The organism is Idiomarina piscisalsi, assembly GCF_003987095.1.
GTDB lineage: Bacteria > Pseudomonadota > Gammaproteobacteria > Enterobacterales > Alteromonadaceae > Idiomarina > Idiomarina piscisalsi.
In genome coordinates, this window is sequence record NZ_PIQA01000011.1 from 56,798 (window position 1) to 114,468 (window position 57,671).

50 protein-coding genes, 1 pseudogene and 1 riboswitch (2 of these 52 running past the window's edge) are annotated in these 57,671 nt (G+C 47.5%); of the genes and pseudogenes, 16 read left to right on the forward strand and 35 right to left on the reverse strand.

Annotated elements, in window-relative coordinates:
• Both CWI73_RS09605 and gorA read left to right on the forward strand, forming a co-directional pair.
• Nucleotides 1–1,850: the 3' portion of a S9 family peptidase gene (locus CWI73_RS09605; RefSeq protein WP_126752589.1), read on the forward strand. 451 nt of this gene lie to the left of the window's left edge; only the last 1,850 of its 2,301 coding nucleotides appear in the window; the start codon falls outside the window, past its left edge; its stop codon occupies nucleotides 1,848–1,850.
• Nucleotides 1,851–1,987: 137 nt separating this feature from the next.
• Nucleotides 1,988–3,340 carry a glutathione-disulfide reductase gene (gene gorA / locus CWI73_RS09610; RefSeq protein WP_126752590.1) on the forward strand — a complete coding sequence of 451 codons (1,353 nt, stop codon included), beginning with the start codon at nucleotides 1,988–1,990 and terminating at the stop codon, nucleotides 3,338–3,340.
• Nucleotides 3,341–3,616: 276 nt separating this feature from the next.
• Here gorA and CWI73_RS09615 read toward each other — a convergent pair whose 3' ends face one another.
• The gene (locus CWI73_RS09615; protein ID WP_241968880.1) at nucleotides 3,617–3,889 is read right to left on the reverse strand and encodes a type II toxin-antitoxin system HicB family antitoxin; all 273 of its coding nucleotides are present in this window, start codon (nucleotides 3,887–3,889) and stop codon (nucleotides 3,617–3,619) included.
• Nucleotides 3,890–4,132: 243 nt separating this feature from the next.
• On the opposite strand from CWI73_RS09615, the gene CWI73_RS09620 reads away from it, so the two are divergent.
• The 3 genes from CWI73_RS09620 to CWI73_RS09630 all read left to right on the forward strand — a co-directional run bounded on the left by CWI73_RS09620 (nucleotide 4,133) and on the right by CWI73_RS09630 (nucleotide 9,608).
• Nucleotides 4,133–5,005 (forward strand): LysR family transcriptional regulator, encoded by an 873-nt coding sequence (locus CWI73_RS09620; RefSeq protein WP_126752591.1) that lies wholly within the window; start codon nucleotides 4,133–4,135, stop codon nucleotides 5,003–5,005.
• A gap of 93 nt (nucleotides 5,006–5,098) precedes the next feature.
• Nucleotides 5,099–7,972, forward strand: coding sequence for an insulinase family protein (locus CWI73_RS09625; protein ID WP_126752592.1), 2,874 nt, complete (start codon nucleotides 5,099–5,101; stop codon nucleotides 7,970–7,972).
• A gap of 16 nt (nucleotides 7,973–7,988) precedes the next feature.
• A complete protein-coding gene (locus CWI73_RS09630) occupies nucleotides 7,989–9,608 on the forward strand; it encodes a serine hydrolase domain-containing protein (protein WP_126752593.1) in 1,620 nt (539 codons plus the stop codon).
• Between the two features lie 2 nt (nucleotides 9,609–9,610).
• On the opposite strand, the pseudogene gdhA reads toward CWI73_RS09630, so the two are convergent.
• The 3 genes and pseudogenes from gdhA to CWI73_RS09645 form a co-directional block, all read right to left on the reverse strand.
• Nucleotides 9,611–10,708 (reverse strand): annotated as a pseudogene (gdhA, locus tag CWI73_RS09635) (NADP-specific glutamate dehydrogenase); the annotation flags it as partial.
• 123 nt (nucleotides 10,709–10,831) lie between these two features.
• Nucleotides 10,832–13,804, reverse strand: a complete 2,973-nt coding sequence (locus CWI73_RS09640; protein WP_126752594.1) for a TonB-dependent receptor — start codon at nucleotides 13,802–13,804, stop codon at nucleotides 10,832–10,834.
• 147 nt (nucleotides 13,805–13,951) lie between these two features.
• Nucleotides 13,952–15,139 (reverse strand): GGDEF domain-containing protein, encoded by a 1,188-nt coding sequence (locus CWI73_RS09645; protein WP_126752595.1) that lies wholly within the window; start codon nucleotides 15,137–15,139, stop codon nucleotides 13,952–13,954.
• A gap of 137 nt (nucleotides 15,140–15,276) precedes the next feature.
• Between CWI73_RS09645 and CWI73_RS09650 the strand changes: the two genes are divergently transcribed.
• On the forward strand, nucleotides 15,277–15,906 hold the full coding sequence (locus CWI73_RS09650) for a peroxiredoxin (RefSeq protein WP_126752596.1): 630 nt from the start codon (nucleotides 15,277–15,279) through the stop codon (nucleotides 15,904–15,906).
• 123 nt (nucleotides 15,907–16,029) lie between these two features.
• Entirely contained in the window at nucleotides 16,030–17,670 is a 1,641-nt protein-coding gene (locus CWI73_RS09655) for a methyl-accepting chemotaxis protein (protein ID WP_126752597.1), read from the forward strand.
• Between the two features lie 101 nt (nucleotides 17,671–17,771).
• Here CWI73_RS09655 and CWI73_RS09660 read toward each other — a convergent pair whose 3' ends face one another.
• From CWI73_RS09660 to hemH, 3 genes are read right to left on the reverse strand one after another with little or no spacing between them, the layout of a single operon-like run.
• Nucleotides 17,772–18,314 (reverse strand): hypothetical protein, encoded by a 543-nt coding sequence (locus tag CWI73_RS09660; protein WP_126752598.1) that lies wholly within the window; start codon nucleotides 18,312–18,314, stop codon nucleotides 17,772–17,774.
• A 30-nt stretch (nucleotides 18,315–18,344) separates the two neighbouring features.
• Nucleotides 18,345–18,815 carry a retropepsin-like aspartic protease family protein gene (locus tag CWI73_RS09665; protein ID WP_198675177.1) on the reverse strand — a complete coding sequence of 157 codons (471 nt, stop codon included), beginning with the start codon at nucleotides 18,813–18,815 and terminating at the stop codon, nucleotides 18,345–18,347.
• Between the two features lie 35 nt (nucleotides 18,816–18,850).
• Nucleotides 18,851–19,954, reverse strand: a complete 1,104-nt coding sequence (gene hemH / locus CWI73_RS09670) for a ferrochelatase (protein WP_126752600.1) — start codon at nucleotides 19,952–19,954, stop codon at nucleotides 18,851–18,853.
• A gap of 144 nt (nucleotides 19,955–20,098) precedes the next feature.
• On the opposite strand from hemH, the gene CWI73_RS09675 reads away from it, so the two are divergent.
• Nucleotides 20,099–20,683 carry a YqaA family protein gene (locus tag CWI73_RS09675; protein WP_126752601.1) on the forward strand — a complete coding sequence of 195 codons (585 nt, stop codon included), beginning with the start codon at nucleotides 20,099–20,101 and terminating at the stop codon, nucleotides 20,681–20,683.
• Between the two features lie 25 nt (nucleotides 20,684–20,708).
• Nucleotides 20,709–21,764, forward strand: coding sequence for a CNNM domain-containing protein (locus CWI73_RS09680; protein ID WP_126752602.1), 1,056 nt, complete (start codon nucleotides 20,709–20,711; stop codon nucleotides 21,762–21,764).
• Here CWI73_RS09680 and CWI73_RS09685 read toward each other — a convergent pair.
• Entirely contained in the window at nucleotides 21,672–22,508 is an 837-nt protein-coding gene (locus CWI73_RS09685; protein WP_241968881.1) for a sulfite exporter TauE/SafE family protein, read from the reverse strand. The genes CWI73_RS09680 and CWI73_RS09685 overlap by 93 nt on opposite strands.
• 48 nt (nucleotides 22,509–22,556) lie before the next feature.
• Here CWI73_RS09685 and trhO point away from each other — a divergent pair, with 48 nt between their 5' ends.
• Nucleotides 22,557–23,480 (forward strand): oxygen-dependent tRNA uridine(34) hydroxylase TrhO, encoded by a 924-nt coding sequence (gene trhO, locus CWI73_RS09690; protein WP_126752603.1) that lies wholly within the window; start codon nucleotides 22,557–22,559, stop codon nucleotides 23,478–23,480.
• Between the two features lie 147 nt (nucleotides 23,481–23,627).
• Nucleotides 23,628–24,104, forward strand: coding sequence for a Dps family protein (locus tag CWI73_RS09695; protein ID WP_053953276.1), 477 nt, complete (start codon nucleotides 23,628–23,630; stop codon nucleotides 24,102–24,104).
• A gap of 89 nt (nucleotides 24,105–24,193) precedes the next feature.
• Here CWI73_RS09695 and CWI73_RS09700 read toward each other — a convergent pair whose 3' ends face one another.
• On the reverse strand, nucleotides 24,194–26,665 hold the full coding sequence (locus CWI73_RS09700) for a TonB-dependent receptor plug domain-containing protein (protein ID WP_126752604.1): 2,472 nt from the start codon (nucleotides 26,663–26,665) through the stop codon (nucleotides 24,194–24,196).
• A gap of 178 nt (nucleotides 26,666–26,843) precedes the next feature.
• Here CWI73_RS09700 and CWI73_RS09705 point away from each other — a divergent pair, with 178 nt between their 5' ends.
• Nucleotides 26,844–27,041 carry a DUF3185 family protein gene (locus CWI73_RS09705; RefSeq protein ID WP_126752605.1) on the forward strand — a complete coding sequence of 66 codons (198 nt, stop codon included), beginning with the start codon at nucleotides 26,844–26,846 and terminating at the stop codon, nucleotides 27,039–27,041.
• A gap of 22 nt (nucleotides 27,042–27,063) precedes the next feature.
• On the opposite strand, the gene CWI73_RS09710 is transcribed toward CWI73_RS09705, so the two are convergent.
• From CWI73_RS09710 to trxA, 8 genes are all read right to left on the reverse strand, one after another.
• On the reverse strand, nucleotides 27,064–28,389 hold the full coding sequence (locus tag CWI73_RS09710; RefSeq protein ID WP_126752606.1) for an MFS transporter: 1,326 nt from the start codon (nucleotides 28,387–28,389) through the stop codon (nucleotides 27,064–27,066).
• Nucleotides 28,390–28,402: 13 nt separating this feature from the next.
• Complete coding sequence (locus tag CWI73_RS09715) at nucleotides 28,403–29,146, reverse strand: choline/ethanolamine kinase family protein (RefSeq protein ID WP_126752607.1); 744 nt, start codon at nucleotides 29,144–29,146, stop codon at nucleotides 28,403–28,405.
• Nucleotides 29,143–29,760 (reverse strand): nicotinamide riboside transporter PnuC, encoded by a 618-nt coding sequence (gene pnuC, locus CWI73_RS09720; RefSeq protein ID WP_241968882.1) that lies wholly within the window; start codon nucleotides 29,758–29,760, stop codon nucleotides 29,143–29,145. The genes CWI73_RS09715 and pnuC overlap by 4 nt, the downstream gene beginning before the upstream one ends.
• 9 nt (nucleotides 29,761–29,769) lie before the next feature.
• Nucleotides 29,770–31,899: a TonB-dependent receptor gene (locus tag CWI73_RS09725; protein WP_126752608.1), complete on the reverse strand. Its 2,130-nt coding sequence runs from the start codon at nucleotides 31,897–31,899 to the stop codon at nucleotides 29,770–29,772.
• Between the two features lie 49 nt (nucleotides 31,900–31,948).
• Nucleotides 31,949–32,047, reverse strand: a riboswitch (TPP riboswitch).
• Between the two features lie 40 nt (nucleotides 32,048–32,087).
• Nucleotides 32,088–32,789, reverse strand: a complete 702-nt coding sequence (gene fre / locus CWI73_RS09730; protein ID WP_126752609.1) for an NAD(P)H-flavin reductase — start codon at nucleotides 32,787–32,789, stop codon at nucleotides 32,088–32,090.
• Nucleotides 32,790–34,262: a 4-hydroxy-3-polyprenylbenzoate decarboxylase gene (gene ubiD, locus CWI73_RS09735; protein WP_126752610.1), complete on the reverse strand. Its 1,473-nt coding sequence runs from the start codon at nucleotides 34,260–34,262 to the stop codon at nucleotides 32,790–32,792.
• A gap of 7 nt (nucleotides 34,263–34,269) precedes the next feature.
• Complete coding sequence (gene rho / locus CWI73_RS09740) at nucleotides 34,270–35,538, reverse strand: transcription termination factor Rho (RefSeq protein WP_053953284.1); 1,269 nt, start codon at nucleotides 35,536–35,538, stop codon at nucleotides 34,270–34,272.
• Nucleotides 35,539–35,788: 250 nt separating this feature from the next.
• Complete coding sequence (gene trxA, locus CWI73_RS09745) at nucleotides 35,789–36,115, reverse strand: thioredoxin TrxA (protein WP_126752611.1); 327 nt, start codon at nucleotides 36,113–36,115, stop codon at nucleotides 35,789–35,791.
• A gap of 91 nt (nucleotides 36,116–36,206) precedes the next feature.
• Between trxA and rhlB the strand changes: the two genes are divergently transcribed.
• Nucleotides 36,207–37,478, forward strand: coding sequence for an ATP-dependent RNA helicase RhlB (gene rhlB, locus CWI73_RS09750; RefSeq protein ID WP_126752612.1), 1,272 nt, complete (start codon nucleotides 36,207–36,209; stop codon nucleotides 37,476–37,478).
• A 6-nt stretch (nucleotides 37,479–37,484) separates the two neighbouring features.
• Entirely contained in the window at nucleotides 37,485–38,411 is a 927-nt protein-coding gene (locus CWI73_RS09755; RefSeq protein WP_126752613.1) for a Ppx/GppA family phosphatase, read from the forward strand.
• Nucleotides 38,412–38,414: 3 nt separating this feature from the next.
• Here the strand turns inward: CWI73_RS09755 and hemB are convergent, their stop codons facing one another.
• The 14 genes from hemB to CWI73_RS09825 all read right to left on the reverse strand — a co-directional run bounded on the left by hemB (nucleotide 38,415) and on the right by CWI73_RS09825 (nucleotide 51,941).
• Entirely contained in the window at nucleotides 38,415–39,419 is a 1,005-nt protein-coding gene (gene hemB / locus CWI73_RS09760) for a porphobilinogen synthase (RefSeq protein WP_126752614.1), read from the reverse strand.
• A 17-nt stretch (nucleotides 39,420–39,436) separates the two neighbouring features.
• The gene (locus CWI73_RS09765; protein WP_241968883.1) at nucleotides 39,437–41,212 is read right to left on the reverse strand and encodes a sensor domain-containing diguanylate cyclase; all 1,776 of its coding nucleotides are present in this window, start codon (nucleotides 41,210–41,212) and stop codon (nucleotides 39,437–39,439) included.
• Between the two features lie 6 nt (nucleotides 41,213–41,218).
• Nucleotides 41,219–41,998, reverse strand: a complete 780-nt coding sequence (locus CWI73_RS09770; RefSeq protein WP_126752615.1) for a TatD family hydrolase — start codon at nucleotides 41,996–41,998, stop codon at nucleotides 41,219–41,221.
• A gap of 2 nt (nucleotides 41,999–42,000) precedes the next feature.
• Nucleotides 42,001–42,744 (reverse strand): twin-arginine translocase subunit TatC, encoded by a 744-nt coding sequence (gene tatC, locus CWI73_RS09775; protein ID WP_126752616.1) that lies wholly within the window; start codon nucleotides 42,742–42,744, stop codon nucleotides 42,001–42,003.
• Nucleotides 42,741–43,091 (reverse strand): Sec-independent protein translocase protein TatB, encoded by a 351-nt coding sequence (tatB, locus tag CWI73_RS09780; RefSeq protein WP_053953292.1) that lies wholly within the window; start codon nucleotides 43,089–43,091, stop codon nucleotides 42,741–42,743. The genes tatC and tatB overlap by 4 nt, the downstream gene beginning before the upstream one ends.
• On the reverse strand, nucleotides 43,092–43,316 hold the full coding sequence (tatA, locus tag CWI73_RS09785) for a Sec-independent protein translocase subunit TatA (protein ID WP_058578461.1): 225 nt from the start codon (nucleotides 43,314–43,316) through the stop codon (nucleotides 43,092–43,094). It lies immediately after the preceding gene.
• 20 nt (nucleotides 43,317–43,336) lie between these two features.
• Nucleotides 43,337–44,995, reverse strand: a complete 1,659-nt coding sequence (gene ubiB, locus CWI73_RS09790; RefSeq protein WP_126752617.1) for a ubiquinone biosynthesis regulatory protein kinase UbiB — start codon at nucleotides 44,993–44,995, stop codon at nucleotides 43,337–43,339.
• Nucleotides 44,995–45,600, reverse strand: a complete 606-nt coding sequence (locus tag CWI73_RS09795; RefSeq protein ID WP_126752618.1) for a ubiquinone biosynthesis accessory factor UbiJ — start codon at nucleotides 45,598–45,600, stop codon at nucleotides 44,995–44,997. Before CWI73_RS09795 ends, ubiB begins: the two co-directional genes overlap by 1 nt.
• The gene (ubiE, locus tag CWI73_RS09800) at nucleotides 45,600–46,355 is read right to left on the reverse strand and encodes a bifunctional demethylmenaquinone methyltransferase/2-methoxy-6-polyprenyl-1,4-benzoquinol methylase UbiE (RefSeq protein ID WP_126752619.1); all 756 of its coding nucleotides are present in this window, start codon (nucleotides 46,353–46,355) and stop codon (nucleotides 45,600–45,602) included. The genes CWI73_RS09795 and ubiE overlap by 1 nt, the downstream gene beginning before the upstream one ends.
• A 42-nt stretch (nucleotides 46,356–46,397) precedes the next feature.
• Nucleotides 46,398–48,479, reverse strand: coding sequence for an ATP-dependent DNA helicase RecG (gene recG / locus CWI73_RS09805; protein WP_126752620.1), 2,082 nt, complete (start codon nucleotides 48,477–48,479; stop codon nucleotides 46,398–46,400).
• Nucleotides 48,480–48,488: 9 nt separating this feature from the next.
• Nucleotides 48,489–49,172: a tRNA (guanosine(18)-2'-O)-methyltransferase TrmH gene (trmH, locus tag CWI73_RS09810; RefSeq protein WP_126752621.1), complete on the reverse strand. Its 684-nt coding sequence runs from the start codon at nucleotides 49,170–49,172 to the stop codon at nucleotides 48,489–48,491.
• A gap of 68 nt (nucleotides 49,173–49,240) precedes the next feature.
• The gene (locus CWI73_RS09815; protein WP_126752622.1) at nucleotides 49,241–50,164 is read right to left on the reverse strand and encodes a cation diffusion facilitator family transporter; all 924 of its coding nucleotides are present in this window, start codon (nucleotides 50,162–50,164) and stop codon (nucleotides 49,241–49,243) included.
• The gene (locus tag CWI73_RS09820; RefSeq protein WP_126752623.1) at nucleotides 50,164–50,718 is read right to left on the reverse strand and encodes a hypothetical protein; all 555 of its coding nucleotides are present in this window, start codon (nucleotides 50,716–50,718) and stop codon (nucleotides 50,164–50,166) included. Before CWI73_RS09820 ends, CWI73_RS09815 begins: the two co-directional genes overlap by 1 nt.
• On the reverse strand, nucleotides 50,718–51,941 hold the full coding sequence (locus CWI73_RS09825; protein ID WP_126752624.1) for a hypothetical protein: 1,224 nt from the start codon (nucleotides 51,939–51,941) through the stop codon (nucleotides 50,718–50,720). The genes CWI73_RS09820 and CWI73_RS09825 overlap by 1 nt, the downstream gene beginning before the upstream one ends.
• A 135-nt stretch (nucleotides 51,942–52,076) precedes the next feature.
• Here CWI73_RS09825 and CWI73_RS09830 point away from each other — a divergent pair, with 135 nt between their 5' ends.
• Nucleotides 52,077–53,417, forward strand: a complete 1,341-nt coding sequence (locus tag CWI73_RS09830; RefSeq protein WP_053953303.1) for a Na+/H+ antiporter NhaC family protein — start codon at nucleotides 52,077–52,079, stop codon at nucleotides 53,415–53,417.
• A gap of 8 nt (nucleotides 53,418–53,425) precedes the next feature.
• On the opposite strand, the gene CWI73_RS09835 is transcribed toward CWI73_RS09830, so the two are convergent.
• The 4 genes from CWI73_RS09835 to gmk all read right to left on the reverse strand — a co-directional run bounded on the left by CWI73_RS09835 (nucleotide 53,426) and on the right by gmk (nucleotide 57,002).
• Nucleotides 53,426–53,818: a RidA family protein gene (locus CWI73_RS09835; RefSeq protein WP_126752625.1), complete on the reverse strand. Its 393-nt coding sequence runs from the start codon at nucleotides 53,816–53,818 to the stop codon at nucleotides 53,426–53,428.
• A 1-nt stretch (nucleotide 53,819) separates the two neighbouring features.
• Nucleotides 53,820–55,925: a bifunctional GTP diphosphokinase/guanosine-3',5'-bis pyrophosphate 3'-pyrophosphohydrolase gene (spoT, locus tag CWI73_RS09840; protein WP_126752626.1), complete on the reverse strand. Its 2,106-nt coding sequence runs from the start codon at nucleotides 55,923–55,925 to the stop codon at nucleotides 53,820–53,822.
• Between the two features lie 102 nt (nucleotides 55,926–56,027).
• Nucleotides 56,028–56,297 (reverse strand): DNA-directed RNA polymerase subunit omega, encoded by a 270-nt coding sequence (rpoZ, locus tag CWI73_RS09845; protein WP_053953306.1) that lies wholly within the window; start codon nucleotides 56,295–56,297, stop codon nucleotides 56,028–56,030.
• Nucleotides 56,298–56,360: 63 nt separating this feature from the next.
• Nucleotides 56,361–57,002 carry a guanylate kinase gene (gene gmk / locus CWI73_RS09850; RefSeq protein ID WP_126752627.1) on the reverse strand — a complete coding sequence of 214 codons (642 nt, stop codon included), beginning with the start codon at nucleotides 57,000–57,002 and terminating at the stop codon, nucleotides 56,361–56,363.
• 108 nt (nucleotides 57,003–57,110) lie between these two features.
• Here gmk and CWI73_RS09855 point away from each other — a divergent pair, with 108 nt between their 5' ends.
• Nucleotides 57,111–57,671 carry the beginning of a cyanate transporter gene (locus tag CWI73_RS09855; protein WP_126752628.1) on the forward strand. 654 nt of this gene lie beyond the right edge of the window, so 561 of the gene's 1,215 nt are visible here — the first part of the coding sequence; the start codon lies at nucleotides 57,111–57,113; its stop codon lies off the right edge, out of view.

A 57,671-nucleotide genomic window follows, 5' to 3' on the forward strand; every position in this document is an offset into this window, starting at 1 on the left:
TCTTAAACCGCAGCAATAATGAACTGAAGAAACTTGGCGGCAACGCCCCCGAGTCGACACTGCAATTTGCCAAGTTTAACCCGCAGGGCACCAAAGTCGCTTATGTGATGCAGAACAACATTTACGTGCAGGACTTAAATAGTTTTCGCATTAACAAGCTCACCAAAGACGGTAGCGACACCATTGTGAACGGTACCTTCGACTGGGTGAATGAGGAAGAGTTCTTCCTGCGTGACGGCTTCCGCTGGAGCCCGGACGGGCAGCACATTGCTTACTGGCAGCTGGACACCGAGGGCACGCCGGTGTTTACCATGATCAATAACACCGACGAACTGTACCCTACGCTTAAAAAGTTTCCTTACCCGAAAGTCGGTGAAACAAACGCCGCTATGCGTATTGGGGTCATTCCGGCCAGTGGCGGCAAAACACAGTGGATGGATATTCCCGGCGATCCGCGCCAGCACTATTTGGTACGCATGCAGTGGGCTGGTAATAGTGAGCAACTGCTTATACAGCAGCTTACTCGAAAACAACACATTAACCGGACTTTCATTACTGACATAGAGTCAGGCGATGCACAGGAATTACTGCGTGAAAGCACTGACTCATGGGCCGAGTACGTCGACGACATTCACTTTCTGAATGACGGGCAAGAATTTACGTGGCTAAGCGAGCGCAGTGGTTATCGTCATATTTACCGAGTTTACCGTGACAGTGGTCGCATTAGCGCCATTACCCGTGGTAATTGGGACGTTGTCGATGTTTTGCGTGTCAACGAAGAAGACGGCTGGGTGTACTTTATTGCGTCACCTGAAACGCCGTTAGAACGTTATTTGTTCCGCGCCAGCTTAGACGGCAGTGGTCGCTTAGAGCGTCTGACGCCGGACATGGACGGTACCCACAGCTACAGTATTTCGCAAGACGCCAAATACGCAGAGCATACCTTTCACTCTGTGAATCAAGTGCCTGTAACCAAGATGATTTCTCTGCCGGACCATAAGGTTATTCGTACGGTAGTGGACAACACTGACGTCCAAAAAGCGGTCGAAAACGTCGAGAAACAGCCGGTTGAGTTTTTCCGGGTGGAAGCTCGTGACGGGTTAGAGCTGGACGGTTACATTATGAAGCCGACTGACTTCGACCCCAGCAAAGAATACCCCATTTTGTTCTACGTTTACGGCGAACCCTGGGGGCAGACAGTGGCTAACCGCTGGGGCGGGTCACTGTATTTATGGCACACCATGCTGACACAGCAGGGCTATATTGTTGCGTCTATTGATAACCGCGGCACCAAATCACCACGCGGTTTTGACTGGCGCCGTTCTATCTACAAAAACCTGGGCGTTGTTACCGTACGAGACCAGTATGACGCACTGCAACAGATGCTGGAACGCTGGGACTTTATTGATGAAAGCCGTGTTGGTATTTGGGGGCACAGTGGCGGCGGTTCACAAACCCTGAATGCACTCTTCCGCTACCCAGACGCTTACCACATGGGGATGGCGCTGGCACCAGTACCCGACTTAACGCTGTACGACACCATTTATCAGGAGCGTTACTCCGGGTTATTGCCTGAGTCAGCGGAGCGTTACAAAGAAACCTCGGCGATTACGCACGCTGAGAATCTGGAAGGAGACTTATTGTTAGTGCATGGTACAGGCGACGATAACGTCCACTTCCAGGGCAGCGAGCGTTTAGTTAATGAGTTAATTAAACACGGTAAGCAGTTTGAATTTTTTGCTTACCCGAACCGCTCTCATGGTATTTACGAAGGTGAAGGCACCACATTGCACCTGCGCACCATGATGACCGAGTTCGTCAAAGAGCATTTACCAGCAGGTGGTCGTTAAGAGCGGTGTTATAAACTGATCTTTCGATTACCGCTATCGGTATAAAAAACGTGAAACCCCGTGTCTTTATTTGCAAGATACGGGGTTTTTATTCAAGATATGCGCAGTTTTTGAATTAAGCACAGGAGTTAAGCAGTATGAGCAGACATTATGACTATCTGGCGATAGGTGCCGGCAGTGGCGGTATTGCCTCAGCCAACCGTGCAGCCATTCGTGGTGCAAAAGCCGCCGTTATTGAAGCAAAGTTCGTTGGCGGTACCTGCGTAAACGTGGGCTGTGTACCTAAGAAAGTCATGTGGTATGGCGCTCATATTGCCGAGGCCGTTAAATACTCACCTTCGTATGGTTTTAATCTGGAGCAGAAAGGCTTCGACTGGGCAACTATGGTGAAAAACCGTGAAGCTTACATTGAGCGCATTCATGGCGGTTACCATCGTGGTTTCCAGAGCAATGGCGTTGAGTTCATTGAAGGCTTTGCCAAATTCGTTGACCACCAAACGGTTGAAGTTAACGGTGAGAAAATTACCGCTGACCATATTACCATTGCTACCGGTGGCCGCCCGATGATTCCTGAAATTCCAGGCGCTGAGCATGGTATCGACTCTGATGGCTTTTTCGCATTAACGGAACAGCCTAAAAAAGCCGCAGTTGTTGGTGCTGGTTATATTGCCGTTGAAATTGCCGGTGTTTTCCACGCGCTAGGAACAGACACACACTTACTGGTACGTCGCGATAGACCTCTGCGCACCTTCGACAAAGACATTACCGACGGCTTGCTGGAACGCATGAAGCAGGACGGCCCTGAACTTCATACCGAAACAACGGTACGTGAAGTAGTGAAACAGGACGACGGTACCTTAACGTTACACTTTGAAAACGGCAAAACAATGGAAGGCGTGGATTGCCTGGTATGGGCTATTGGTCGCGTACCGTCCACTGACAACATTAACCTGGAATGCACTGGTGTCGAGCTCGACAAAGACGGTTTCATTCAAGTCGACAAATTCCAGAACACCAGCGTACAGGGTATTTATGCGGTTGGTGATAACACCGGCGCAGCAGCGCTAACACCCGTTGCGATTAAAGCAGGTCGTCAATTAGCAGAGCGCCTGTTCAACAACATGCCAAACGCGCACATGGACTACGAAAATATTCCTACCGTTGTGTTCAGTCACCCAACCATTGGTACTGTTGGTTTGAGCGAAGAAGACGCAAAACTGAAGTTCGGTGAAGAGAATATTACCGTTTACAAGTCATCTTTTGCGGCTATGTACAACGCCGTCACACCACACCGCGCCCTCAGCTACTTTAAGCTGGTATGCCACGGTAAAGAGGAAAAAGTGGTTGGCATTCACGGTATTGGCGAAGGCATGGATGAAATTTTACAAGGCTTCGCAACCGCGCTGAAAATGGGCGCTACGAAAGCTGATTTAGATTCTACTGTAGCTCTGCACCCTACTAGCGCAGAAGAGTTCGTCACGATGCGCTAGCCCTAGGTTTCAAGCCCTCTGGAAGAAGCAGGGGGCTTTCTCCCCCCCAAAAAAACTACCTTACCTCAGCATCCCAAAAGCCGCTTTAATGTAACTAAATTCAGTTACATTTGAAAAAGTAACTAAAAACGGTTACCACTAAACCACAGACAAACTCAAGTGCTTACCCATTGCCTCAAGAGCCTTGTTTAGCTTATCGATTTTTGTGTTGTGCCCTAAGTTGATAATGCGTTGCATCTCTTGCTTTCGAGTGCCCATTCGCCGAGCTAACCCAGCTTAACTGATATGTTCATTAAGCATCGTGTTTAGCAGCAGTACCTTAGCCCAAACGCTCGTCGGTACGCTAATAATATCCCGTCCATTTGCGTCTGACGGCATAGGGATTTGACGCTGATCTTCAAAATAAAACTCAAAAGCCGTAATTAGAGCATCTCTCGTTTCTTCCAGGGCTTCTTCATAAGTATCAGCACAAGTCATTGCTTCTGGGATATTCACAAAGCGAACCATAAACGTGTTGCCATCAGGCTCAATAATTACAGGATAATTCATATCAATCTCACCTATTTAAAAGCTACTGCTTTTCAAGCCAGCGTCTGAATGCACTTTGCTTCACATCATCTCTTTGATGCCACACCTCAAAGCAATCAAAAATGATTACTTTGTCCAGTTAAACATTCATCCTATGAATCCTAAATTTTACAGAAAAGTGCCGTTAATAAACGGAAGGTAGAGCAACAAAGGTGATATTCTTACGGATAGGTAATCTAGTAACACAGAGCAATAGGCTAACCAATGGCAAAATCGACTCTCGAACAATGGCGGATGTTTAAAGCAGTCGCTGACCATGGAGGCTTCATGCAGGCGGCTCAGCAGGTTCACAAAAGCCAGTCGAGCATTCACCACGCTGTTAATAAAATGGAAGAACAGCTCGGCGTTAATTTGTTTGAGGTCGATGGTCGCAAAACGGTGTTAACCCACGCCGGCAAGCTCTTGCTACGCCGTATTAATTATCTGCTATCGGAAGCTGAGCGATTTGAAAATGTCGCTCAGAACCTGAAAGAGGGAGTAGAGTCGACGCTTAGCATTGCTGTCGATGAAGCTTTCCCGAAAGAAGTGCTATACGAAGCATTAGAAAAAGTCTCGGAAGAGTTCCCGCTGGTGCACATAGAAGTTATTGAAACCATATTAACGGGTGCCGATGAACTTTTACGAAAAGGTCTGGCTACCGTGTCACTATCACCCTTTATGCTCGATAACGAACTGAGCGAGGCACTTAGCGACGTTACCTTTGTTGCGGTATGCGGTACCAATCACACACTTGCGTCAAAAGCGTCTGTCACTCTCGAAGACTTAAAGAACAGCCGTCAAATAGTGCTACGTGACTCTGGTATCGAGAAAAGCTCTGACATTGGTTGGCTGGGTTCTGAGCAGCGCTGGACGGTCAGCCATTTAACCACTTCCGTTGAGCTGATTCGTAAAAGTCTGGGCTTTGCCTGGTTGCCTGAATCGGCGATAAAAGCGCATATTGAAGAAGGCAGTTTGGTGACTTTAAACCTCGAACGCGGCGCTACCCGCTCTATGCCTATTTACTTGAATTTCGAAGACGCTGATAGTGTCGGTCCTGTTGCCAGAAGCTTCATTGGTCACATTCGTTTTCTGACTTAAACACTCTGTTACAAATTACTAACAAAATAACTTCAAGCCTCCGGAGCGCCCGAGTATCATCTAGACATTAGATGAATAAAAGGGACCTCCAATATGAAGAAGTTATTACTTGCGAGCGCTATTAGCTCTGCCCTGCTACTAACAGGCTGCGGCCAGACCGTTACTGAAACACCGAATGCGCAAAGTATTGTCGCGGGTAAATTGATTAAAAGCCCAAACGACGAGCGTGACTATCGCGTTTTGAAACTTGATAACAACATTGAAATTATGCTGGTGTCAGACCCTGATGTTGATAAGTCAGCGGCTTCGTTAAGTGTTGGTGTCGGTCTGTTACAAGACCCTAAATCACAACAAGGCATGGCCCATTACCTGGAGCACATGTTGTTTCTGGGCACCGAAAAGTACCCAGATACCAATGGTTACAGCGAGTTTATGAGCAATAATGGTGGTAGCCAGAACGCTTACACCTGGCTGGACATTACTAATTATATGTTCAAAGTGAACAATGATGCGTACGACGAAGGCCTGGACCGCTTCTCAGACTTTTTCAAAGCGCCAAAACTCTACCCGGAGTATGTGGATAAAGAGCGTAATGCGGTCAATGCCGAGTGGTCGATGCGCCGTGAAATGGACTTCTTTGGTCAATTTAAACTCGGTCGCTTGTTGCTTGGTTCACACCCTTCTAATCGTTTTCTTATTGGCAACCTTGAAAGCCTCAGCGACAAAGAAAACAGTCAGCTGCATCAGGAAACTGTCGACTTCTATAACCGTTTTTATTCGTCAAACATTATGAAAGTGGCAATGATAAGCAACCGCTCGCTTGATGACATGGAAGCGTTAGCCCGTAAGCATTTTGCCAGTATTGAAGACGACGGTATCGACGAGCCTGAAGTCACGGCTCAAATTAACTTTGACGGTGTCGGCAAAAAACGCATTCATTACGTTCCGAATGAAGACGTTAAACAGCTGAAGCTTGAATTCATCATTAACAACAACCAAGACCAGTTTAAAGTTAAGCCTAACCGCTATGTAAGCTACTTGCTTGGCTCTGAAATGCCGGGCACTCCCGCTCAGCAACTGAAAGAGGCTGGACTTATTGCGAGTCTAAATGCTTCTGCGCAGCCAAATTTCTATGGTAACTACGGCGTTATGCGTTTAGACGTTGAGCTCACCGATAGCGGCATGCAGCAGCGTGAAGAGATTGTCGCGCTTATTATGCAGTACATTGACAAAGTACGTGCGGAAGGCGTCGACGAAAAATATTTCAATGAAATAAAAACCAGCTTGAATAACCGCTTCCGTTTTTTAGAGAAAGGCGACGAGTTTAGTTATGTCTCCAACCTTGCGGAAGCCATGCAAAACTATCCGGCTGAATATGCTATTAGTGCGCCTTACGAATACCAAGAGTTTAACCCTGAAGCTATTCGTTCAGTGCTTTCTCAATTAACGCCTGAGCGTTTGCGTGTTTGGTACATCAGTCAGGATGAGCCGCATGACAGCGAACTTGACTACTACGATGGCAAATACAAAGTAGCGAATATAACTGCCGAAGAAATTGCTAGCTGGAAACAAGACCCCAAAATGGCAATTAACCTGCCTAAAGTGAATACGCTTCTACCGGAGAGCTTCGAGGTTAAGAAAAACGACGCGTTTGAGAAGCCTCAGGTGGTTATTGACGAGGACGGCCTGCAAGTATGGCAATACCCAAGCCAACTGTATGGTGATCAGCCACGCGGCATTTTTAACGTTCAAATTAATAATCCTGCGACACTGCATGATATTAAAGCGAACGTTCTAGGCGCTTTGTGGAAAGATTTGTACAACATGAACGTCAGTGTCCTAGATACAGAAGCGAACATTGCCGGCATGAACTTGAGCTTGAACGATACAACTGGCATGACATTAACCGTCTCCGGTTTTACCGATAAACAGCCTCAGTTGCTTGAGCGTGCTATTGAAGGCTTAAGCTTTGAGGTTGACCCACAAGCCTTTAAACAGGCCGTTGATCGCTATGTTCGTGCACTGAAAAACAAAGGTCAGCAATTCCCTATTTACCAGAGCTTCGATGCGTACGGGCAGCTAATTCGCGAAGGTGGTTTTGAGCAGTCAGACTTAATCAACACGGCTCAATCGCTCAGCAATGAAGAATTAGAAGCTTACATGGCAATGCTGTTAGGTAATAATTCCATTCGTGTGTTTGCGTTTGGTAATTACGACAAGTCTGACTTAACGGAAGCCGTAGAGCGCGTTAAAACAAGCTTACCTGAGAACCGGGAAGTCACTGACTTTGAGACCGCCGAGTTCTGGGCGCCTCAATCAAACAAAGCTATTGTATTACGCAAAGATCTCGAGGTTGCCGATGTAGCTCTGGTAGACGCACACATTCATCCAGAGCCAGGTTTTAAAGCTCAGGCAGCGGGTGCTGTGTTGCAGAGCCATTTCCGCACCGCAGCCTTTGATACTTTGCGTACCGAAGAGCAGCTGGCTTATGCCGTCGGCGCTTTTGCGCCATCGCTTGATAATTACGCAGGCTTTGGTCTATACATTCAAACGCCGGTTAAGAGCGTGGCGGATATGCAGGCGCGTTTTGACAAGTTCAAAGACGAATACTGGACGCAACTTGAGAAGATGACTGAAGACGAGTTCGCTCAGTTAAAGCAAAGTGCGCTGGTAACGTTAAAAGAAACGCCGAAGAATATGCGCGAAGAAGTCGCTCCAATACTGTCAGACTTAGCGCTTGGCCGTTATGATTTTGACAGTAAAGAGCAGCTGATTAAAGCCGTCGAGAGCACGACACTGGCAGACGCTAGAGCATTCTATAAAGATACGTTAATGAATCCGGACGCTGCCCGTATTTCCGTGCAGCTCCGCGGCACTAAGTTCGCAGACGAACCTTATGCAGACTTACCGAATCAAACGGTTGTGGAAGATCTCGCAGAGTTTCACCAAGCTATGGAGACTCAATAATATTTGAGGATATATCATGAAAACAATGACTCAATGGGTCGTAGGTATTTTTATAACGGTGGCAGCTCTCTGCCACCCAACTTCTTACGCTAGCCAGTATGACTCTGAACTTAATGGCATGTGGCGTGGTGAATTAGAAATACAAGACGGCGTTAGCTTAACCATAGGCCTTTCAATAAAAGACGGTCAGCTAACTTTAGACAGCCCTAACCAAGGCATGTTTGAACATAAGCCTACTGAATTTTCTCTCAGTAAAAATACAGTCCGCTTTTCCGACAAGAGCTTAAGCGCCAGCTACGAAGGGGAGTTAAACGGAGGCACTTTAGAAGGCACCTTTAAACAAGGTAAGTCTTTTGACCTGGACATGCAAAAACTAACCGAGAGTGACCAAGCCCGTTTAAAGTATGAGGCGACCTACGCTGGAAAGCTATCTGTCACAGACACCAGCACACTGCCACTTCGAGTTAATGTAGCTGTTGTTCACAATGGTTACATAGGTACGCTCGATAGCCCCGCCCAACAAAGCTATGGAATTCCACTGACTGAACTCATTATTAACGACAACAAGCTCAGCTTTGGGTCTCCTATGCTACAAGCCAGCTTCTCCGGTGAACTGACTGAGGACGGATACACAGGTACTTTTACGCAAGGCAAGGATTTTCCATTAACATTGAAAAAATTAGAGGATGAAGATAAACAGGCGAGCACAGACACACCCGAACTTGGTGAGCACGGAGCTAGCGTTGCAGTAATAACGCCGGAAAAAATCGAAAAGAAATTCTATGGCGACCATGATGACAATACGCTTTATGAGATTGGTTCTGTCACTAAGACCATGGTGGGCTATTTGTTAGCCGCGGCTTCTATTAACGAAAATCTGGACTTAAACACGCCCATTAATAAGTTCTGGTCCAAAGCCCCCACAGAAGTCACTTTAAAAGACTTGGCAGTGCACCATAGCGGACTACCTCGTTTACCGGAAAACCTGTTTGACAAGGCCGATCAGAGTGACCCTTACGCCCATTTTGATGAAACCATGCTAGAGTCTGCACTTGCGAATGCATCTGTTACCGAAAAAGCTTACGAGTATTCGAATTTTGGCTATGGAGTGCTCGCAGAAGCTTTGGCTAAGCACTCTGACACATCATTTTCGGACTTATTACAAGCACGAATTTTTGAGCCATTTGGTATGACCGACAGTTATGTCGCATTAAACAGTGACTGTAAACCGGAAAGCCTGACGGCTGGACACAATGTACTAGGTGAAGCGGTGCCTCATTGGCACTTTAAAGCACTGGCCGGCGCTGGCGCAGTGGTTTCAACCCCCAATGACATGGCTCGTTATATTAAAACGCTGATGGAAAAAACCGCTAACAGCGATAAAGCAACCACAACATTACTGACTTCACGTAAAACCATTGAAGGCTGCTGCCAACAAGCTTTAAGCTGGATGATAAGTGAAGACAACAGCGGCAAACCATACGCTTGGCATAACGGTCAAACAGCTGGATTTAGCAGCTTTGTCGGCTTTTATTTAGACGGTAGCAAAGGTGTTGTTGTCCTCAATGCACAGTCAGTCAACGTGAACAGTGATGCTCTTACGCTACTGACTGAAACATCTAAGAACCAGAATTAAACCACGCCTTGCTCAATCATAGCATCGGCTACTTTTCGAAAGCCGGCTACATTGGCACCTTCCACCACATATTTGCATCCTTTCTCCAATAACACTTGAGCATCTTTTTCAGTCAGTTCATTTTGAGTCGCACACGGAAATGCAATGTCACCTTTATAACGCCAGACAGTATGACCATCTTCCGGATAGTCATCTCTTGGTGTGTACTCGGCGTTACTATGAGTTTCTAAATATGCCTCTAAACGCCCGTTTTGCTCTTCTTTTATGCGTTTTACTAAGTCTAAGTCGATGCCGCTGTCATGGTAAATGGAGCCACTTGAGTCACTGCAAGTTACTGGTGTCGCACCAAGTTCGTAGAGCTTTTCCATCGCATAAATAGCGACATTACCGGAGCCCGATACCAGGCAGCGTTTACCCTCTAATGAATCATCTTTATCGTCCAGCATGCATTCCACAAAATACACAGCACCATAACCCGTCGCTTCTTTACGAACGAAGGAGCCACCCCAGAGCGTGCTTTTCCCCGTAAGAACACCGTCGAATCGATTCGCCAAACGTTTATACTGACCAAATAAGTAGCCAATTTCACGAGTGCCGACACCAATATCACCAGCAGGCACATCCGTATTTGGACCAATGTGGCGATACAGTTCGCTCATAAACGATTGACAGAAACGCATGATTTCAGCGTCTGATTTGCCTTTAGGATCAAAGTTTGAACCGCCTTTACCACCACCAATAGGCAAACCGGTGAGTGCGTTCTTAAAAATTTGTTCAAACCCAAGAAACTTAATAATTCCGGCATTAACGCTTGGATGAAAACGCAAACCTCCTTTGTATGGACCTAATGCCGAATTAAATTCAATACGGTAGCCTTTATTGACCTGTATCTGGCCGTTGTCATCAACCCATGGCACGCGAAACATCACTTGCCGCTCAGGCTCAACCAAGCGCTCAATAATAGCCTGCTCTCGATACTTCGGGCGCTCTTCCAACAAAGGCTCTATCGACTCAAGTACATCCTCCACTGCCTGATAAAACTCGGACTGCGCAGGGCTGGTTTGCTTTAAGGTCTCGATAGTGTCTTTTATATAGCTCATGTGCGCCTCTGTAATTTGAAACTTATCTCTTTAACGTACTCCGTTAAATTTAGATCGCCAAGCGCTTAAAACAAAAAAACCCGGTGGCAAGCCACCGGGTTACAAAACGCTCCAGCAGGGAGACTAGAACGATAAGCGTGCGCCTAAGTAGAAGCGACGAGGTTTAACCCAGTCAACTCCTTCGCCAAAGGCATAAACACCGTCGCCTGCAACCAGATCTTGCTCACGACGTACTGCTTGATCATCCAATGCGTTAAACACATCCAGGAAAAACTCGGCTTTATAGTCTTCGCCGAAGTCATGAGTGTATTTAACACGCAGGTCCAAGGTTCCATAAGCTGGTGACTCTTGAGAACCAATAGCCCCTTCTTGTACCCAAGTATCGGTATAGCCACCGTACTCATATGGGTCATCCGATAAAGGAGCATGGCGTCCATAAAGCGCTCTTGTTTTACTGTACACGGTACCCGAGTTCCAGTTATAAACAGCACCTACCTCTATGCCATTATCAAACTTATAGCTACCAAACAGCTTAACAAGGTGTTCCATATTACCTGGCTGGTCAGCATATACACCAGGGGCTCGCGGGTCTAACCATACAAAGTCACCCTGCAAATCAGCGTTACTATCTGAGTTAGTGTTCCCTTTAGCATCGTTATAAGTCCATGACGCATTAAAGAACCAATTATCTGACGCTGTTCTATGCTTTGTGAAAGCAACTTGCAGACCTTTATAGTCACGCTTACCACCTTCTAAAGTAGCAATGACGTAGTTTGAACCAGGATTTTCGTCATAGCCAAAATAAGATAGAGGTAAGTAGAAGTCGGTTCCTTCTAACTCATTAGCATAAACACCAAGATCGTAATCTTCTAAAATGTCCTTAGTTGTTCTATCAGTGTAAGTCACCTCAATGCTCATGTTATCAGCAATATTGGTCGCATAACCTAACAGAATTTCATCGGTATAAGGCGTCTTAGTACTTGGCGCAAAGAATGCATCCTGAACTTGCTCACCACCGCGAACACGGTAAGTTAACCAGCGGTCCTCTAAGTAAATTTGCTCGTGTAAGACAGGTCCTGTCAGGTTACCCGCAAAGTCCGTCATATTGGTACGTATTGGGTCGTAGTAGCGGCCGACAAAGCCCCAGACTTTACTTGAACCGTCTATGTCGTACACAACACTGAAGCGTGGTGCAACTTCCCAGTCAAACTCAGCAATCTTGTCGCCTTTAGACGAGAAGTGTTCCCAAGTTTCAGCTCGCAGACCAGCATTCACTGTCCACTGATCAATAGTCCAGGTGTCTTGAACAAAGAAAGTTTTACCTTTTGTTTCCATTTCAATTGGAGCAGTTTGTTGCTCCTGGATACGGTAAACATTGACATCACCGGTAGGATTACCTTCAGTAGAGTCAAACACTACGCCGTTTCTTAACTCATCAGGACTGATTGAGCCGTCTCCGTTAGCATCATATCGGCTCAAATAAAGACCAGAATCTTCACTCGATGCCATATTGTCAATCAAGCGAGAGAGATCATCTGCTGATAGATCACGAGTTCCTACCCAGTCCTCAGCACTTAGGTAATCATCAATCGTAGCGCCCGCATTTCTTGTACCAATTGATGTATATTGAGCTCCGTCACCGGTAAAGCGACTATCTTGAATATTCTCATTCACTGTATAAACAAAGCCAGCTTTAATCTCGTGGCTACCGTAATCGTAAGTATCAAGGAAGTATTCTAACGTAGCCTGATACTCGTCTTTATTACGGAAATTAATCGAATTAACACCATACCCGCCTCTATCAGTATCCGCATTTGTCGGCTCAAAACCGTCATTCGTACGATAGGCTACATCATTACGAGTCGAGTCATCAGCAGCAATACTAGATACTTCACCTTCATGGCTAGATGCTTTCAAAGTTAAAATAAAGTTATCCCAGTAACGCGAGTACTCAACCTTATAGTTGTCACCACCTTGCTCTTGTGCTCTATCTCGGTTATTCAGAGTCCGAGGGTCATCTGAACCACTAATTTCTCTCGGGTCGTTAAACCAGCTCGCAACAAAGCGGTCATTCGCTGTTGGCTGCCAGGTTAACTTGAAGAAACCAAGATCCTGTTCATCGGTAATACTGCGTAACTTTGTATCGGTAACAGGGTCAGTAACATCTTCTTCACGTTCTTTAATTTGATAAGAACCGAAGAACCAAAGCTCATCTTTAATAATTGGACCACCCAAAGTGACCGCGGTATCAAAGGTATCAAAGCTGTTTTGAGACAGGTTTTCGTTGTCAGCAACTAAGCTATCGTTCTGGAAATAATAGTTAACCGAGCCGCTCCACTCGTTACTACCCGATTTAGTGATAACACGGGTAACCAAGCCCTGACCCCCAGCGTATTCAGCCGGAATACCACCGGTAAGAATACGTTGCTCCTGAATAATTTCAGAGTTAATGTTTGCACCAAAAGTACCGGTTGCGTTATCAGTAACGTCAACACCATCAAGGTAATAAACGTTATCCGAAGACGAACCATACTCACCACCGATATCGGAATAGTTAACACCCGATTTAGACGATGGGTTTCCGTCTAATGACGGTTTTGTACTTGGCGCTAATTGCAAGTAGTCCTGAAAACTACGAGCCGTTGGAAGCGACTCTGTCATATCCAAAGTAACGGAAGTACCCGTCGTTGAAGAGGTCGTATCAATTGTCGACATCGCACGGCCGGTAACTTCGATGGTTTCAATATCATCACCTGCTCGGCTTAACGAATAGTTAAGCTCGAAGGTTTGACCTGATGAAACACGAACATTTCCAGATTCAAAGTCCGAGTAACCCTCTTCAACAACTTCAACCTGATATTCGCGAGAAGGCTGTAAGCCACCTAGGCGCACATAACCATCTTCATCGGTTTCGGCTGTTCGTGAGACTAATGTATCGGGAGCACTAACGCTTACCGTTGCATTAGGAACAGGGTTACCCTGACTATCTGTAACTTGAATACGAAGCGTACCGGTATCCTGAGCGTAAGCAGAGGACGCAACGCCCAAAGCTGCAGCAACCGATAACGCCGTGAGCGTTCTTTTAAGTCTTAGCATTATTGTTCTCTCCTTAAACAAACGTCACTAGTAAAGTGTACGTACATCTTGTTTTTGTTATAGAAAATTTAAGGACTGAGGGCTGCCCTCAACAATAACGCTACTACTTTGATTAGGTTTTGTCCAATCTTTAATAAATTGTTAAATTCATTCAATAGCAACCCGATTCCGCCCTGCCTTTTTCGCGGCATAGAGATTTTCATCTGCCCGCTTGAGAATACTATCGGGGGTATCGGTTGGAACCTTAGTCGTTGCACCTAAGCTAATAGTTACTTTAACGGTCTTTTTGTTACTTTGCTTGCCTCGTTTTTCCTTGCCTTTGCCAGACGTTTCAGGTCTTGATGGGTCTCTCAATGTGAGTGGATAATTAGCCACTTTTGAGCGCACAGTTTCCAACACATCTTTCAGTTTTTCTTCGTTATTGTGTGAGAATACCAGGGTAAACTCCTCTCCTCCGTATCGGTAGGCTTTGAAACCACTAACGCTCTTTAATATGCTGCCTAATAGCCTGAGAACCTGGTCGCCCACTTCGTGTCCGTAGCGGTCGTTAAATTTTTTAAAATGGTCAACGTCCAACATGCACACGGCACTGCGCTTGCGTAAATGTTGCAATTCACTCATGAGTGCTCGGCGTTGCGGTAATCCGGTTAGCTCATCTATGTATGCTAGCTTTAACATTCGGTCAGCGAGAGCCAGCAGCAGGCTGCCGGAAATTGCGAGAGCGGCCCAAGCCGAAGCGTCAGTTTGTTCAATGCCAACAACAAAGATCATGAAAGCCAACCAGGCAACTAACTGACTCCACCGAAATGCCGATGCGTTTTTATAAAGAAGAACGGTTGCCCAAATACCGCCCATTGCTATCATCCACAGCGATAGACCTATGCCTGGTAATTCATCAGAGAGGCTTAACATTTCGGCTGGATTTAGAACGGCCAGAACGCCAGAAAACGGTTCTATTAGCAGTAGCAATGGTGACAAGCCAACTGCGACAAATAACAAGAAGCCCCTCGGTGAAAGTAACACCGGCAATTTTATAAACACCAACAGCAACGCCGTTAGCGACAGCCAAACAGGCAGCGCTTCATACAAAACAGCCACATGCTGCTGGCTCAGTGGCTGCTGTAACCCCATTTGAATTAACGCGTAAAAGCCTGCGGTCCAGGCACACCAGTAAAGCCATTGCCATTGCCTGAAAAATCCAGCAATGAGGGTTACTAACCCTAAAGACGCTACAACACTCTCGGGCACAGGCAAGGCTACATCAGCCAACACTGTCGGGGCAAACAAGCCCAACAGAACCCAAACCACCAGCGGCAAAAACACGACTAAGGACAAACGCAACTCCTGCTAATAACTCAACTGTCTAATGTAGAGTAAAAGGTTATAAGTCAGCCACCTTGCAAAGCGACTAATCGACTACTATTTAAAGATTAACGACTTTCGTTTCAAAAAGACACTTTAGGAGCAACAACATGACACTACGTATTGGCGATACAGCCCCGGACTTTACAATTGATACCACAGAAGGCCCCATTAATTTTCATGACTGGGCCAAAGGCTCTTGGGTCTTTTTCTTCAGCCATCCGGCCGACTACACCCCGGTCTGTACAACAGAAATGGGCCGTACCTCACAATTAGCGCCGGAATTTGAAAAACGCAATGTGAAACCACTGGGCCTATCGACTGACTCAGTTGACGCACATAAAGGCTGGATAAACGACATTAACGAAACTCAGAATACCGTTCTGGAATTCCCAATTGTTGCTGACAAAGAGCTGGAAGTGGCTCAAAAATACGACATGATTCACCCGAACGAAAGTGCCACAGCAACGGTTCGCTCAGTGTTTATTATTGACCCGAATCAGAAAATTCGCCTCATTATGACCTACCCAATGACGGTTGGTCGTAATTTCAACGAAATTCTGCGCGTGATTGAGGCATTGCAAACGACTGATCGCGAAGAAGTAGCATGCCCTGCTGACTGGACACCTGGCGACTCTGTCATTATTCGTCCAAATGTCAGCGATGAAGACGCGAAAGAGAAATTTCCACAGGGCTGGAAAACCGTTAAGCCTTACCTACGTTTAACAGACATTAAATAACGTCATACCAAATGCCGGGCCCACAAAGGGTTCGGCGTTTATTAATTGACCAGCTAAAGTAAAGCTGCTTAGCTTACGATAATAAGTTATACGACTTTAGTCGAAAGCAAAAAGGCATATTCTATGAGCTGGTTTAATAACCTTCGATTCCGATACAAGCTATTATTACCCATTGTACTTCTGGCAATTGTGCTTATTGGCATTGCCACTGTTAGTGCAGTGAACTTTAAGTCAGTTGCAAACAGCGTTGATGAAATCGCAAGCGAGCACTTACCGGGTCTCAATTTTCTTCTGCAAGCTGACCGAGACCTTCATCAAGCCCAAGTTGCTGAAAGAACATTACTCTCAGTTGAGCCCGGCTCTTCCCGTCAACAACAGCTTATCGACACCCACAACGAAAACCTCGAACAAGCCGAGCAGCGGGTGAATCGATTTTTAAGCCTAACATCCAGCGCCGAAGAGCGTCGTATGGTTGAGGACTACAAAGCGAAAAACGAAACCTGGATCGCAACCGCTCAACGGGTGATTGAATTACACCGACAAGGCAATGTGCAACAAGCTATTCAGCTTAGTCAAACTGACAGCGGCCCGCAGTTTGAAACCATGCGTAACGTGCTGGACCAACTCGAGCAACGCAAAGAAGAGGCTGCTTTAAACCAGTCGACAATTATTGAGGGTGTCATTACGCAAAGTAACTGGACGCAAATGGTTGTACTTATTATTGGTTTAGCCATTTGTGTGCTGTTGGCCCTATTCTTCCCGCCACTTATTACCAAACCGTTAAACCTAATGTTGGAACGCTTCGAGGACATGGCTAAAGGGGAAGGTGATTTGACGGCTCGAGTGAACCTCGATAGAAGCGACGAGCTAGGTTTAGTTGCAGACGCTTTTAACGAGTTTGTTGAAAAACTTCAGCGCACTATTACCAAAATCAATTCTATGACGGAACAGCTCGCCACGTCATCAGAAGAACTGTCCAGTATTTCAGAGCAGTCGAACGCCAGTGTAAAAGAGCAACACCAAGCGGTTGAGCAAGTCGCAACGGCTATTCATGAAATGTCGACAACAGTGGATGAAATCGCAAAAAGCGCCAATGACGCAGCAACTTCCGCACGCACTGCTGACGACCATACGAAGCAGGGTCGTAAAGTCGTCAATTCTACGGTTTCCGCGATAAAAAAATTAGCCAACCATGTTAACCAGACCACTCAGAACATCTCTAAAGTGGCAGAAGATAGCGACAATATCGGTAAAGTACTCGACGTCATTGGTGGAATTGCCGAACAAACTAACTTGCTGGCGCTAAATGCTGCTATCGAGTCGGCTCGGGCCGGTGAGCACGGCCGCGGATTTTCCGTTGTCGCTGACGAGGTACGCACGCTTGCCAGCCGAACTCAAGAGTCCACCCAGGAAATTCAGGATATGATTGAACGTCTGCAAAGCGCCACAAAAGAAGCGGTTAACTCCATGCAAACCGGTAAAGAAGAAGCTGATCACACGGTTGAACGTGCCCAGGAGGCAGACGAGTCACTGCAGTCTATAACCCAGGCTGTCGATGAGATTAACGACATGAACAGTCATATAGCCAGTGCTGCGGACGAGCAAAGTTCTGTAACGGACGAAATTAATCAGAATATTAACACCATTAGCAGTATTTCGGATCAGTCAGCGCAGGCATCAGCTCAAGTTAAGGAGTCCAGCGATAACTTAGCGAAGCTATCGTCTGACTTGCAACGCGAGCTGCGTCAATTCCGAATTAGCTAAAGTTCGTTATTTAGTGACTACTTGGGAACTGCCGAATTGAGCAGTTCCCGGAGTTTTCGGTTTGCGGAGCAAATATCTCTGCGCTATGTATACATCGGGCTTCACTTAACGCGCTGAACTCGCATGCGACGATTAGAGCCTTCACGCCCAAAGAAGAATGAGTTAAGTGCACCGCGTTCAATGTAGTAAGCGTCTCCTTCCCAGGAAAAATAGCCACTGTCCGTCTGCTTCCAAACCTGACCATTTTTTAAAGTTATACGCCACTTTCCGTAAGGTCCTTCCTCGCGCTCGGCCAGAGTCACGTTAATGCGCTCGTCTTCCTTTTCTTCTCTCTCTTTATGTTCAAACCCGAAGCGATCACTTGCACGTTCCGTATCTTTTTGACTTTGTTGCGCTTGTTCGCGGCGCTCTTGCGCTTTTTCTCTCATTTCAGCCGCTTTCTGCTTGCCTTTACGGGCCTGCTCCGGAAGCTCTCTGTCTTGACGTTGCTTCTCCCCGGACTGAGTCTTTTTCGCTAAATTGTCATAACACACCAAACGCTCTAAAGAGTCCTCAATTTCGGCACAAGCCTCTAATCCTGACTGCTGAGCAAAACTGGTAGCACTGAAGGCAATCGCTGCCATTCCAATAAACAACTTATGCATAATTCATTCTTCCTATAAATGTGATTCGTTTTAATACGTTAACCTAAGCGTATCGTTTTTTTGGGTTAACTCAAATTCTTTTAATGCGCTCATTCCTAAAAGGATAACGTTTCCGTCCATACCCGGCGTAATAGACGCATCAACGTTATTAAGACGTATGTCGCCCAGTTCCAATGTATCAATCTCCGTCCGATAGGTAATAACCCGGCCATTTGCGGTTTGTGACATGCCTTGCCGCCCTTTTTGCAAACCTAATTGACTCGCAAGCTCTTCAGGAACCGCGACCAACGTCGCTCCGGTGTCTAAAAGAAATGTCACCTGTTGGCCATTTATTTTACCTCTGGCCACATAATGTCCCATACGGTTTTGCTCGAGGACAACGGTCACATCCCCACCGTTTCTATGACTTTGAATGTGTGAGTTCGGATTAAACTGCTCCTGCAACTGGTCTTGAAAAAACCAAACTAATAGAGCAATTGCCAGCCCCCACGCAATGAACATGAAGGGCTTTCCAAAAGAATTACCGCCTGCCACTTTTATTGTCCTTCCTCACTATAAGGCAATGTTTGCTTTTCTACTTTATTCGCTAATGCCTGGCGTTGTTCAGTCATTTTTTCAACGGACCAACCCTGCAAGTGAGTATTCACTAACTCTGTTAGCGCTGCAATATGATCAGGCTCAGCATTCAATGCGCTAATGTATTCATAGCGCTCTCCACCGTTTTCCATAAAGTACTCGCGGTTTTCTTCACCAATTTCTTCAATAGTTTCCAGACAGTCAGCACTGAACCCCGGACAAAAAACCTGTACTGATTTAACGCCTTTTTTCGGTAAGGCTTTCATGGTCATGTCGGTGTATGGCTGCAGCCACTCTTCGCGACCAAAGCGCGACTGGAAAGTGGTTAAATACTCATCTTGTTTCAGTCCTAGGCGCTCTGCCAACAGTCGCGAGGTTTTGTAGCACTCACAATGATATGGGTCACCATTTTTCAAGTAGCGCAGCGGTATGCCATGGTAGGAAAACAATAATTTGTCAGCGCGCCCATGCTCATTCCAGTGACGCTCAATGCGCTTAGCAGCCGCCTCTATAAAAGGCGGGTAGTCATGGTAATGCGTGACAAAGCGAAGTTCCGGCAGCCAGCGTCGCTGAGTAAAGTCTTTTGCCAAGGCATCGAACGTCGAAGCCGTAGTTGATGCACTGTATTGCGGGTAAAGAGGCAAAACCAGCAGCTTACGCACGCCTTTTTCCAGCATCCGTTCAATAACATCGGAAATAGCCGGGTTTCCGTAGCGCATGGCAAAGTCGACAACAATGTCTTCACCCCAGGTTTCTTTCAATTTTGCTTCTATGCCTTTGGCCTGATCTTCGGTGTGGAATAATAATGGTGAGCCCCGACCTGTCCAGACCGTTTTATAAGCTTCTGCTGAGCGTTTCGGGCGAATGCGTAAAATAACGCCATTTAAAATTAACGACCAAAGCAACCGTGGCACTTCAACCACCCGAGGGTCTGACAGAAACTCTTTCAAATAGGGCTTCAAGGCTTTCTTTGTCGGAGCCTCGGGTGTGCCTAAATTGGTGACAAGCACACCTATTTTGTCAGCTTGGTGGTGGGAAAACGAAGAACTACCACGATATTTCATCTGCTTTTACCTTAAAATTCTGTTTTGCTTGGGAATGAAGCGAAATTTACGTAATTTTTAACGGGTTCGATCCCTATTTGCAAAAAAATCAGGTTACACTGCAACGATACACTCTATCGAAACTATTTGCTTGACCCATTTAATATGTCGACAACATCTACTCGTGAAAAGTGGTACAAGAAGCTGGCCAACTCACCACACGCACTGGTGCTTCTGTTCTTTCTTTCGGCACTAGAAGCGACTGTTTTGCCAATTCCGTTAGAGCTTATCCTGGTGCCTTATATGGTGCTGGAGCGGGAGCGTATTTGGTTAATTGCGTCCGTCGCATTAGCGGGGTTCATGGCTGGCTCAGTCGGCGGTTATTACATTGGTTATGCGTTGTTCGATACCATCGGCCAATGGTTTATTGACTACTTATCCGTTCAGGAGCAATACGACGAATTTCAATCGGCTCTGGAAAATAACGGCTTCTGGTCAATATTCCTGGTTGGCGTTACGCCTGTTCCTTTTCAGGTGGCGATGCTTGCTGCCGGGGCTGGCAAATACCCTTTAGCCTTGTTTTTACTAGCTGCCGGTATCGCCCGAGCGTTACGTTACTACATTCTGGCCGCCTTAGTGTTCTGGCTCGGCCCACAAGCGGAAGATATCTGGGAACGTTATTCGGGCCCCGCCGGATGGTCCATACTTATTGCTGCGGTTTCTGTTATATTGTTGATACAATTTTTATAATCAACAGTTATTCACTCGGAGCCCGATGACTCTTCTTATACTTTTTGCGTTTTTGGCTATTGGCGTATCTTTTATATGCTCGGTTCTGGAGGCGGCAATACTGTCAGTAACACCGAGTTACATTGCTCACCTAAAAGAATCCAGACCAAAAACGCATAAGCAACTACGTAAACTCAAAGATGGCATCGATAAACCCCTGGCCGCTATTTTAACCTTAAATACAGTAGCTCATACCGCTGGCGCCGCTGGTGTCGGTGCGCAGGTCGGTGTTGTGTTTGGCGACGGTTACCTGGGCGTTGCTTCAGCAGTTATGACGTTACTTATCCTGATTTTGTCTGAAATTATTCCGAAAACCATTGGGGCGAAATTCTGGCGTCCATTGGCGCCCTGGCTTCCGCCAATTTTGAACCTCATGATTCTAACGCTTAAGCCCTTTATTTGGCTGTCAGACCAAATAACAAAACGTATCGGCGGTGGGGAAGAAGAAATTGACGTGCGCTCTGAGATAAAAGCCATGGCAACCATTGGTCACGAGGAAGAGGCTCTGGATGCGGACGAGCGACGTGTTATTTTAAACATTCTTGACCTTCACGACATTCGGGTGAAAGAAGTTATGACACCGCGAACGGTTTGCGAGTCCATACGACCTGACGAAGACATTATGGCTGTTAGTCAAAAGATTCGTGAGCTCCCCTTTTCCCGTTACCCAGTCATCGACGCCGAAGAAGAGCCACACGGCATTCTGTTCCGCAGCGATGTTTTTGACGCCGACGAAGGGACACCTATTCTCGACATTGTTCGCCAAGTTGAAGTCGTTACCGAAACCGTGAGTGTGGAAGCCTTAATGAGCCACCTTATATCCACACGGCAACACATGGCGTTAGTCTATGACGAGCATGGCAGCTGGTTAGGACTTATTACTCTGGAAGATATTATCGAAACCATTTTGGGCACGCCGATAATGGATGAAACCGACAACATTGCCAGCCTACGCCGCTACGCCAGACAACGTTGGGATAAGCGTCTCAAGCGCGACCCAAAGCAAGCGCAGCGCCAGCAAGGTAATGATCATTCGGAATAGTTGATCAAAGCGCTGGTTCGTGATTTTTTTGAGCCAGTGCAAACCTATCCAGGTACCGGCAAAGCCAGCCGCTATCATTGCTCCAATCAAAGGCAACCAGTCTTTGAAAACAAACCCAGCCATACCAAATACAATAGCTTTAGGACCATGCTGGAAAGTCATAACTGCAGCAAAGGTAGCAACGGTTTGCATTCTCTCGCTGAACCGGGCTTTTACGAAGGCCGCCACCAAAGGTCCTGACGCGCCAACAAATAATGCTAAAAACCCCGTTAACAAGCCCCCGCCGACAAGACCCGCACGCCCGGACAAGCTTTGCGGTAATTTTGGCCCCCAGGTTAGCCATAACAGGAAAAGGCCAATGGTAATTTGCAGTATTTCTGTCGGTAACCGAACCAGTAACAGGCTTCCGAGAAAGGTGCCCAATAGCCCAAAAGGCACAAACCAAGCGATAGTCGACCAGTGAATATGTCGCCATGACAGCGCTGCCCGCCCTACGTTCGAGCCCATTTGCACTAAACCATGAACCGGAATAACGGCGCTGCCAGGCAACACTAGCGCAATAACGCCAATCAATACCGCACCGCCCCCAGCACCAGCGACCGCACTTAATAACGACGTTGCCGCAGACAGCAACACTAACCCATAAAATAAAGACTCATTGACCACTGACTTCGACTCCCGGTTTGCGCTGCTCTGGATCAATACGTATAATTCGCGCTCGATTTTTAAATCGACTATTTCCAAACAAGGCTTCGGATTTACGTTCCGAACCGCTGAAAAAGGTAACACGATATGTACATTTGTGCGGCATTGTATAAGTTTGTCGAGCTCAATGACTATGAGCAAATTCGCGAACCACTCTATCAAACCCTTATCGACAACGACGTAAAAGGCACCCTTCTGCTGGCTCGAGAAGGCATTAACGGTACTATTTGCGGTACTCGTGAAGCCATCGATAACGTCTTAGCTTATCTACGTTCAGATGAACGTTTTGCTGACATTGATCACAAGGAATCACCGAGTGAAGAGCAGGCCTTCTACCGCACTAAGGTCAAGCTCAAAAAAGAAATTGTCACTATGGGCGTCGACTGGGTTGATCCTAAGAACACGGTTGGCACCTACGTTGAGCCGGAAAAGTGGAACGACCTGATTTCTGACCCGGAAGTACTGGTTATTGATACTCGTAATGAATACGAGTATGCCGTAGGCACATTTGAGGGTGCAGTAAACCCTAAAACCGATACCTTCCGCGAGTTTCCAGAGTATGTAAAAGAACATCTTGATCCGGAAAAGCACAAGAAAGTCGCCATGTTCTGCACCGGCGGTATTCGCTGTGAAAAGTCTACGGCGTATCTAAAAGAGCAGGGTTTTGACGAGGTTTATCATTTAAAAGGCGGTATTCTGAAATACCTCGAGCTGGTGCCGGAGGACAATAGCCGCTGGAATGGCGAATGCTTCGTGTTTGACCAACGTGTCACTGTGAAGCACGGGCTGGAGCAGGGCGAATACGACCAGTGCTATGCCTGCCGTATGCCTATTACTCAAGAGGAAATGGCTTCTGAGCACTACCAGAAAGGGGTTAGCTGCCCACACTGTTTCGACAAAACCACACCAGAGCAAAAAGAACGTTTCGCCGAGCGCGAACGCCAAATTCAACTTGCTAAAGCGCGCGGCGAGAAACACATTCGCGATGGTAAAGTAGAGTCACTGAGTTGATCTAACTCGCTTCATAAGCGTATTCTCTAATGTAAGCTAAAGCTGACAGTTATCGAATTTAACTGTCAGCTTTATCGATTTTCATCGCTTTCTTTAACCCCACGAATGGACTATGGTTAAAGCATAACGATGACAAAGGAGGGTTTTATGAAACAGTTAAGCGTTATTGGTTTAGACAAGAAAAAAGCCGAGCAACTTGGTGACAAACTGAACGAGTTATTGTCGAACTATCAAGTATTTTACATGAACGTTCGTGGTTTCCATTGGAACATTAAAGGCGAGCGCTTCTTCGAATTGCACGCAAAGTTTGAAGAAACCTACGACGATTTGCTACTGAAAATTGATGAAATTGCAGAGCGTATTCTGACCTTAGGGCAACGCCCTCAGCATGCTTACTCAACGTACATTAAGAACAGCGAAATTGAGGAAGTGAAAGACGTTCACGAAGGTCGCGCTTGTGTTGCGAATATTCTGGACAGTTATCAAACCACCATTCGCTTACAGCGCGAAATTCTGGAGCTTTCAGATGAAGCCGGTGACGAAGGTACTAACGCGCTGATGAGTGACTACATCAAAGAGCAAGAGAAAACAGCGTGGATGCTGACCTCTTATTTAGGTGATTGAAGGCTCGATTAATTGAGCTCAGCCATAAAAAACGCCCCGTCAAAGCGGGGCGTTTTTATTTATACTATGCAGTACTTAGACAAGACCCTTTAGAACGTATAGTTCAAGCGAGCATAGTAGTAGCCACCATTAATACCAAACGGGAAGGTTTCCCAACCGTATTTGAAGCCCGCATCCGAGAATGGAGAGCCTTCGCTGCCCCACTCATCTGGGTAAGTATCAAACAGGTTGTTTGCGCCAATACGGACATTCAGATTATCAGTGAAGTCATAACCAACGGATGCGTCCGTCAACCATTTACCACCCCATTCTTTTTTAACGCCGGTAAATGCCTGACCTTCAACAGAGCCGAAGTAGTTAAACGCTACATTCACATTCCAGGCGTTGCGAGACCAGTCAGCACTAATAGTTGCTTTCTCACTGGGTTGACCTTCTTCCAAACGAAGCACCTGCGTGTCGTTGAAAATATCATCGCCATCAATGAGAGATGACACCGAGTTCACCCGCTCAACTTCGGTGTTCATAAAACTCATGGCCGCAGTTAAGTTTAACTCGCCTTCCATTAACTCAGTTGGGTAAGATGCAATAACATCCAAACCCGTGGTTTTAGTATCAACTGAGTTTGTGAAGAACTGGACTGCGCCAAGCTGATTATCTTCCAATATATCGGCAAATTGCGCTCCCACATCTGCTTGTAGAGGCTCTGAAAGTACAATACGGTCATCAATATTAATTTGATAAGCGTCGATAGTGATATCAAAGCCATTGTTGAACCGCTTAATTAAACCTACGCTGACACTCTCCGAAGTCTCCTCCTCCAACTCCTTAATGCCGAACTGCTGTGCAATTTCATCATTATTAGCTATGGTTGCCGTTTCGACCAAAGTTCCGCCAACAACATTGGTCAAGACTTGGCTATAGTACATTTGTTGCACACCCGGCGCTCTAAAGCCCGTCGAAACAGTACCTCGAAGCGAGAAGTCATTATCAATGTCGTAGCGTGCAGACAATTTTCCGGATATATTGTCTCCGGCAATATCATAGTCTTCATAGCGAAGTGCACCCGCTAGCAAAAAGTCAGGAGTAACATAATACTCCGCATCAACATAGGCACCGTAACTGTCTCTATCAGCATCAATAACTTGTCGGGGGCCAAACCCTGGAAAGCCTTGAATACCTGGCTCTGCAGAAATAGGCTCTCCTTCATCATTTACATAAGGCGTTAAAATTTGTATGTCACGGTCATCTTGTCGCCCGAAAGCCCACGAAACGGGATCGCCCTGATTAATTTGATAACCATCTCGTCTCAATTCAACGCCTAAAGCTAAGTAGAGCAGTTCATTCGCTACATCGACAGTACCATTCACATCGAAGTTGAATGTAGTTTGCTCAAACACTAACTCACCGTCAAAGGCTTCCGTTGGCGTCTCACCATAAATACCGCCATCCGGGTGTGGCTCGTAATACCAACTGGTATTTGCAGAGTTAGACGAATTAAAACCAAACTCATTTTTACCGTAAACGACACTGGCATCCCATAACCAAGCGTTGGGCAAATCACCGCGAATACCTACGGCTAATGATTGGTCATCAGCTTCTGTTGCTAGTTTCGGTAAGAAGCCATCAGGGTAGATAGATTCAATTGTCCTTTGATGATCGCGCCCGCGAAAAAAGCCTGAAGAGCCACCGTCGCGATTCGAAACACCGCCAAACGCGTAAAGCTCAGTGGTATTGCCCAAGTTGTAACCAGCGTTAAACCAAGCGTACATATTCTCTGAGTCTGCGTCGCCAACGTGTAAACGAACGACAGGTTCACCGCTTGGCGACAACCAATCCCCAATAAGTGATGCTTCAGCCGGCGATGCGCGGTTGGTCATGCCGCGGTCACGGTATTCCAACGTACCGTTGAAGAAGCCCTTATCAAACTCTTTACCAAAGTTAATACCAACAGTATTTACTTCGCCGTCTTTTTCATACGTTTGACCTACTTCAGCAGAAATACTGCCGCCCTCGGAGCTTTTCAGCGTAATGTTAATAACACCCGCTATAGCATCAGAGCCGTACTGAGCCGCGGCCCCATCACGAAGAATTTCAACCCGCTCAACCGCTGTAATCGGAATGGCGTTAATGTCGTAGCCCGCTGAGCCTTTACCAATGGTTTCCTGCACGTTCACCAGCGCTTGCTGGTGGCGACGTTTACCATTCACTAAGACCAATACCTGGTCAGGATTTAAACCCCGTAAAGTTGCCGGACGTATAATGTCCGAACCATCTGAAATAGTCGTTGACGAGAAGTTAAATGACGGAGCACTCATTTGCAAAGCTTTACCCAGCTCAGTGGCACCGGTATCAACCAACTGATCGGCTGAGATAATATCAATAGGTGACGCAGACTCTGTAGCCGTCCGACCATTCACACGTGAACCCAGCGTCACAATTCGCTCAATTGACTCGCCGGTTTCGGCATTGACTGCATCTTGAGCCATGGCAGTTGCCGGAACCATAAACGTAGCAGCCAGAGACACTGATAAAAAACCTAGCTTGAAAGGCGCTCTAGTCATAGTTTTTCCCCAATTTTGTTATTTTAGTTTTAAACGACACCTACTTATTAACAACTACACCCACAAAAAAGGTTTAGAAATATGTTATATGACATAAAGAAAGAAAAAATGTGGGGCTTGCGCTTAGTTTATAGTGCGATATATTGAGAAACTGTTAACACAAAAAGAGGAAACCGTTATGACACGCATAGTTGGTATTGTATTAATTATCGTTGGCGCTATCTTGCTTTACTTCTCCTATGAAGCGTCACAATCCATTGCGTCGGAAGTATCGGAAATGGCAACCAATGAACCAACAGACAACACCATTTGGTATTTAATTGGTGGCGTCGCTGCAGTTGTCATTGGCCTGTACGCCACCATTCGCGGCAAGTAAAATCTACAACGCTGTAAACAGGCTATGCTGACGTGTCTCCGGACACGTCAGGTAGTTTCAGTGCGCTTAAAGTAGCTAACACACCAACAACGACCAACACCCATAGTACCGCGTGAGCACCAAAAGCCGCATCAACCCAACCGAGTAACAAACCTGCCAGCAGTACAACACCCATGACAGTATTAGAGACAGCCGTTAACTGCGCTCTATTCTCCTGGTTCGCCATATCAACCAAATACGTTTTACGACCAACGCGCGCACCGTGGTGGGCCACTGCGGACGCAAACAGCAACAAAGCAGCAATCCACTCAAGACCGAGCCAACTCGGAGTCCAATAAAATATAACCAATGCAGCCGCCATGACTAGCGTCGACATGACCGATGCTGCCGCCATAACATGGTGGCTGGCAGAGTCAGACCAGCGCCCCCAAAAACGTCCAGCCAGCAAGCCCGCAAGTCCACTGGCCAGCATAAGGCTACCTAAACTGGTTAACTCTGTATCGCCCTGACGCTGAATAAGCACCACAATGTAGGGAATAGCGAAAGCTGCGGCGACAAGTAAGGCTCGAGTCAAAACGAAGTGTCCAAACTGGCCATTCTTCCAGAGCAATGACATCGACTTAACGGCTTCAGAGACGGCGTTACCGCCACCTTCAGTAGCGCCAGCCACCTCTGGAATTCCTGCATACAAAGCAGCCGCCAAAAGCCATAAAACAACACCGGCTCCCAGCAAAGCTAAAAATAGCCAACGCTGACCGTCTACTTCCGGAGAAAAAACAATCACTAAAGCAGTTAACAAGGTCAGCAACCCAGCGGAAGAAGCTGCTACACCAGATAACCTCCCCCGCCGTGTTTTAGACACTGTTTTACCCGTCACATCCTTATTAGCAACCGAGCAGATACCGCGAGACAAGCTAAATAACGCGAGCAGTAACACGACGCTCCAACCCAGAGCACTGTTACTTAACGTGGCAACCGCAAACAGCATGAGCAACAGCGAGGCGGCCTGCCCGACACTACCTGCAACCCAAAACCACTTTCTAACCGGTTGTTGGCGCAATTGCTGGGCAACAAATAGTTGAGGTAATAGTGCCAATGACTCACGCAAGGGAACTAACGCACTAATAAATATGGCAGGAGCGCCTAACGAACTTAACATCCAAGGCAAGACTAAACGTGCGCTGACCAGGCTGTCACCCAGCTTGGTTAACGTCAGAGACAGCAGCATTAACACAAAAGACTTTGGCTGATGGTTACACGCCGACTCAGGTATATCTTTACACACTCGCGCGTCTTCATCTTCCGCCAGGTAGCCGTAAACCTTCTCGGTTAACTCTTTGTCAGTCATGCTGCTTTCCGTTCTATTTGGAATAGGAGAGTAAATGCTGCCACAAGTTATTCAGCCAATCCACCAAATCGAGCCATTCGGTTATATCCGAAAGCTCGACGTTATATCGGGTGAGTCGCGCGTAGTCTTTGAGTAGTCGCTCAGCCATAGCCTCGTCGAGCTTATTCATGGCAATTGTGTTGGCAATATCAAACAGTGGGTGCCCTATTCCGGCATATTCCCAGTCAATAACTTTAATGGGGGCGGTCATGAGAATATGATTCATCGACAGGTCATTATGGCAAAGCACGGGGTATTCCAACCATTGATCAATCGTCTGCTGGTGTTGGCTTTTCTCTTCCCGAAAAGACTTAGCCAGGGAAGGTTCATAGTTGGAAAGCTGCTGCAGGTAATGCTCTACTTTGTCGTTTAATCTCCAGTGAGGAATGCTTGGCTTAAAGGAGTGAATTTTAGCGAGAACCTCAGCCAATACCGTTGCTTTGATGGCGGGCGATAAGGTTACCTGATTTAATGACGGAGCCTCTAAGTAAGGCTGCAGTAACCAGCCTTCTGCTTCATTCCAGTCCAATACCTCAGGGGCAGCACCGCTTTCAGCAAGCGTTTTCTGCACAGCAACCTCGAGGCCTCGGTCAACCTGAAACAAGCCATCATTTTGCCAGCGTTTTAGTACAAGATCAGAGTCATCGGACTTAAGCCGCAACGTTTGGTTTGACTGCCCACTAGTTAACCGAGTGACTTTTTTAGGTGCAGGTATCATCCGGTACTCTTTACCGGCTCTGGCTGTTGATTACCCTGGTGCCAACGCCACATGGCATACAACACCAGTCCCAGGTAAATCACAAACAATAATGCTGTAGCGACAAACCCCTTACTGGCGTATAAATACACATAAACGCTGTCAATAACCAGCCAGTACCACCAGGTTTCATACGCTTTTTTAGTCACCAGCCACGTCGCCAGCAAGCTAAACACGGTAGTATAAGTATCGAGCCACGCGGCGTCGGCGTCACTAAAAACAGAAAGCGTATAGGCAATTATAGCAGCCAAAGGTATCAGCCAAGCCCACTGTAATAGATGCCACTTAAGCGAGTACTTGGCACCACCAGGGCTCTCTTCGGCAGCAGACTTTTGGAAGCGCCACTGCCACCAGCCGTAACCGGCCATGACGACATAAATAGCCTGCAATACCGACTCCATATACAGCTTACCCTGCCAGAACAATACCGCATATATTCCACAGCTTATGGCTGCTGACAGCCAGCACCATTGCTTCTGATGGGCCGCCAGCACCAAGTACCCCAGTGCGAATAACAGTGCTGCTAATTCCCACAAAGAGCTCATCATTAACTGTTCTAACAGGGTTTCTAGCACGGTTTTTCCTTAGAACGACTTGCTAACAGTTATACCGAAACGACGTGGCTCGCCGTACTGTACATAGGTTTCGTCATTCGCGTACTGAGTTCTGGGGTCATTAGCAAAGTAGAAACCACGCACTTCATAGTCTTCATCCGTTAAGTTCCGTCCCCACAAGCTCACACGCCAATCATCAACGTAATAGTTCACCGCGAAATGCACCAGTGCCATAGAGTCTGACTTCTGATTATGGGAGTTTGAGAAATAGAATTCGTCCTTGCCATCGGCCTGAAGTACCCATTGGACATTCTCACCATACCAACCTTCGAAGCCAACGTTGAACTGATACTGAGGCGCATGAGCTTGCTCACGCCCTGTCATATCCATGCCGTCCTCAGTCACAAAGCCTTCTATTTCGGTCTCCAGCCAACTCGCAGAAGCAAATAATGTGAGCCAGTCGGTCAATTTATTGCGAATTTCGGCTTCAAGACCGTACCCCGTCCCTTCGGCAGCATTCTCAATGTAACCGACAAACGACTGGTTGCGGTTCACCCAACTTTTAAGCTGAACATCATCACGCCAATGGTAAAAAGTGCTCACTCGTGACGTTAAGTCACCGCTTGGGCTACTGCCTTTAACGCCAAATTCGGCACTCCATAGAATTTCAGGCTCAAAAGTAGCGCGTTCCAGCAGGTAGTCTTTTAGCTCGTCGAGACCCTGGTCGTCCGCTTTACCCAGCGCTTCGCCATTAACGCCACCGGACTTATAGCCTCGTGACACGGTCGCATACCAATAGCTGTTTGGTGCTGCCTGGTAGCGTGCACTAAAACTACCACCCACCATGGTATCTTCCGGTTGTGCGTCTATACTGCGACTGTCGGAGTAGTCGTTATCGTACTGCTCAATACGCAAACCGCTAATAGTGGTGAAATCCTCACTCCAGTGCTGCGTCAATTCGCCGTATACCGCGGCATGTTGACTGCGATAATCACTTTGGAAAATATCCGGCTGACCTAGGTCCCAATTAAAGTAATCACGCGTTAGTTCGACGTCTTTATCGTAATAATAAACACCCGCTACCCACTCACTGTCTACTCCCAGCAACACTTGCGGGGCATCCGACAACCAGCGAACCTCGGCGGTTTTGTCTTTTCTGTCACGCAAGTAAGCATCAAACGACGAATATTCCCAACCGGGCGCAATACCGACGTACGTCCAGTCTTCATCAAAGGCGTAAGCAGTATCTGCGTTTAAAATACTCGCTGACAACTCAAGTCGGCTGTTATCCCAACCTAAATAATTCAATGTGGTTTTTACCGCATCACTTTCAAGGCGGTCGTAGCCCGGCTCGTCTGACAGCGTGGTTCGGTTGTTATCAAGACTGAATACGTCATAGCCGTTATCAACATCGTTGTAGTGCAAAACTGTGTCTAACGTCCAGTTATTGGTAAATTGGGTGTTCAATAAAAAGCGAACGCCAAGTTCGTCTCTATCGTTGGTGTCGTCCCTTTCTAAATAGGCATTCTCAATGTAGCCGTCTTGCTTAAACTGACTAACAGAGAAGCGGGCATTACCTAATACACCCAGTTGACCGCCTAATGCTAAACCACCCATGCGTTCATCATAATTACCGGCTGACAACTCAAACTGACCGCTAAAGTTCTCCGTGGGCTGTACGCTATCAAGCAATACTAAGCCGGCCATTGCGTTCACACCAAAACGACCGCTTTGGGGCCCTCGAAATACCTCAACCTGGTTTATATCGAAAAGGGACGCAGCCGTGCCTAAGCCACTGTAATCAATGCCATCTATAATAAGACCGACTGACGGGCTAATTGGATCAACAAACTGAGAACGCTCACCCATGCCGCGAATCTGAATAAAGCGTGCAGTCGATGTACCGCCGGAGAAATTAACATTGGCAAAGCTGTTGAGCGTATCTTCTAAATGCTGCGCATTTCGCTGCTGCATTGCATTTTGGTCAATAATGGACACACTGCTGGTCGTCTCGTTCAGAGTGCGTTGATGAAAGTCACCGGTGACTTCAATTACTTCCATTGCATTGGTATCAACAGTATCGGCGGCACTCGCGCATAACGGTATACCCGCAAAGGCAGCGATCAGGCAGGTAGAGAGATAAGAGTGAACTTTTTTCATGGATCATTTCCTCAAAACAAAGTCAGAAACGATCCGGTAAGGCTGTATTAGACGGGTTTTCTACCATCCCTACGCCAGTATTAACCGGATCAGGTTTTAAGGGTTCGCTTTTGCATCTCAGCCGTTGCCGGCACCCCTTGGTAAAGCGGCGTCAGTATAACGCAGCTTATCTATTTAACAAATTGTCTTTAAATGAACGACAATGCGTCGCCGTAAAGGTTTTCTAACGGCACGCCTTGGGCGACAAAATCGTCCCTAATAACACGCACCATTTCGAAGCGACCGGCCATGTAAACTTCGCAGTCTTGCAAGTTTTGTTGGCGCGTCATTACCGCCTGATGAACCAACCCAATGGAATACGGCCAGTCTCCGGCGGCGTCTTCAAGCACTGGGTGATAGTCAAAATACTCATGTTCACTGGCTAAACGCTCGAGTTCATCGTGCAGATACAAATCGGCTTGAGTTTTTGCGCCCCAATATAACGTTAACGGGCGCTCCGGCGTTGCTCGTAAATGTTGCTGTAAAATAGAGTAAGCGTATGAAAAGCCAGTGCCGCCTGCTATTAAAACGGCCGGTTTGTCACTGCCCTGGCGGTAGAAAGCAATACCATCGGGGGCTTCTATCTTGACTTCACCCTCAGCTCGGATCTTATCCAGCACCTCCATAGCGTAGCTATTGTCTGGCGTAGCCCCTACATGGAGTAACCACTCACTATCGCTTGACGGGCACGACGCAATGCTAAAAGGTCGCTTATCTCTTTCGCCCATGACAACCATTAAATACTGGCCTGCTTTAAACGCCACTGGCTGCGGCAATTGCAAACGCACTTCCCAAACAGCGTCCGCTAACTGACGCGAAATCTCGGCTTTACAGGTCATTTGTTGACTCATTCACGACTCCATAATGTTCAGTTCGTCCCACAACTGGTCGACACGCTGCTTAACTTCTTCACTCATGACAATAGGCTCGCCCCACTCACGATCGGTTTCGCCCGGCCACTTATTGGTTGCATCCATGCCCATTTTTGAGCCAAGGCCCGACACCGGCGAGGCGAAGTCTAAGTAATCAATTGGTGTGTTTTCAACCAAAGTGGTGTCGCGAGCCGGATCCATTCGGGTCGTCATAGCCCAAATCACGTCTTTCCAGTCTCGCGCATTCACATCGTCGTCACACACAATCACGAACTTGGTGTACATAAACTGACGCAAGAAAGACCAAACGCCCATCATCACCCGTTTGGCATGGCCTGAGTACTGCTTCTTAATAGTGACTACGGCTAAACGGTACGAACAGCCTTCCGGTGGCAGATAAAAATCCACAATTTCCGGAAACTGCTTTTGCAATAACGGAATGAAAACTTCGTTCAAAGCCACACCCAGCACCGCTGGCTCGTCTGGCGGACGACCGGTATAAGTACTGTGGTAAATTGGGTCCTTACGATGAGTCACATGCGTCACGGTAAACACCGGAAACTCATCCACTTCGTTGTAATAGCCAGTATGGTCGCCATAGGGCCCTTCCGGCGCCATTTCACCCGGCTCAATGTAACCTTCCAGAATAATTTCTGCATGTGCCGGAACTTGTAAGTCATTGCTTAGGCACTGTGTCACTTCGGTTTTACTGTCGCGCAGCAAACCAGCAAAGGCGTATTCAGAGAGACTATCCGGCACCGGCGTTACGGCACCCAGAATAGTCGCAGGGTCAGCACCTAAGGCTACCGAGACAGGGAATTTCTCACCCGGATGCTGCTGGCACCACTCCTGAAAATCCAACGCGCCACCGCGATGCGACAACCAGCGCATAATCAACTTATTCGGGCCTAACAGTTGCTGGCGATAAATACCTAAGTTCTGGCGCTCTTTATGTGGCCCCCGGGTCACTGTAAGCCCCCAGGTGACTAACGGCGCTACATCGCCCGGCCAACAATGCTGAATCGGCAACTTGGTTAGGTCAACGTCATCGCCACTCATTACTACCTGCTGACATGGCGCCTTTTTAAGCTTTTTCGGCGACATACTCAGCACTTTTTTGTACGTTGGCAGCAAATTCAACGCATCGCGGAAGCCCTTCGGCGGCTCCGGCTCTTTTAAAAACGCCAGTAATTTGCCGACATCACGCAAAGCTGTCACTGACTCTTGCCCCATACCCAAAGCCACACGCTCTGGCGTACCAAAGAGGTTCGCCAACACCGGCATGTCATGACCTTTCACGTTCTCAAACAATAAGGCTGGGCCCTCTGCTTTCAGCGTACGGTCAGATATTTCGGTAATTTCAAGGTAGGGGTCTATTTCTTGCTGGATGCGTTTAAGTTCACCGCGCTCTTCGAGGAGCGCGATGAAGTCTCGCAGATCTTGATATTTCATACGCCGCTTAGCTGTTGCGTTGACGCTTCATCGATTCGAAGAATTCGTCGTTGGTCTTAGTCATCTGCAAACGGTCAATCAGGAACTCCATGGCTTCAACTTCGCCCATTGGGTTCATAATCTTCCGCAGGATCCACATTTTCTGCAGCTCGTCCTGAGACGTCAGCAATTCTTCACGACGTGTACCTGAACGGTTAAAGTCGATTGCAGGGAAAACACGTTTCTCTGCCAACTTACGGTTCAAATGCAGTTCCATGTTACCGGTACCTTTAAACTCTTCGTAGATAACTTCGTCCATCTTCGAGCCGGTATCGATAAGCGCAGTTGCAATAATGGTTAAGCTGCCGCCTTCTTCAACGTTACGTGCTGCACCAAAGAAACGTTTTGGCTTGTGTAGCGCGTTAGCGTCCACACCACCCGTCAGGACTTTACCTGAGCTTGGAATAACGGTGTTATAAGCGCGCGCCAAACGAGTAATCGAGTCTAATAAGATGACAACATCTTTTTTGTGCTCAACCAAACGCTTCGCTTTTTCGATAACCATTTCAGCGACCTGTACGTGGCGGCTGGCAGGCTCATCGAAGGTTGAAGCAACCACTTCACCCTGCACCAAACGGTGCATTTCCGTTACTTCTTCCGGACGCTCATCAATAAGCAGTACAATAAGCTCTGCTTCAGGATGATTCGCCGCAATAGAAGTCGCAACGTTCTGCAGTAATAACGTTTTACCCGCTTTCGGCGGTGCAACAATAAGACCACGCTGGCCTTTACCAATAGGTGCCGACAAGTCGAGAACACGCGCCGTAATATCTTCAGTACTGCCATTGCCGCGCTCTAAACGAAAACGTTCGTCTGCATGCAGTGGTGTCAGGTTTTCAAAGAGAATTTTATTACGGGAGTTTTCAGGCTTGTCGAAGTTAACTTCGCGAATTTTCAGAAGAGCAAAATAACGTTCGCTGTCTTTCGGCGGTCGAATTTTGCCGCCAATAGTGTCGCCGGTGCGTAAGTTAAAGCGACGAATTTGGCTAGGCGATACATAAATATCATCGGGGCCGGCCAAATATGACGAGTCGGCTGATCTCAAGAAGCCGAAGCCGTCCTGCAAAATTTCCAACACACCGCCGCCGTATATGTCTTCACCGCTTTTTGCGTGCGCCTTTAAAATAGCAAAAATGATGTCCTGCTTGCGCAGACGGGCCATATTCTCAAGGCCCATTGAGTCCGCGAGCTCAACAAGCTCGTTTACGGGTTTATCTTTAAGTTCAGTTAGATTCATAGGAGGGTTTTCGAGTTATCGATTGAACACAAAGCCTTTTTATTGACTCTAGAATATTAAAACAATTGGAACGTTCGGATTTCGCGAGTTGCGAAGTCAGAAACAGAAGTTTCTCTTACTTAACAAGGCGCGCCGGTGGAGTTGGCAAACCTGCTTGAATAGTTAATAAACAGAAAGGTATCACCAAAATTAGAGTTCGTCCAGTTTTGCTAACAAAAACGGCGCATAATGCGCCGCTTTTTGATACCGATTAAATATGTTGGTCAAGAAATTCAACCAGCTGCGCTCGAGATAGCGCGCCAACTTTGGTTGCCACCACATCGCCGTCTTTGAATAACAGCAGCGTAGGAATACCGCGGATATTAAATTTCGGCGGGGTTTGTTCATTATGGTCCACATTCAGCTTACCAATAACTAACTTACCTGCGTACTCTTCGGCAATGTCGTCCAGAATTGGCGCGACCATTTTACAAGGCCCACACCATTCGGCCCAAAAGTCGACCAGTACAGGTTTATCGGATTTGATGACATCTTCTTCAAAACTGTCATCGCTTAGCTGAACAATTGCGTCACTCATGGTACTCTCCGCTAAATTCTTTCGCGTGGAAATATAGAATAGTATTATTTCTGTTTTTGAATACAAGCGCAAACTGATATGCTTATAACTTATGAATAAAACACATCTTTCAGAAACTCGTTTCGCTGATTTGGCGCTTCACCCCAAATTACAGCAAGCGCTATCCAATGCCGGATTCGAATATTGTACTCCAATCCAGGCGTTAAGTCTGCCTGTTGCGTTATCTGAGCGCGACGTTGCTGGTCAGGCTCAAACTGGAACAGGGAAAACCTTGTCATTTCTTCTGGCGACTTTCAACCGCTTAATGCAGAACGCGTCGTCCGAAAAAACCGATTCAGGCCCTCGTGCACTCATTATGGCTCCTACGCGAGAACTGGCCATTCAGATTGCCCACGACGCAGAACCATTGCTTGAAAGCTGTGGTTTGAACATGGGTGTCATATACGGTGGCGAAGGCTACGACGCTCAAAAAGAACAACTGAGCAATAGTCCGGACATTCTCGTTGGTACTACCGGTCGCCTCATCGACTTTTATAAGCAAGGCTTATTCTCATTGAATGACATTGAGGTGGTGGTGCTGGACGAAGCCGATCGCATGTTTGACTTAGGCTTCATCGATGACATTCGTTACTTACTTAGAAAAATGCCTGAGCCAGCGAAACGCCTGAACCTGTTATTCTCAGCGACGTTGTCCTATCGTGTGCAGGAGCTTGCCTACGAGCACATGAACGCGCCAACGAAACTGGAAGTTGAGCCGGCACAGAAAACGGCAGTGCGGGTCACCGAAGAATTATTTTACCCGTCTAAGCCGGACAAACTCCCGCTTCTGTTGACGCTTATTGAGGAAGATTGGCCTGAAAAAGCCATTGTGTTCGCTAATACCAAGCACGGTTGTGAAAAAGTTCACGGCTGGTTAGTGGCAAACGGCCACCGAGCAGGCCTACTCACAGGTGACGTCCCCCAAAAGAAACGACTCAAAATTCTCGATGACTTCTCAGAAGCCCGCATCGACTTTTTGGTTGCAACCGATGTCGCTGCACGCGGACTGCATATTCCGGAAGTGACGCATGTCTATAACTTCGATTTACCGGACGACTGTGAAGATTACGTGCATCGCATAGGACGCACGGGCCGTGCTGGCGCAAGCGGCGCAGCTATTAGCCTGGCGTGTGAGGAGTATGTTTATAACCTTCCGGCTATTGAAGAGTATATTGGCCACAGCATTCCGGTTACTAAGTACGATGCCGACGCTATGTTGAGTGACTTGAGACGTCCTCGCCCACCACAGCGCCGTCGCCGCCATAACTCTGGTGGCAATAAAGGCAAACCACGGGGTCGACGCTCTGGTCCACCAAGGTCATAAACGCCAATGGCGCTGAAAAAGAAAAAACTGGCTGCCATCGACATGGGCTCAAACAGCTTTCATTTGTTGATGGCAGAAGTTTCAATGACCGGTTTTTTCCCAAAGCCCCGAGTGCTCACACGCCACAAACAGAAAGTCAGGCTGGCCGACGGGCTCAACGCAGCAAATATCATTGATGACGACGCAGCAAAAAGAGCATGCCTATGCCTGTCAGGTTTTGCCGCAGAGCTCGAACAATTCCAGCCCGATGCAGTGACCGTTGTCGCCACAGCTGCACTGCGTAAAGCCAGTAATCAGATCCAGCTGCTCGAGCAATTTGAAAACGCTTTAGGACACCCTATTCAGGTCATTACCGGCGAACAGGAAGCTGAGTTAATTTATTCAGGTGTTTGCAGTGTGTCTCAGTGTACTGACGACGTTCTGGTCATCGATATCGGAGGCGCCAGTACCGAAATCATTGCAGGGCACGGTTTAAACCCAAAATACTTGCAAAGTCTGGATATGGGGTGTGTGGTTTTTCAGAATCGCTATTTTAGTGGTGGCATACTCAATGACAGCGCTTTTGAACAAGCAAAAAATGAAGCATCCTCGCTGATTGAGCCTTTTCTCAACGACTATCGCCAGCACAGTTGGCAGCGTGTACTGGGAGCATCAGGTACGTTCAGAGCCGTCAGTGAAATAGCCCACGCCGAAGGTCAAACACAATTAACGCGTGAATGGCTGAATACATTGATGAAACGCTGCGCCGAAAAAGGAGCAGTGGAGGCACTCGATTTTCCTGGCTTAAGAGAGGACAGAAAAGCGGTGCTTGCCGGTGGCTTAGCCATTCTTGCGGGCATTACTGAAGCATTGAATATAGAAGAGTTTGAGGTGACTTATGGCGCACTGCGCGAGGGGTTACTCGCACAGCTTGCCAATGAAGTAACGGCGTAACGATTATTCAGACTTCGCCCACTTTTCAGCAATGGATTTAGCAAAGTACGTCAAAATGCCATTAGCACCCGCACGCTTAAATGCCAATAAACTCTCTTCAATAACATCGTCGCCCAGCCAACCGTTGGCAATGGCAGCCTGCAACATGGCATATTCACCGCTCACTTGATACGCAAAGGTCGGTACGCCAAACTTGTCTTTTACCCGACGCACGATATCTAAGTAGGGCATTCCCGGTTTCACCATCACCATGTCAGCCCCTTCCTGAATATCCAACGCAATTTCATGTAGGGCTTCATCGGAATTTGCCGGATCCATCTGGTAAGTCTTTTTATCACCGCCCTTCAAATTACCGGCAGAGCCAACTGCGTCTCTGAAAGGTCCGTAAAATGCACTGGCGTATTTAGCAGAGTACGCCATTATCTGAGTATTATGGAAACCTTCAGCTTCCAATGCATCACGGATAGCACCAATACGGCCGTCCATCATGTCTGACGGCGCGACAACATCAGCACCGGCCTTAGCATGAGAGAGCGCCTGTTTAACCAGGACTTCAGTAGTAATGTCGTTTTGGACATAACCGCTGTCGTCAATAATGCCGTCCTGTCCATGAGTCGTGAACGGATCCAGAGCGACGTCAGTCATCACACCCAGCTCAGGGTACTCTGCTTTTATTGCTTTCACCGCCCGCTGCGCCAAACCATTATCATCATAGGCCGCTTCTGCCATCTCGGACTTTGCCGAAGCCCGGGTTACCGGAAATAGCGCTACCATTGGAATACCAAGCTCGACCAAGCGCTGACATTCAGCGACAAGTAAGTCGATACTCAGACGCTCAACGCCGGGCATAGAGTCAACCGTTTCGCGTTCATTCTGTCCTTCCAGCACAAACACAGGGTAAATTAAATCGTTCACAGACAGTTGGTTTTCCGCAACCAGTCTGCGGCTGAAATCTGAACGTCTTAAACGTCTTAAACGGCGTTTTGGGAATGCCCCTTCATTAGTCATTGCTTACTCCTGCTTTACTACCCAGCAACCTGGTCACGACCCTGATTTTTAGCGTTATACAAGGCTTCGTCGGCGGCTTTGAAAAGCTCTTCAACATTATCAAAAATACGGTTGCTGGTTGATATAACACCGGCACTGATGGTGATACGTTGCTCACCAACATCGGTTTCAAAAGCGTGCTCCCGAACCATACTTAACAACTGTTCAGCGAAAGTTCTCGCATCATCAAGGTCCGTTTCCGGCAGAATAATGGCAAACTCTTCGCCACCATAGCGGCACACAACATCGGCGGCGCGTTTTGCGTGCCGATTCATTAAATCAGCCAACTGTTTTAAAATCTGATCGCCAACCAAGTGCCCATGGGTATCGTTAATGGGTTTAAAGTGATCAACATCTATCATCAGCAATGCCAGCGGAAGCTCTCTGCGCATTGTACGGCGTAGCTCCCGTTCTAAGTGCTGCTGGAAGTAACGGCGGTTATAAAGACCTGTGAGCGGATCTTCCATGTTTTTCTGTTCAAGCTCACTATTGACGTCCTGCAACTCACGCAGCGCAATTTGTAGCTCAAAGGTACGTTCTTCAACGTTTTCCTCAAGCTCTTGGTTGTATTTTTGCTGTGCCGCCAGGCGCTCCTTGCGCTGTTCATTATAGCGCACTGCCAGTACCCAGGACAGAAGTAAAATCTCAATACCCGAGCCAAGCATGATGGCATGGCGCTGAATGAACATACTGTCGATAACGCCTAAATAACCGAGCGAGTTAGCGACAACCGATAGCAATAGACTGCACCAGGCCAATGTGAATATGCGCGCATAAAGAAAACCTTTACGCCATAAGTAAGCGCCCACTAACAATAAGAAAAAGCAGCCCGGAGCCGCTAATATCAGCAGTACATGAATACTAATACGGTAACTGGCGAATATCCCCACCACTAAACTGGCGGCGGACAAAAATGCCATAACCATCAACCCACGTCCCAGTGTATTTCGGTATCGTTTCAACTCTAATAACTGATACGCAAATAAGGCGGCGGTTAAAAATGCCAGGCTACCGAATATGGGTATGCCCTTATCCTGGAGATAAATAGACTCCGGCCAGAGGTAATGAAAACCCAGCCCTTCCAGAGATAACATCAGACCCGCGAAAAACACGGTATATAACGAGTACAGACCAAACTCCGGCTCACGCGACGCGACAAACCCGAACAGGTTATAAACCGCCATACACAGCAGAACGCCAAAGTAGATACCCTCGGCAATACGCCGATTCATTTGAGTTTCAAAAAAGCCAATGTTGGATCGCACAGCTATTGGCAAGCGCATTGAGCTTTGGCTCGACGCACCCAGGTACACAGTTCCGCTGGTTCCTTTGGGAAGGGGAACAGCAAATTCAGACGTGGGAATTGGGCGCTCATGAAACGGCTTGGTATCGCCGAGCTTGTAGGTTTTTATACCTGCGTCGGTTTGTATATAAATATTTAGCTCATCGAGCAGCGGGTAAGCAATGTGCAGCACTCGATCAATATTTGAGTCTTTTAACTGAAACCGGAACCAATACTCGTCAGTTGTGTAACCAAAAGACGCTCTATTCGTTTCCAGCTCTGACCACAGATCGTCGTCGAGCAGCTTAACCTCGTCCAATGACAGCTTTTGCTCACTGTTTGTGTACTCGATAGCTAAAGATGTCTCTGCTTTGGTCAGCAATTGGGCATGCGACGAAAACGCGACAGCCATACCGATGGCTAACAGCATCATCAGCAAAAAGTGTTTTGTCAGTCGTCGTGTTAAGCGCAATGCACGTTACCCTAAGTTAAATAACCGCTCGGCGTTATTCGTTGTTTGGCTCGCCAGAGTTTCTGCGGACATTCCCAATGCTTCGGCTACCGCTGCACCAATAACCGGTACATACTTCGGTTCGTTCATTTTTGGGCGAGGTTTAATGCCTCTAGGCAGTAAAAATGGCGCATCCGTTTCCAGCACTAACCTGTCGAGCGGCATGCTCGGTAAAGCTGCCATTAACTCGCTGTTACGACGTTCATCGCAAACCCAGCCTGTTACACCAAACCAATGGCCTCTTGCCATATACCGCTCTAACTCAGCAGGACCACCAGTAAAACAATGCGTTAAACAGGTCGTACCATCATCGCAGTAGCGGTTCAACAATTCAATTTGTTTATCAATAGCGTCACGCTCGTGGAGGTACAACGGTAAGTTAAGCTCATTCGCTAACTTGATTTGCGCAACGAATACTTGTTCCTGAGTGTCTTGAGGCGAATAATTTCGGTTAAAGTCGAGCCCACACTCGCCAATGGCAACAACAGCTTTGTGCTCAGCAAGTGCTCTTAACTCATCAGTAAAATTCTCGGGGGCTTCTCCAGCGTCATGGGGGTGGATACCAGCAGTCATTACTAACTGCTGTGGGTATTGCTCACAAAGCTTTATCGCTTCTCGCGTTTCTTCGAGCGAGGTCGCTATAATCAGCTGCCTTGTCACTCCAGCTTTTTCCGCAGCCTCCATCACTTCAGGCAATACTTTCAATAACCGTTTGTTGGTTAAATTCACTCCTGCATCAAACCACATCGTTAAGCCTCATCAGCGGTTTCTTTATCGTTCGACTGAGACGGTGTATACCAACGGCTTATTTGCAAGCCCAGCTCAAACAGTAACCACATTGGAATAGCGAGTAAGGTTTGCGAAATAACATCCGGAGGCGTTAACAGCATGCCGACAGTAAACGCCCCAACAATAATGTAAGGCCGTTTACGTGCCAACGATTCGCGAGTACTGACACCACTCCATATCAACAACATAATGGCGACAGGTGTTTCAAAAGCAATGCCAAAAGCCATAAATATGGCCAACACAAAATCGAGATAACGGCTGATATCCGTTGCAACCGTAACGCCTTCGGGAGCCGCACCGGTAAAGAACGCCATAGCAATGGGTAAAACAACAAAATACGCAAAGGCTACACCAGCGTAAAATAACAAAGTGCTGCTAATAAGCAGCGGCACTACTAAACGTTTTTCTTTGCGATAGAGCCCCGGTGCAATAAAGGCCCAGAGCTGCCAAAGTAAATAGGGAATGGCGAGTGCCAGTGCGACAACAAAGGTGAGTTTAAACGGCGTGAAAAACGGTGCAGCAACGTCAGTCGCTATCATTTGCGAGTCGCCGGGTAGCGCCACTAACAAGGGCTGAGCCAACAAGTTATAAAGGTCGTTCGCAAAATACGCCAGTGCCGCAAAGACAACCAGTACAGCTAACACCGACCGCAACAGTCGATTGCGCAATTCCAGCAAGTGATTCAGTAACGGTGAGTCACTCATTCAGTATCCTTGCTTTTATCTGACGTGTTCGATGAATTAGAGTCGTCGGATTTTTTAGAATAGGGGCGCTGAACGTCGGCGGCGGCATTTCTCAGTTCGACGAGCGAACGTTGCAACTCTGGGCTAAGGTTTTCGAGATCCTGACTCTCGGCCTGCTTTAAGTGCTCATGTAACTCTTTAATACGAAGTTCGTGGTCAAGTTCACTTTGGACTTTTTGCGTGTATTGGCGAACACCACTGAGCATACGCTGGAAACCACGAATGGCAGAGGGGAGCCGCTCGGGACCGAGTACCAGCAGCCCGACAATTGCTATCAGCAATAACTCCCAAAAGCCAATATCGAACATTTACGACTTTCCGGATGTATCCGAGTCGTCATGTTGCTCTTTGTCCTGCAGCGACTCTTTTTTCTTATCTTTGCTGTCCTTGTCATCGGCTTCGTCGTTCATTGACTTTTTGAAGCCTTTTACGGCATTACCCAAGTCGGAGCCCATATTGCGCAAGCGCTTGGTGCCAAACAGTAAAACAACAATAACGAGCAGAATCAGTAACTGCCAAGGTGATATACCCATGTGCTTTCCTATAATCGTTTTTAGTTAAATTCGCCGTTCGATGCTTTCGGCCGGCTTCGCCAGGCTATAACAGCTAACAATACTGTAATTATACCAGAGCCTATGGTTGGCGCCGACAATTCTGAGTCAGTCCATAATAACGTGGTACAAATGAGTCCACTGGCACTTAACAAGGTCCAGAAGGTTGACGTTGAGGCCTGTCGTTGCGCGCGGAGCTGCGCTTCCCATCGACGGTCGTTCTGTTTGGGTTGAGTCTGATACTGACGCAGGCTCTCGTAAATCATGTTCGGTATTTCCGGCATTTTCTCCGCCCAGTAAGGCGCATTTTCTTTTACCGAGCGCACCACGGCACGCCAGCCGAGTTGCTCATTCATCCAACGCTCAAGGAATGGCTTTGCTGTTTTCCACAAGTCGAGTTCCGGGTACAGCTGACGCCCCAAGCCTTCAATGTAAAGCAACGTCTTTTGCAGCAGAACTAGCTGCGGCTGCACTTCCATTTCAAACCGGCGGGCGGTATTAAACAGGTTAATAAGCACATGTCCGAACGAAATTTCCGCCAATGGCTTTTCAAAGATAGGCTCACAAACCGTGCGAATAGCCGATTCGAACTCTTCAATGTTAGTGTGGCGGGGTACCCAGCCGGAATCAACATGCAGCTCGGCAACCTTGCGGTAGTCGCGGTTAAAAAAGGCCAAAAAGTTTTCCGCCAAATAGCGCTTGTCGTCCCGATTCAACGTGCCGACAATACCGAAATCGATACCAATATAGCGTGGGTGCAGCGGATCGTCTTTGGCCACAAAAATATTGCCCGGATGCATGTCGGCGTGAAAGAAGCTGTCGCGGAAGACTTGTGTAAAGAACACTTCAACACCGCGCTCGGCCAGCTTTTTCATATCGACACCACGGGCTCGCAGAGTATCAACATCGCTCACCGGTATGCCGTCAATACGCTCCATCACCATTACGTTATGGCGGCTGTAGTCACTGTAAACTACCGGGATATACAGCATGTCAGAGTTTTCAAAATTGCGCTTAAGCTGAATCGCATTGCCAGCTTCACGCAATAGGTCCAACTCGTCCAGCAATGTCTTACGGTATTCTTTAACCACTTCTTTGGGCTTTAGACGACGCCCGTCGGGCAGGTGTCGCGCCGCCACAGAAGCCAGTGTTTCCATCAGCTCAAGGTCAGCATGAATGGTTTCCCGAATGTCTGGCCGAATAACTTTAATGACGACATCAACAACCTCGTCGGCTTGTTGCAGCTTCGCAGTATGAACTTGCGCAATGGACGCTGAAGCCAATGGCGTCGTATTAAAGTCGATAAAACACTCATCAATGCTATTAATGTTTAATGACTTCTCTATAATTTTCTGTGCGGCTTCGCCGTCGAATGGCGGTACCTTGTCCTGCAGGCGCGCCAGCTCAATAGCAATGTCCGGCGGCAGTAAGTCCCGGCGTGTCGAAAGCATTTGACCAAATTTAACCCAAACAGGTCCCAGCTGCTCCAATGCCAACCTTAGGCGAACCCCAGCCGGCTTGTCTTTGTGCTTATTCGGCATCCAAAATAGCGCATGACGACCCAGGCGTATCGTCCAGGGCAGCCAACGAGCCGGAATTAAGTCATCCAGCCCATAAGTCAGTAAGGTTTTAGTGATTTTGTAAAAACGCCGAGTCCGCATTAGCTCTTCCTTTCCCCGAACTGCCTTTGCAGGCGCTCTACCTTTGCACGCAATTGCTGCATATTGTCTTTGAATTCATTAAATTCTTCGCGCGTTGGAAGCAACTGTTTCTCATCTGTGACAACGCCTCTAAACCAACGTTTACTTTCTTCCAACCTTTTCTCGACGTGGCTTCGACTTTTGTGCCACAGTTTCATGAACCAATGTGCGGGGGCATCTCCGAGCGTATTCGCCAATTCGGCTTCCCAGTCGACCTCTAACGACTTAAACAAGCCCACCAGCTGTTGCGCCAGCATAGGGTCACCGTCAATATCGAGCTGGTCGGCCTTAATTAGACGCGTTAAATTGGCGGTATCCTGCAGTTCCGGTAAAACGCCAAGTTCAGTGCTTATGCAGCAGTCAACGTCATCGCTATCCGCCGTGCTGATATAAATACCCGCTTCATCCACACTAACGGTGGTTGTAAACGGCAACTCTTTAAGTTTCAGCCGAACCCGTTTACCTGCTAAACGGCGCAGTCTTTCAGAGCTTTGCGCGTCTTTTTTTAACAGCGAATTTGCTAACTTCTCAAACAGAACCGTTGGCAATAGCGGTAATAACGTCATTAGAACTTATATCCTCTATGCAGAGCGACAACACCGCCTGTCATATTTTGATAGTCGACTTTTTCGTAGCCGGCGGTTTCCATCATCGACTTTAGAGTGTCCTGATCAGGATGCATACGGATCGATTCCGCCAGATACTGATAACTATCGGCGTCATTCGCAACCACCTGCCCCATTTTGGGCAGTATATTAAACGAGTAAAAGTCGTACACCTGATTTAAGGTGGCTGATACAGGTTTAGAAAACTCCAGAATTAACAGTCGACCGCCAGGCTTTAAAACACGCAACATAGAGCTCAACGCTTTGCCTTTGTCGGTCACATTACGCAGACCGAAAGCAATGGTAATGACATCAAAGGTATTGTCGTCAAACGGCAACTCTTCCGCGTCTGCCTGCACATAACGCACGTTGCCAACAACACCTCTGTCACGCAGTTTGTCGCGGCCAACTTTTAACATAGCGTCATTAATGTCCGCTAACACCACTTCGCCTTCCGGTCCCACCCGACGCGAAAACTGTGCGGTTAAGTCGCCTGTGCCACCGGCAATATCCAGCACTTTCATGCCTTTTCGAACACCGCTGCAGTCAATGGTGTAACGTTTCCACAGCCGATGAATGCCAAATGACATTAAGTCGTTCATGACATCGTACTTTGACGCTACCGACTGGAACACGTTGGCGACCAGGTTTTTCTTTTCACTTCTGGCCACTTTTTGGTAACCAAAATCTATCGAATCGTCTTTTCTATCGTTCATTCAAACTGTCCCGAACTCAATTTCCTGTAGTGTACTTGATGTTCACACTTGAGCATAGTGGTCACGCCTTGGTAACCACCGCTCAATCAGCGCATTTGCGCTTTGCGGATACTCTTTCAATACAATTTCAGCAATTCGCTGAGCTTCCGGAATAAGCGGCTCGTCACGCTCTAAGTCCGCCACTTTCAATGCCGCCAAACCGGTCTGTCGATGACCAAGCAACTCACCCGGTCCACGAATTTCTAAATCCTTCTGGGCAATCACAAAGCCGTCGTTACTTTCACGCAAGACGCCGAGCCTTTGCTGAGCCGTTTGCGACAACGGACTGTGATAAAGCAACACACAGTGACTGGCAACCGACCCTCGCCCAACTCGCCCACGCAACTGGTGCAATTGCGCTAACCCCAAACGCTCTGGGTTTTCAATGATCATCAACGACGCATTGGGGACATCCACTCCGACTTCAATAACCGTTGTTGCCACCAAAAGATCAACGTCACCCGCCTTAAATGCCTGCATAACCTGTTCTTTTTGTTCATGCTTGAGGCGGCCATGCACTAATCCGATATTTAACCCCGGCAATTGCTCTTGAAGATCGTTAGCGGTGTCCTCCGCTGCCTGGCATTCCAATACATCAGACTCTTCAATAAGCGTACACACCCAATACGCTTGCCGGCCTTCGCTCTGACACACGTCCCGCACGCGCTCGACTACGTCCTGTCGTCGTGTATCCGGCACCGCCACCGTTGTCACCGGGGTTCGCCCCGGCGGCAGTTCATCAATGATGGACGTGGCCAAATCCGCATAGGCTGTCATGGCCAGGGTTCTTGGTATTGGCGTTGCTGTCATAATTAATTGATGCGGATGCACACCCGCTTGCACGCCTTTCTCACGTAATTGTAACCGTTGATGCACCCCAAAACGATGCTGCTCGTCAATAATCACCAACGCCAGGTTTTTATATTCCACGTCGTTTTGGAACAGCGCATGCGTGCCCACCAACAAGTGAATATTGCCGGCTTTTAATTGCTCAAGTAGCTCGCTGCGGCGTTTACCTTTCGACTTACCACTTAACCAGGCAACATTGACACCCAGCGGGCTTAGCCACTGCTCAAACGTAATCGCATGCTGCTCTGAAAGCAGCTCCGTCGGTGCCATCAACGCCACTTGGTAGCCCGCTTCAATAGCGGCTAATGCGCTCAGCGCCGCCACCAGTGTTTTACCTGAGCCGACATCGCCTTGCACAAGCCGCATCATGGGGGCTCCCTGTGCCATATCACCAGTAATTTCACCCACGACACGCTGCTGTGCATTAGTCGGAGAAAACGGAAGCTGGCTTAAAAAGGGCTGGGTTAAACGCCCGGTTCCGGTGACTTTAAATCCGGCTTGTTGCTGTTTCGAGTGGCGCAGTTGCAACATACTTAACTGATGAGCAATAAGCTCTTCCATCGCCAGACGCTGCTGAGCAGGGTGTTCACCTTGTTCAAGCGCTTGCAGAGACACATCTGTTGGAGGCTTGTGAAGCGTTAAGATCGCTTGTTCCAAGGACAAATGATGCGGTTGTAACGTATTGGGAAGTAGTTCGGGTAAGGCGCCCGGTGTTAAGTAACTGAGCGCTTGTTCGATGACCTTTCTTAGCAACCCTTGAGTGACCCCCTCAGTCATGGGGTATACCGGTGTCAGCGTATCTTCGGTGGGCATGGCCTCGTCGCCCCGCATCACCTTGTATTCCGGGTGAATCATTTCCCAGCCGGTCATGCCCCGGCGCACTTCACCAAATGCCAGAATTTTTGTCCCGGCTGCAAACTGCTTTAACTGAGCGGCACTGAATTGAAAGAACCGCAATGTAATACTGCCAGTGTCATCAGACGCCTGGCATATCAACATACGACGTCGGCCATATTTAATATCGGCATGGCGCACAGTGACCAGAACATTCGTCGACAGCCCTTGTCGCAACTGAGCGACTGATTCAATGCGGGTACGATCTTCGTAACGAAGCGGCAGGTGCAATAAAGCGTCACTGACAGACTCAAGCCCGAGTTTTTTCAGCTTAACCGCTACTTTGTCTCCAACGCCTTTTAGCACCGTTAATGGAATTCGGTGCAGCCCGTTTTCCGGCACAATGCCCCCTTACCGTTTTTCCCGCATAGCTTGCCACCAACTGTCGTTCGCAATAATTTGCCCACCGTCGTCAAGTTCGGGGTAGTCAATGCCTTTGCGCTTACACGCTTTCGCATAAATAGGATGCCCGCCTTCAAAAAGCACCCGGTGACGCTCTTGCGCACTAATTTGAGGCGACTGATACATACCGGCCAGTTCACGCTGTCGCTGTGCTTCATAAAACATCACCGCACCCGCCACCGAAACATTCAAAGATTGCACCATACCGACCATAGGTATCATCACATGCTGGTCGGCCTGTGCCAACGCCTGCTCAGTCACACCGTACTTCTCCTGCCCCAGCAAAATAGCTGTCGGCTTGGTGTAATCAATGTCCCGAAAGTCGACCGAGTGCTCTGATAAATGCGTAACCACAACTTGCATACCCTGCTCGCGGACTGTGCTAATAGCATCATCCATCGACTTATGATTATGAATTTTCACCCAGTTCTGACTGCCAAGCGCTGTGCCACCTGACAATCGCGCTTTCTTCGTAAGCCATACGGCGTGCATTTCATGCACACCTACCGCATCAGCCGACCTAACTACCGCAGATAAGTTATGGTTCTTATGAACGTTCTCCATAATGACCGTTAAGTCAGGCTGGCGTTTATCGAGCATTTGGTTAATTCTTAAATAGCGTTCAGGACTCATTGCATTTTTTCAAAAAAGAACTAATTATTAGCAGTATACCTGAGTCGATGAATCAGTCCTAACCGCAGTTAAGCGACCCATTTCTCGTCTTTAGTAAAGGCGACCGTCAACCACCAGCGATACCCTAGCTTTATAATTTGACTGTGTATTTTTTCGCGAATGGCATCCTGTCGTAAGACCGTGACAGAAAAGTCGTCGGGTCTAACAATAAAGTCAATTTCCAAAAATACAGTGCGACCTACTTTTTGAATGCGAACCACACTCGAGTCGAAATTATTTTCTCTCTCGACCTCTTCCACAATACGGTTTAACTGCTTAACTAACTTCCCTTTCGGCTGAAAACCGATGAGTTCTTTCGCACTTTGGATTAAGCCTTTCAGCGGAGTAGCAATAAACGCAAGTGACGCCACCAACACTAAGACCGGATCTATATAGGGCACCCACTCTTCCATCGAAACACGCATGAGTATTAGCGCACCAACAAAGCCGATAAATATGCCCGTGGACAAAATGGTATCGAGGAACCATTCGTAAGACTCAGAGCGAACCAAGTCTGACTCCAAATTGGCTGAGGCTTTTTTAAAATAAAAGTAGACACCCGCACAGACAACCGAGGAGATAAGCGAATACACCAGCGCCACATCGATGTTCACGTCACTGCCACCAGCGGCGATATTAAAAGCGGCGGCAAAAGCAGAGTACACGCATAAGACAATTAACGTGAGGTATTTAACACCGACTAAAAAAGGTTCGATAGCGCTTTTACCGTAAGGAAAAGATGCGCTGTCGTCGGCATTCACATTTTTAGCAGCAATGAGCGACAAATAAGATAGCAATAAACTAATGCCCGAATACAAGCCGTCAAAAAGCACCACTGACGAACCGGTTAACAGCCCAACCACAATACCCGACACCGTGAAGAACAACGAGGCCAAGACCGATAACGATAACAGTTGTGACTCTAACTCCGGGTCGAGCTTTTTACTGAACATTACCTATCCTTACGATAAAAATTTGCTGAGATATTGTTCATACCGAAGAGTTCGCAGAGTCTTCGCCCTTCTTCCGAGTAGGCTTCCGCAAAAATCCCCTTAGCTTGCGGGGTTTCCTTTAAATACTGATTCAAGAGACGATACCCCTGGCGTATGAGTTTCATTGCAACAGAACTGTTTCGCAACGTCTTCGTCACCACGACGGCGCTAATATAAACATAGTGCGGTGCTGTTTGAGCATCCTGCCCTGAAACCACGGTGAACTCAGTCTCAGAGCACTTCCCCTCTAAAAACGCCATTGTTTCATCTGTTTTTACGCGCATGGCTGAGAAGTGGCCTAACATAGTGTCACCCTGCATAGCACAAACAAACAATGACATATTGTTCCGACGATGCTTTAACCAATACTGACTCTCGTTATCTTGCGAGTCATAGCCGGAAATATCATCGGCTGATAGCGCGACGGTTTTTTCAACAATGTCATCAACGGTGTAGCCCATTCCCTGTAATTCTGCATAGGTGAAAAAGCCGGGGCTTAACTGTTTTTCTTGCATTAACTTCGTACCGCTTTTTTGGTGAGCCGACGCATTCTTACAATGCCCAAAATCGCTACAAATAAGACAAAACTAACACTAATCGCAGCTATCCCGGAATATATCGCTAGCATATTAAGCGGCTTTTTCTGGATAAGTGATTCAGCTAACACGAATAGTAACGGCACCGCCTCGAAAAAGAACACGATAATAGCAATGTAGTTTATCGTGCGGGTTTCTTTTTCTGCCTGCGCAGCATTCGACAGGTTTACTCGCTGTTCGAGGAAGCTTTGGTTCTTTCGGTACGTTTCCAGCGAACGATCAATATCGAACTTTTCGAATAAACTGTCAGCCAATTGCTGCGCTGAGGGGTATAAAAATATATCCAGATCCCAGAACAAAATTGCTGACTTAAAATCGCCCATTAAGTCATTAATGTCGTCCAGCTCCAGTTCCTCATCGGTTTGAATTGAATGAGTCACTCGCAAGTTCGCACGTTTTATAGACGCCTCTCTGAACATAAGCAACTCAATAATAAAAGTCAGCATTAAGTCGCGTCGAATAGCCTTTACTGATGTGCCGGACAGCTCAGGATCATCCCTGTCCAGGTTGTCATCGTATCGCAGTACCGTTGTCTTACTGGCGTAAATTTCACTGCTGTTGTAAACCGCTATATTGTCCTGCCAACCGCCATTTCCAAAGGTTGGTAGCAACCCCGCCGACTCCATTACGTCAGACTCATACATTTCGTTGGCAAATATCGACGGCTTTAAGGTTTCTGGCAGTTTTCGTCCGGTACTAAGACAAACTCGCGCCTTGCCAGATACCTGCAAGCCATGATTTTTCTTTAAATACGCATAAAAGTTAGCATTACGCTCGTCGCCGTCAGTTATTTCAATACCTTCACGCGATACTCTGTCGAGTAGCTGAGTTATCGGCTCACCAGTAACACCAAACACAATGGTCAAAATACATAGCTGAGTGCGTTGGTTAAGCGTGAAATACACATCGCCCGGAAGCTGTTCGCAGTTGGTATCTTTTTCGCTTTCACCATGAAAATTAAATGAAAAGCGGCCTAGCGTCCCACGTTCAAACTGATTCCAGCTACGATTAGAAATTTCCTCTGAAAACCTGTCGGCAATTTCACTGACATAAGAACCTTTTTCAGTTTCACTGCCTTTTAGCTCTTTACCGTCCAAATAGCAGGGGATAAACACATACGCCCGGCCAAAAAACTGATCCATAAACGCCTCCTTTTGCAAAAATATACCACTGTGGTCACAATCAATGCATTACTTTCGTGTTGCAGAAAAAGTGTTGCACAAAAACCAATGGACGGATAAGCTTCTGGACGTCCAAATAAAAATAAAGGGTAGTTTATGACAGATTCGTCGCCGCAGCCGGCAAGCGCAAAAGCACTCCTGCCTTTGGCGTTATTCCTCGTGCTATTTTTAGGCACCGGCCTGTACTTCCAAAACGAAGGGGTCGAGTACGCCTTTTATCAGCTACCAAGTCCTGTCGCCATTTTGCCCGCTATTGTGCTGGGCATACTACTGAGTAAGCAGGCCTTTGAAGAGAGAATTAACACCTTCGTTGCCGGTGTCGGTGACAATAACATCATTACCATGTGTGTTATCTACCTTCTTGCGGGTGCGTTTAGCACAGTTGCAGAAGCGACCGGAGGCGTGGATGCTATGGTGGCACTCGGGCTCAGCATTATTCCGGCGGCGTTTCTCCTACCCGGGCTGTTTATTATTGCCGGGGTTATTTCAACAGCAATGGGGACGTCAATGGGAACCCTGGCTGCCTTAGCTCCGGTAGTACTGGGTATTGGTGAGGCCACCGATATCAGTTTGCCGCTGCTCGCCGGTGTACTAGTGAGTGGTGCGATGTTTGGTGACAACCTGTCAATTATCTCGGACACCACCATTGCCGCAACACGCACGCAAGGCTGTACGATGCGCGACAAGTTCCGTGCAAACCTAAAAATTGCAATACCAGCGGCTATTGTCACTATTTTGTGGTTAGTAACTTACGACACCAGCGAAGCACCTCTGAAAATTCCTGATGCCAACCTTTGGCTCTCACTGCCTTACTTCGCGATCATCGTACTGGCGGTTATGGGGTTGAACGTTTTTGCAGTACTTGGGCTTGGAATTGTCCTGGCGGCAGCTTTCGGCATGTTCACGGTGGACTACCAGTGGGTTGCCTTTAGTCAGGACATTTATAAAGGCTTTGAAAGCATGCAGGAAATTTTCTTACTATCATTGCTTATTGGGGGGCTATCTGCGCTTATTCGCCAGCAGGGTGGTTTAGCATTCCTGGCTCAGTTCGTCGAAGCGGCAGCGAATAAAGTCAGCAAGCACAAACAACGTGCTTCAGCCATCGGCATCGCTGGCCTGACAGCATTAACTAACCTATGTGTTGCCAACAATACGGTCAGCATTCTCCTGGCAGGTGAAGTGAGTAAACGACTGGCAAAAATTGGTAATTTAGCGCCACGTCAAAGCGCGAGCCTATTGGATATTTTTGCTTGTGTTGTGCAAGGTGCGTTGCCTTATGGTGCGCAAGCTTTATTAATGGGCGCAAGCTTCAAGATATCACCGTTGTCAGTGAGTATTCACACCGGTTACTGCTTTATTCTCGCAACAGTGGCTATTGCTATTATTATTTGGCGCCGCCCGCTGGAAGACAGAGAGCCAGCGCCAGAATCGGTGTAACCCTTAAATTAGTTAGTACTCGGCAACTCTAAAATGCCGTCTATCTCAATCTGTGCGCCTTTTGGCAATTGCTTCACGCCAATAGCTGCACGGGCTGGGTAAGGTTCTTTGAAGAACTTCGCCATCACTTCATTCACAATAGCGAACTCGCCCAAATCGGTTAAGTAAATTTGCAACTTAACCATGTCCTGCAGTTCGCCTCCGGCAGCTTCACAGACAGCGGTCAGGTTTTTAAAAACTTGCTCCGCTTGTGCAGTGAAGTCTTCGCTAACCAGCTCCATAGTGTCCGGTACCAATGGAATTTGCCCAGACAGGTACACAGTTGTTCCAATTTTTACCGCCTGCGAATAAGTGCCAATAGCAGCAGGTGCGTTATCGGTAGAAATAATGACTTTTGACATACTACTTCCTTAAGCGCGTCACGCGCTGAACATCCGGCATTTTACGAATATGACGTATCACATCCGCTAAATGTTTCCGGTTTCTTATCGTTAATGCGACATCGATAAAGTAAATATTGGCGTCAATTTCTTCTGTTTTCAGTCCGTCAATATTACAACCGGTGGTCGCTATTGAAGAAGTTAACCGGGCTAAAACGCCTTGGTGGTTAATAATTTCAATTCTAATTTCAGAAATAAATTCCGCTTCTGGTTTGTTATCCCACTCAACAGGGAAGTAACGTCCCGGATCATCCTCATGACCGCGCACGTTTTTACACTCGCGGCGATGAATGACCAAGCCTTTACCGGGACTGACATGAGCAATGATGTCATCGCCCGGAATAGGTCGGCAGCATTTAGCAAAGCTAACCAGCAAGCCTTCCGCCCCTTTAATTGAAAGGCTCTTTTCAGAAGCATTCTCGTCTTTTAATGGCTGTAACTCACCCAACAGTCGTTTCGCTATAGCAATAGACATTAAGTTGCCCAGACCAATTTGCTTCAACAATTCTTCTTTCGACGCGACTTTGGTGTCCGTTAGTACACGATCAAATTCAGACTCAGGAATATCATCATAACTGACAGGTCCAAGTGCTGAGCGAAGTAAACGCTCACCCAACTGTTGGGCTTCGTCTGCTTCCTGGCTTTTCAAATACTGACGTATTTTCGCACGAGCTTTGCCCGTTACCACAAAGTTCAGCCAGGCAATATTCGGACGCGAATTCGGTGCCGTTTTTATTTCCACCGTTTGTCCGGTTTCCAGCGGTTTGCTCAGCGAGTAAGCACGATGATTGACTCGCGCACCAATGCAGGTATTGCCAATGTCGGTATGCACTGCGTAGGCAAAATCGACTGCTGTCGCTCCCTGCGGAAGCTCGGTAATACGCCCGTCCGGGCTGAATACATAAATTTCTTCCGGGAATAAGTCCGACTTAACACTTTCAATAAATTCGAATGAGTTCCCCGCGCTTTGCTGCAGTTCCAGTAGGCTCTGCATCCACTTGCGAGCCCGCACCTGTGCGGTGGTGCCGGAGTCATCAGTTTTCTTATACATCCAATGAGCAGCAACCCCACGGTCAGCCATCAAGTCCATTTCTTCGGTACGAATTTGGATTTCGACAGGTACACCATGCGGACCTTTTAATGAGGTATGCAATGACTGATAACCGTTCGATTTAGGAATGGCAATATAGTCTTTAAAGCGTGTCTCTATAGGTTTGTAGAGGTTATGCAGTGCGCCCAGAACTCGGTAACAAGTGTCCACGCTATCAACAATGACGCGGAACGCATAAATATCCATAACCTCTTCGAACTTGAGCTCTTTGGTCTGCATTTTTCGGTAAATACTGTGCAGATGCTTTTCGCGGCCCAGCACTCGAGCACTGATATTATTCCCTTCCAGGCGAGAGCTTATCTCGCTTTTTACCCGATCCGTAAATTCACGACGGTTACCCCGCGCTTTTTTAACTTCAGACTCAAGCAGTCGAGCGCGCCATGGGTAAAGCGCCCAAAAGCCTAAATGCTCAAGCTCATTTTTAATGTCGTGAATGCCCAGCCGGTGAGCCAGTGGCGCGTAAATTTCTAAGGTTTCTCGCGCAATGCGGCGACGCTTGTCCGGACGCAGGTGCTCAATGGTACGCATGTTGTGCGTTCTGTCCGCGAGTTTTATCAAAACTACGCGAATGTCCTGCACCATTGCCATTATCATTTTGCGATAGTTTTCCGCTTGCGCCTCTTCTTTGGAATTAAATTGCAGTTTGTCGAGCTTAGAAACCCCTTCTACAAGACTTGCAACAGTTGAGCCAAATTGCTCGGCGAGATCTTCCTGACTGGTTTCGGTATCTTCTATAACGTCGTGCAACAACGCCGCCATAATAGTTTCACAGTCTAACCGCATATCGGCCAGTAAGCTGGCTACTGCCACAGGATGGGTAATATAAGGTTCACCACTACTGCGCTTCTGTGTACTGTGAGCATCATTAGCCACGACAAAGGCTTCCGCCACTCTGTCCACCTGATCGGACGGCAGATACTCGCTAATTTGCGCTTTTAAACCTTCAAATAGGTACACCGAGAACTCCCCAGTTAAGACTGGACAATGGATATACTTTCAGAATAAGGGGATTTGCGAGATTTGCCAACGGTATTGATACCGTTGGCGAACTGATATCTGTTATTCAATGCCACGCAAAGCGTCAACAGCACGCAGCTCTTCTGCGTCTTGCTCTTGCTGAGCGGCTTGCTCTTCTACGTCTAAACGTGCGCTGTCAATTAAGCCATGCTCAATTTCACGCAACGCAATAACGGTTGGCTTTTCATTTTTGGTTTCAACGAGAGGCTCTTTTCCATTAGCAATTTGACGCGCACGGCGTGACGCTAACAAAATTAAATCAAAACGGTTACCTACACGGTCTACAGCATCTTCTACGGTTACGCGAGCCATGGTTTACTTACTCCCACTAAAACTTGAGTGACATTTTTCGAAAGGCTAAGAATTATACGGAATTCAGCCGGACGATCCAAGTAATTCCTTTAATACCTGCGAATATCTTACTTGCTGGTGCGGCATTTTGTGGCGTTGTGCCATAACAATGTGCTCCAACGCATTCAACGAGTCATTAAAGTCGTCGTTCACCAGCAGGTAATCGAACTCGTGATAATGCGACATTTCCGCCTGTGCTTTCGCCATGCGCTTTGCTATAACCTCTTCAGAGTCTTGCCCCCGTGCTCGCAAACGCTGCTCTAAAATAGCCAAGCTTGGCGGTACAATGAAAATCGAGCGCACATCGGGGTAATGTTCGCGGACTTGCTGCGCTCCCTGCCAGTCAATATCTAAAAAGACGTCTTTGCCTTCAGCCAGAAGCGATTCGACCACTTTACGAGAAGTGCCGTAGTAGTTATCAAACACCTTGGCCCATTCATAAAACTCGCCCGCTGCTATGCGTTTTTCAAACTCATCAACCTTTAGAAAGTGATAGTGCACACCGTCAACTTCTCCGGGTCTGGGGGCTCGTGTAGTTGACGATACAGACACTTGCATGGAGTCGTCTGCGTACTTCTCCAACAAGGCTTTTATTAAACTCGATTTGCCTGCACCACTCGGAGCAGCAACAATAAATAAATTCCCTGGCGCCGTAGATGCGGTCATAACGGGTACTCTTCTAAGAAAAGGATAGCGACTGTTGGCGTCAAAGAATAACACGGTTTCACACAACGATAAAAATTCAGTAAAGTAAGGTTTTAAATAACCAGCGGTATGAGTTTGCAAAAAAAGCCAACATTCACTCCTGCTCCGTCAGGCGTTCGACTTGCACTGAGCTTAGCGGTATTAGTGTTACTGGGGCTGAACTTAAGGCCTTTACTGACCTCTATCGGACCACTAACCGGCGAGTTACGCGACATAACCGGCTTGTCGTTCAGTGAAGTTTCATTGCTCACCACCGTTCCAATTTTGATGATTGGCGCTATGGCGCTGTTTGCCGGGCGTGTCACGACCGCTTTGGGTTACCGCCACGGTATTGGACTGGGGCTGCTTATTTTAACTGCCGGTCTTATCGCACGCCTATTCGAGCCCACCAGCACCAGTATGATGACCAGTGCTATCGTTGGCGGTGTCGGTATCTCACTGCTGCACATTGTTATTCCCGAACTCACAAAGCAACAATATTTGAAACGGCTGGGTTTAGTAACCGGCCTTTGGTCGGCAGCGCTGATGGGCGGAGCTGCGTTAGGTGCTGTTGCCACCCCCTGGGCTGCCGGGTTACTGCCTGAGCGATACCAAGCCATGGGAAGCTGGAGCCTGTTAGCTGCTCTGGTT

What these genes read in the sequence shown, in the direction of transcription:
- CWI73_RS09630 (WP_126752593.1), top strand. Translation starts at nt 7,989, where the DNA reads ATGAAAACAATGACTCAATGGGTCGTAGGTATTTTTATAACGGTGGCA.
- CWI73_RS09725 (WP_126752608.1), bottom strand. Translation starts at nt 31,899, where the DNA reads ATGAAAAAAGTTCACTCTTATCTCTCTACCTGCCTGATCGCTGCCTTT.
- trmH (WP_126752621.1), bottom strand. Translation starts at nt 49,172, where the DNA reads ATGAGTCCTGAACGCTATTTAAGAATTAACCAAATGCTCGATAAACGC.
- CWI73_RS09715 (WP_126752607.1), bottom strand. Translation starts at nt 29,146, where the DNA reads ATGATACCTGCACCTAAAAAAGTCACTCGGTTAACTAGTGGGCAGTCA.
- CWI73_RS09835 (WP_126752625.1), bottom strand. Translation starts at nt 53,818, where the DNA reads ATGTCAAAAGTCATTATTTCTACCGATAACGCACCTGCTGCTATTGGC.
- ubiE (WP_126752619.1), bottom strand. Translation starts at nt 46,355, where the DNA reads ATGAACGATAGAAAAGACGATTCGATAGATTTTGGTTACCAAAAAGTG.
- fre (WP_126752609.1), bottom strand. Translation starts at nt 32,789, where the DNA reads ATGAGTCAACAAATGACCTGTAAAGCCGAGATTTCGCGTCAGTTAGCG.
- ubiB (WP_126752617.1), bottom strand. Translation starts at nt 44,995, where the DNA reads ATGCGGACTCGGCGTTTTTACAAAATCACTAAAACCTTACTGACTTAT.
- CWI73_RS09650 (WP_126752596.1), top strand. Translation starts at nt 15,277, where the DNA reads ATGACACTACGTATTGGCGATACAGCCCCGGACTTTACAATTGATACC.
- gorA (WP_126752590.1), top strand. Translation starts at nt 1,988, where the DNA reads ATGAGCAGACATTATGACTATCTGGCGATAGGTGCCGGCAGTGGCGGT.
- trhO (WP_126752603.1), top strand. Translation starts at nt 22,557, where the DNA reads ATGTACATTTGTGCGGCATTGTATAAGTTTGTCGAGCTCAATGACTAT.
- CWI73_RS09710 (WP_126752606.1), bottom strand. Translation starts at nt 28,389, where the DNA reads ATGACTGACAAAGAGTTAACCGAGAAGGTTTACGGCTACCTGGCGGAA.
- ubiD (WP_126752610.1), bottom strand. Translation starts at nt 34,262, where the DNA reads ATGAAATATCAAGATCTGCGAGACTTCATCGCGCTCCTCGAAGAGCGC.
- CWI73_RS09705 (WP_126752605.1), top strand. Translation starts at nt 26,844, where the DNA reads ATGACACGCATAGTTGGTATTGTATTAATTATCGTTGGCGCTATCTTG.
- hemB (WP_126752614.1), bottom strand. Translation starts at nt 39,419, where the DNA reads ATGACTAATGAAGGGGCATTCCCAAAACGCCGTTTAAGACGTTTAAGA.
- tatB (WP_053953292.1), bottom strand. Translation starts at nt 43,091, where the DNA reads ATGTTCGATATTGGCTTTTGGGAGTTATTGCTGATAGCAATTGTCGGG.
- CWI73_RS09655 (WP_126752597.1), top strand. Translation starts at nt 16,030, where the DNA reads ATGAGCTGGTTTAATAACCTTCGATTCCGATACAAGCTATTATTACCC.
- tatC (WP_126752616.1), bottom strand. Translation starts at nt 42,744, where the DNA reads ATGAGTGACTCACCGTTACTGAATCACTTGCTGGAATTGCGCAATCGA.
- rpoZ (WP_053953306.1), bottom strand. Translation starts at nt 56,297, where the DNA reads ATGGCTCGCGTAACCGTAGAAGATGCTGTAGACCGTGTAGGTAACCGT.
- hemH (WP_126752600.1), bottom strand. Translation starts at nt 19,954, where the DNA reads ATGAAATATCGTGGTAGTTCTTCGTTTTCCCACCACCAAGCTGACAAA.
- CWI73_RS09830 (WP_053953303.1), top strand. Translation starts at nt 52,077, where the DNA reads ATGACAGATTCGTCGCCGCAGCCGGCAAGCGCAAAAGCACTCCTGCCT.
- CWI73_RS09695 (WP_053953276.1), top strand. Translation starts at nt 23,628, where the DNA reads ATGAAACAGTTAAGCGTTATTGGTTTAGACAAGAAAAAAGCCGAGCAA.
- tatA (WP_058578461.1), bottom strand. Translation starts at nt 43,316, where the DNA reads ATGGGTATATCACCTTGGCAGTTACTGATTCTGCTCGTTATTGTTGTT.
- CWI73_RS09815 (WP_126752622.1), bottom strand. Translation starts at nt 50,164, where the DNA reads ATGTTCAGTAAAAAGCTCGACCCGGAGTTAGAGTCACAACTGTTATCG.
- CWI73_RS09675 (WP_126752601.1), top strand. Translation starts at nt 20,099, where the DNA reads ATGTCGACAACATCTACTCGTGAAAAGTGGTACAAGAAGCTGGCCAAC.
- rho (WP_053953284.1), bottom strand. Translation starts at nt 35,538, where the DNA reads ATGAATCTAACTGAACTTAAAGATAAACCCGTAAACGAGCTTGTTGAG.
- CWI73_RS09640 (WP_126752594.1), bottom strand. Translation starts at nt 13,804, where the DNA reads ATGCTAAGACTTAAAAGAACGCTCACGGCGTTATCGGTTGCTGCAGCT.
- CWI73_RS09820 (WP_126752623.1), bottom strand. Translation starts at nt 50,718, where the DNA reads ATGCAAGAAAAACAGTTAAGCCCCGGCTTTTTCACCTATGCAGAATTA.
- CWI73_RS09680 (WP_126752602.1), top strand. Translation starts at nt 20,709, where the DNA reads ATGACTCTTCTTATACTTTTTGCGTTTTTGGCTATTGGCGTATCTTTT.
- gmk (WP_126752627.1), bottom strand. Translation starts at nt 57,002, where the DNA reads ATGACCGCATCTACGGCGCCAGGGAATTTATTTATTGTTGCTGCTCCG.
- CWI73_RS09770 (WP_126752615.1), bottom strand. Translation starts at nt 41,998, where the DNA reads ATGTGGTTTGATGCAGGAGTGAATTTAACCAACAAACGGTTATTGAAA.
- CWI73_RS09825 (WP_126752624.1), bottom strand. Translation starts at nt 51,941, where the DNA reads ATGGATCAGTTTTTTGGCCGGGCGTATGTGTTTATCCCCTGCTATTTG.
- trxA (WP_126752611.1), bottom strand. Translation starts at nt 36,115, where the DNA reads ATGAGTGACGCAATTGTTCAGCTAAGCGATGACAGTTTTGAAGAAGAT.
- CWI73_RS09700 (WP_126752604.1), bottom strand. Translation starts at nt 26,665, where the DNA reads ATGACTAGAGCGCCTTTCAAGCTAGGTTTTTTATCAGTGTCTCTGGCT.
- CWI73_RS09755 (WP_126752613.1), top strand. Translation starts at nt 37,485, where the DNA reads ATGGCGCTGAAAAAGAAAAAACTGGCTGCCATCGACATGGGCTCAAAC.
- CWI73_RS09665 (WP_198675177.1), bottom strand. Translation starts at nt 18,815, where the DNA reads ATGTTCATTGCGTGGGGGCTGGCAATTGCTCTATTAGTTTGGTTTTTT.
- rhlB (WP_126752612.1), top strand. Translation starts at nt 36,207, where the DNA reads ATGAATAAAACACATCTTTCAGAAACTCGTTTCGCTGATTTGGCGCTT.
- CWI73_RS09795 (WP_126752618.1), bottom strand. Translation starts at nt 45,600, where the DNA reads ATGACGTTATTACCGCTATTGCCAACGGTTCTGTTTGAGAAGTTAGCA.
- CWI73_RS09660 (WP_126752598.1), bottom strand. Translation starts at nt 18,314, where the DNA reads ATGCATAAGTTGTTTATTGGAATGGCAGCGATTGCCTTCAGTGCTACC.
- CWI73_RS09615 (WP_241968880.1), bottom strand. Translation starts at nt 3,889, where the DNA reads ATGAATTATCCTGTAATTATTGAGCCTGATGGCAACACGTTTATGGTT.
- CWI73_RS09625 (WP_126752592.1), top strand. Translation starts at nt 5,099, where the DNA reads ATGAAGAAGTTATTACTTGCGAGCGCTATTAGCTCTGCCCTGCTACTA.
- CWI73_RS09620 (WP_126752591.1), top strand. Translation starts at nt 4,133, where the DNA reads ATGGCAAAATCGACTCTCGAACAATGGCGGATGTTTAAAGCAGTCGCT.